The organism is Limnobacter litoralis (genome assembly GCF_030160455.1).
GTDB classification, from domain to species: domain Bacteria; phylum Pseudomonadota; class Gammaproteobacteria; order Burkholderiales; family Burkholderiaceae_B; genus Limnobacter; species Limnobacter litoralis.
Map to the genome: position 1 here is coordinate 172,193 of NZ_BSOJ01000009.1, position 56,773 is coordinate 228,965.

The 56,773-nt window shown below is 52.8% G+C and carries 58 protein-coding genes (2 of these 58 cut by a window edge); 42 read left to right on the forward strand and 16 right to left on the reverse strand.

Annotated features, from left to right (window positions below):
• The 8 genes from QQJ87_RS04960 to QQJ87_RS04995 form a co-directional block, all read left to right on the forward strand.
• Window positions 1-25, forward strand: partial view of a TorD/DmsD family molecular chaperone gene (locus tag QQJ87_RS04960; RefSeq protein WP_284280322.1) — the 3' end only. 599 nt of this gene lie to the left of the window's left edge; only the last 25 of its 624 coding nucleotides appear in the window; its start codon lies beyond the left edge, outside the window; its stop codon occupies window positions 23-25.
• Window positions 26-38: 13 nt separating this feature from the next.
• Complete coding sequence (locus QQJ87_RS04965) at window positions 39-266, forward strand: twin-arginine translocation signal domain-containing protein (RefSeq protein ID WP_284280323.1); 228 nt, start codon at window positions 39-41, stop codon at window positions 264-266.
• 69 nt (window positions 267-335) lie between these two features.
• Window positions 336-3,215 carry a formate dehydrogenase subunit alpha gene (locus tag QQJ87_RS04970; RefSeq protein WP_284280395.1) on the forward strand — a complete coding sequence of 960 codons (2,880 nt, stop codon included), beginning with the start codon at window positions 336-338 and terminating at the stop codon, window positions 3,213-3,215.
• 26 nt (window positions 3,216-3,241) lie between these two features.
• Window positions 3,242-3,853: a formate dehydrogenase FDH3 subunit beta gene (gene fdh3B / locus QQJ87_RS04975; RefSeq protein WP_284280324.1), complete on the forward strand. Its 612-nt coding sequence runs from the start codon at window positions 3,242-3,244 to the stop codon at window positions 3,851-3,853.
• A complete protein-coding gene (locus QQJ87_RS04980) occupies window positions 3,850-4,122 on the forward strand; it encodes a hypothetical protein (protein WP_284280325.1) in 273 nt (90 codons plus the stop codon). The genes fdh3B and QQJ87_RS04980 overlap by 4 nt, the downstream gene beginning before the upstream one ends.
• A gap of 9 nt (window positions 4,123-4,131) precedes the next feature.
• Window positions 4,132-5,205: a formate dehydrogenase subunit gamma gene (locus QQJ87_RS04985; RefSeq protein ID WP_284280326.1), complete on the forward strand. Its 1,074-nt coding sequence runs from the start codon at window positions 4,132-4,134 to the stop codon at window positions 5,203-5,205.
• Between the two features lie 96 nt (window positions 5,206-5,301).
• Window positions 5,302-5,742: a MarR family winged helix-turn-helix transcriptional regulator gene (locus QQJ87_RS04990; RefSeq protein WP_284280327.1), complete on the forward strand. Its 441-nt coding sequence runs from the start codon at window positions 5,302-5,304 to the stop codon at window positions 5,740-5,742.
• 11 nt (window positions 5,743-5,753) lie between these two features.
• The gene (locus tag QQJ87_RS04995; protein WP_284280328.1) at window positions 5,754-7,295 is read left to right on the forward strand and encodes an MDR family MFS transporter; all 1,542 of its coding nucleotides are present in this window, start codon (window positions 5,754-5,756) and stop codon (window positions 7,293-7,295) included.
• Window positions 7,296-7,360: 65 nt separating this feature from the next.
• Here QQJ87_RS04995 and QQJ87_RS05000 read toward each other — a convergent pair whose 3' ends face one another.
• Entirely contained in the window at window positions 7,361-10,201 is a 2,841-nt protein-coding gene (locus QQJ87_RS05000) for a ribonuclease E/G (RefSeq protein ID WP_284280329.1), read from the reverse strand.
• A gap of 421 nt (window positions 10,202-10,622) precedes the next feature.
• Between QQJ87_RS05000 and QQJ87_RS05005 the strand changes: the two genes are divergently transcribed.
• The 4 genes from QQJ87_RS05005 to QQJ87_RS05020 are packed head-to-tail and all read left to right on the forward strand — an operon-like array spanning window position 10,623 to window position 13,670.
• The gene (locus QQJ87_RS05005) at window positions 10,623-11,630 is read left to right on the forward strand and encodes an RluA family pseudouridine synthase (protein ID WP_284280330.1); all 1,008 of its coding nucleotides are present in this window, start codon (window positions 10,623-10,625) and stop codon (window positions 11,628-11,630) included.
• Window positions 11,627-12,292 (forward strand): HAD-IA family hydrolase, encoded by a 666-nt coding sequence (locus QQJ87_RS05010; protein ID WP_284280331.1) that lies wholly within the window; start codon window positions 11,627-11,629, stop codon window positions 12,290-12,292. Before QQJ87_RS05005 ends, QQJ87_RS05010 begins: the two co-directional genes overlap by 4 nt.
• Before the next feature lie 5 nt (window positions 12,293-12,297).
• Window positions 12,298-12,675, forward strand: coding sequence for a Rieske (2Fe-2S) protein (locus tag QQJ87_RS05015; protein ID WP_284280332.1), 378 nt, complete (start codon window positions 12,298-12,300; stop codon window positions 12,673-12,675).
• Between the two features lie 23 nt (window positions 12,676-12,698).
• On the forward strand, window positions 12,699-13,670 hold the full coding sequence (locus QQJ87_RS05020; RefSeq protein WP_284280333.1) for a S49 family peptidase: 972 nt from the start codon (window positions 12,699-12,701) through the stop codon (window positions 13,668-13,670).
• Here QQJ87_RS05020 and QQJ87_RS05025 read toward each other — a convergent pair.
• Window positions 13,667-14,380 carry an SAM-dependent methyltransferase gene (locus QQJ87_RS05025; protein WP_284280334.1) on the reverse strand — a complete coding sequence of 238 codons (714 nt, stop codon included), beginning with the start codon at window positions 14,378-14,380 and terminating at the stop codon, window positions 13,667-13,669. The genes QQJ87_RS05020 and QQJ87_RS05025 overlap by 4 nt on opposite strands.
• Before the next feature lie 25 nt (window positions 14,381-14,405).
• Window positions 14,406-14,987 carry a Maf family nucleotide pyrophosphatase gene (locus QQJ87_RS05030; RefSeq protein ID WP_284280335.1) on the reverse strand — a complete coding sequence of 194 codons (582 nt, stop codon included), beginning with the start codon at window positions 14,985-14,987 and terminating at the stop codon, window positions 14,406-14,408.
• A 60-nt stretch (window positions 14,988-15,047) separates the two neighbouring features.
• Here QQJ87_RS05030 and QQJ87_RS05035 point away from each other — a divergent pair, with 60 nt between their 5' ends.
• From QQJ87_RS05035 to nagZ, 20 genes are all read left to right on the forward strand, one after another.
• Entirely contained in the window at window positions 15,048-15,626 is a 579-nt protein-coding gene (locus QQJ87_RS05035; RefSeq protein WP_284280336.1) for a YceD family protein, read from the forward strand.
• A gap of 21 nt (window positions 15,627-15,647) precedes the next feature.
• Window positions 15,648-15,830, forward strand: coding sequence for a 50S ribosomal protein L32 (gene rpmF / locus QQJ87_RS05040; protein ID WP_284280337.1), 183 nt, complete (start codon window positions 15,648-15,650; stop codon window positions 15,828-15,830).
• A gap of 57 nt (window positions 15,831-15,887) precedes the next feature.
• Window positions 15,888-16,961, forward strand: a complete 1,074-nt coding sequence (gene plsX / locus QQJ87_RS05045) for a phosphate acyltransferase PlsX (RefSeq protein ID WP_284280396.1) — start codon at window positions 15,888-15,890, stop codon at window positions 16,959-16,961.
• An 8-nt stretch (window positions 16,962-16,969) separates the two neighbouring features.
• Window positions 16,970-17,947, forward strand: coding sequence for a beta-ketoacyl-ACP synthase III (locus tag QQJ87_RS05050; RefSeq protein WP_284280338.1), 978 nt, complete (start codon window positions 16,970-16,972; stop codon window positions 17,945-17,947).
• Window positions 17,948-17,988: 41 nt separating this feature from the next.
• Entirely contained in the window at window positions 17,989-18,939 is a 951-nt protein-coding gene (gene fabD, locus QQJ87_RS05055; RefSeq protein ID WP_284280339.1) for an ACP S-malonyltransferase, read from the forward strand.
• Between the two features lie 29 nt (window positions 18,940-18,968).
• Window positions 18,969-19,715 carry a 3-oxoacyl-ACP reductase FabG gene (fabG, locus tag QQJ87_RS05060; RefSeq protein ID WP_284280397.1) on the forward strand — a complete coding sequence of 249 codons (747 nt, stop codon included), beginning with the start codon at window positions 18,969-18,971 and terminating at the stop codon, window positions 19,713-19,715.
• Window positions 19,716-19,800: 85 nt separating this feature from the next.
• Window positions 19,801-20,040 (forward strand): acyl carrier protein, encoded by a 240-nt coding sequence (gene acpP, locus QQJ87_RS05065; protein ID WP_284280340.1) that lies wholly within the window; start codon window positions 19,801-19,803, stop codon window positions 20,038-20,040.
• A gap of 78 nt (window positions 20,041-20,118) precedes the next feature.
• Window positions 20,119-21,357, forward strand: coding sequence for a beta-ketoacyl-ACP synthase II (gene fabF, locus QQJ87_RS05070; protein WP_284280341.1), 1,239 nt, complete (start codon window positions 20,119-20,121; stop codon window positions 21,355-21,357).
• A 358-nt stretch (window positions 21,358-21,715) separates the two neighbouring features.
• Window positions 21,716-22,318 carry an RNA polymerase sigma factor RpoE gene (gene rpoE, locus QQJ87_RS05075; protein ID WP_284280342.1) on the forward strand — a complete coding sequence of 201 codons (603 nt, stop codon included), beginning with the start codon at window positions 21,716-21,718 and terminating at the stop codon, window positions 22,316-22,318.
• Window positions 22,319-22,329: 11 nt separating this feature from the next.
• Window positions 22,330-22,986, forward strand: a complete 657-nt coding sequence (locus QQJ87_RS05080; RefSeq protein ID WP_284280343.1) for a sigma-E factor negative regulatory protein — start codon at window positions 22,330-22,332, stop codon at window positions 22,984-22,986.
• A 9-nt stretch (window positions 22,987-22,995) separates the two neighbouring features.
• A complete protein-coding gene (locus QQJ87_RS05085) occupies window positions 22,996-23,979 on the forward strand; it encodes a MucB/RseB C-terminal domain-containing protein (RefSeq protein ID WP_284280344.1) in 984 nt (327 codons plus the stop codon).
• 14 nt (window positions 23,980-23,993) lie between these two features.
• Window positions 23,994-25,451, forward strand: a complete 1,458-nt coding sequence (locus tag QQJ87_RS05090; RefSeq protein WP_431310076.1) for a DegQ family serine endoprotease — start codon at window positions 23,994-23,996, stop codon at window positions 25,449-25,451.
• A gap of 133 nt (window positions 25,452-25,584) precedes the next feature.
• A complete protein-coding gene (gene lepA / locus QQJ87_RS05095) occupies window positions 25,585-27,378 on the forward strand; it encodes a translation elongation factor 4 (protein ID WP_284280399.1) in 1,794 nt (597 codons plus the stop codon).
• A gap of 2 nt (window positions 27,379-27,380) precedes the next feature.
• On the forward strand, window positions 27,381-28,250 hold the full coding sequence (lepB, locus tag QQJ87_RS05100; RefSeq protein ID WP_284280345.1) for a signal peptidase I: 870 nt from the start codon (window positions 27,381-27,383) through the stop codon (window positions 28,248-28,250).
• Window positions 28,251-28,265: 15 nt separating this feature from the next.
• Window positions 28,266-28,982: a ribonuclease III gene (gene rnc / locus QQJ87_RS05105; protein WP_284280346.1), complete on the forward strand. Its 717-nt coding sequence runs from the start codon at window positions 28,266-28,268 to the stop codon at window positions 28,980-28,982.
• Window positions 28,983-29,879 carry a GTPase Era gene (gene era / locus QQJ87_RS05110; protein ID WP_284280347.1) on the forward strand — a complete coding sequence of 299 codons (897 nt, stop codon included), beginning with the start codon at window positions 28,983-28,985 and terminating at the stop codon, window positions 29,877-29,879.
• Window positions 29,872-30,579, forward strand: coding sequence for a DNA repair protein RecO (gene recO, locus QQJ87_RS05115; RefSeq protein WP_284280348.1), 708 nt, complete (start codon window positions 29,872-29,874; stop codon window positions 30,577-30,579). The genes era and recO overlap by 8 nt, the downstream gene beginning before the upstream one ends.
• A complete protein-coding gene (locus QQJ87_RS05120; protein ID WP_284280349.1) occupies window positions 30,576-31,316 on the forward strand; it encodes a pyridoxine 5'-phosphate synthase in 741 nt (246 codons plus the stop codon). Before recO ends, QQJ87_RS05120 begins: the two co-directional genes overlap by 4 nt.
• An 11-nt stretch (window positions 31,317-31,327) precedes the next feature.
• Window positions 31,328-31,729: a holo-ACP synthase gene (gene acpS, locus QQJ87_RS05125; protein ID WP_284280350.1), complete on the forward strand. Its 402-nt coding sequence runs from the start codon at window positions 31,328-31,330 to the stop codon at window positions 31,727-31,729.
• 19 nt (window positions 31,730-31,748) lie between these two features.
• Complete coding sequence (gene nagZ, locus QQJ87_RS05130) at window positions 31,749-32,780, forward strand: beta-N-acetylhexosaminidase (RefSeq protein WP_284280351.1); 1,032 nt, start codon at window positions 31,749-31,751, stop codon at window positions 32,778-32,780.
• 54 nt (window positions 32,781-32,834) lie between these two features.
• On the opposite strand, the gene QQJ87_RS05135 is transcribed toward nagZ, so the two are convergent.
• The 4 genes from QQJ87_RS05135 to QQJ87_RS05150 form a co-directional block, all read right to left on the reverse strand.
• Window positions 32,835-33,617, reverse strand: coding sequence for a peptidylprolyl isomerase (locus QQJ87_RS05135; protein WP_284280353.1), 783 nt, complete (start codon window positions 33,615-33,617; stop codon window positions 32,835-32,837).
• A 52-nt stretch (window positions 33,618-33,669) separates the two neighbouring features.
• A complete protein-coding gene (locus QQJ87_RS05140; protein WP_284280354.1) occupies window positions 33,670-33,933 on the reverse strand; it encodes a BolA family protein in 264 nt (87 codons plus the stop codon).
• Complete coding sequence (locus QQJ87_RS05145; protein WP_284280355.1) at window positions 33,930-34,559, reverse strand: septation protein A; 630 nt, start codon at window positions 34,557-34,559, stop codon at window positions 33,930-33,932. Before QQJ87_RS05145 ends, QQJ87_RS05140 begins: the two co-directional genes overlap by 4 nt.
• Before the next feature lie 78 nt (window positions 34,560-34,637).
• A complete protein-coding gene (locus tag QQJ87_RS05150) occupies window positions 34,638-36,131 on the reverse strand; it encodes a protein adenylyltransferase SelO (protein ID WP_284280356.1) in 1,494 nt (497 codons plus the stop codon).
• A gap of 78 nt (window positions 36,132-36,209) precedes the next feature.
• On the opposite strand from QQJ87_RS05150, the gene QQJ87_RS05155 reads away from it, so the two are divergent.
• Together QQJ87_RS05155 and QQJ87_RS05160 are read left to right on the forward strand one after the other, a co-directional pair.
• Entirely contained in the window at window positions 36,210-37,844 is a 1,635-nt protein-coding gene (locus QQJ87_RS05155; RefSeq protein ID WP_284280357.1) for a 3-(methylthio)propionyl-CoA ligase, read from the forward strand.
• Between the two features lie 16 nt (window positions 37,845-37,860).
• Window positions 37,861-38,163 carry a Dabb family protein gene (locus tag QQJ87_RS05160; protein ID WP_284280358.1) on the forward strand — a complete coding sequence of 101 codons (303 nt, stop codon included), beginning with the start codon at window positions 37,861-37,863 and terminating at the stop codon, window positions 38,161-38,163.
• Here QQJ87_RS05160 and QQJ87_RS05165 read toward each other — a convergent pair.
• Genes QQJ87_RS05165 through ygfZ form a run of 3 tightly spaced genes read right to left on the reverse strand, consistent with a single transcriptional unit; the run spans window position 38,129 to window position 40,163 of the window.
• Window positions 38,129-38,926 (reverse strand): NRDE family protein, encoded by a 798-nt coding sequence (locus QQJ87_RS05165; RefSeq protein WP_284280359.1) that lies wholly within the window; start codon window positions 38,924-38,926, stop codon window positions 38,129-38,131. The genes QQJ87_RS05160 and QQJ87_RS05165 overlap by 35 nt on opposite strands.
• Window positions 38,927-38,928: 2 nt before the next feature.
• Window positions 38,929-39,234 carry a DUF4936 family protein gene (locus QQJ87_RS05170; protein ID WP_284280360.1) on the reverse strand — a complete coding sequence of 102 codons (306 nt, stop codon included), beginning with the start codon at window positions 39,232-39,234 and terminating at the stop codon, window positions 38,929-38,931.
• Window positions 39,231-40,163 (reverse strand): CAF17-like 4Fe-4S cluster assembly/insertion protein YgfZ, encoded by a 933-nt coding sequence (ygfZ, locus tag QQJ87_RS05175; RefSeq protein WP_284280361.1) that lies wholly within the window; start codon window positions 40,161-40,163, stop codon window positions 39,231-39,233. Before ygfZ ends, QQJ87_RS05170 begins: the two co-directional genes overlap by 4 nt.
• Before the next feature lie 130 nt (window positions 40,164-40,293).
• Between ygfZ and mltG the strand changes: the two genes are divergently transcribed.
• Genes mltG through QQJ87_RS05205 form a run of 6 tightly spaced genes read left to right on the forward strand, consistent with a single transcriptional unit; the run spans window position 40,294 to window position 44,885 of the window.
• On the forward strand, window positions 40,294-41,334 hold the full coding sequence (mltG, locus tag QQJ87_RS05180) for an endolytic transglycosylase MltG (RefSeq protein WP_284280363.1): 1,041 nt from the start codon (window positions 40,294-40,296) through the stop codon (window positions 41,332-41,334).
• An 8-nt stretch (window positions 41,335-41,342) separates the two neighbouring features.
• The gene (gene tmk / locus QQJ87_RS05185) at window positions 41,343-41,999 is read left to right on the forward strand and encodes a dTMP kinase (RefSeq protein WP_284280364.1); all 657 of its coding nucleotides are present in this window, start codon (window positions 41,343-41,345) and stop codon (window positions 41,997-41,999) included.
• 2 nt (window positions 42,000-42,001) lie between these two features.
• A complete protein-coding gene (locus tag QQJ87_RS05190; protein ID WP_284280365.1) occupies window positions 42,002-43,021 on the forward strand; it encodes a hypothetical protein in 1,020 nt (339 codons plus the stop codon).
• Window positions 43,022-43,032: 11 nt separating this feature from the next.
• Complete coding sequence (locus QQJ87_RS05195; RefSeq protein ID WP_284280366.1) at window positions 43,033-43,407, forward strand: PilZ domain-containing protein; 375 nt, start codon at window positions 43,033-43,035, stop codon at window positions 43,405-43,407.
• Complete coding sequence (locus QQJ87_RS05200; protein ID WP_284280367.1) at window positions 43,407-44,186, forward strand: TatD family hydrolase; 780 nt, start codon at window positions 43,407-43,409, stop codon at window positions 44,184-44,186. The genes QQJ87_RS05195 and QQJ87_RS05200 overlap by 1 nt, the downstream gene beginning before the upstream one ends.
• 9 nt (window positions 44,187-44,195) lie before the next feature.
• Window positions 44,196-44,885 (forward strand): ankyrin repeat domain-containing protein, encoded by a 690-nt coding sequence (locus tag QQJ87_RS05205; protein ID WP_284280368.1) that lies wholly within the window; start codon window positions 44,196-44,198, stop codon window positions 44,883-44,885.
• A 14-nt stretch (window positions 44,886-44,899) separates the two neighbouring features.
• Here the strand turns inward: QQJ87_RS05205 and QQJ87_RS05210 are convergent, their stop codons facing one another.
• Entirely contained in the window at window positions 44,900-46,510 is a 1,611-nt protein-coding gene (locus QQJ87_RS05210; protein ID WP_284280369.1) for a methyl-accepting chemotaxis protein, read from the reverse strand.
• Between the two features lie 98 nt (window positions 46,511-46,608).
• The gene (locus tag QQJ87_RS05215) at window positions 46,609-46,758 is read right to left on the reverse strand and encodes a hypothetical protein (RefSeq protein ID WP_284280371.1); all 150 of its coding nucleotides are present in this window, start codon (window positions 46,756-46,758) and stop codon (window positions 46,609-46,611) included.
• A gap of 220 nt (window positions 46,759-46,978) precedes the next feature.
• On the opposite strand from QQJ87_RS05215, the gene QQJ87_RS05220 reads away from it, so the two are divergent.
• Entirely contained in the window at window positions 46,979-48,856 is a 1,878-nt protein-coding gene (locus QQJ87_RS05220; protein WP_284280372.1) for a potassium transporter Kup, read from the forward strand.
• 183 nt (window positions 48,857-49,039) lie between these two features.
• A complete protein-coding gene (locus tag QQJ87_RS05225; protein ID WP_284280373.1) occupies window positions 49,040-50,521 on the forward strand; it encodes a SulP family inorganic anion transporter in 1,482 nt (493 codons plus the stop codon).
• A 10-nt stretch (window positions 50,522-50,531) separates the two neighbouring features.
• Here the strand turns inward: QQJ87_RS05225 and QQJ87_RS05230 are convergent, their stop codons facing one another.
• The 4 genes in view from QQJ87_RS05230 to QQJ87_RS05245 are tightly spaced (at most 24 nt apart) and all read right to left on the reverse strand, a layout consistent with a single transcriptional unit that may run on beyond the window.
• A complete protein-coding gene (locus QQJ87_RS05230) occupies window positions 50,532-51,191 on the reverse strand; it encodes a DedA family protein (protein WP_284280374.1) in 660 nt (219 codons plus the stop codon).
• Between the two features lie 21 nt (window positions 51,192-51,212).
• Entirely contained in the window at window positions 51,213-54,311 is a 3,099-nt protein-coding gene (locus QQJ87_RS05235; RefSeq protein WP_284280375.1) for an efflux RND transporter permease subunit, read from the reverse strand.
• A gap of 24 nt (window positions 54,312-54,335) precedes the next feature.
• Window positions 54,336-55,406 carry a hypothetical protein gene (locus tag QQJ87_RS05240; protein ID WP_284280376.1) on the reverse strand — a complete coding sequence of 357 codons (1,071 nt, stop codon included), beginning with the start codon at window positions 55,404-55,406 and terminating at the stop codon, window positions 54,336-54,338.
• Window positions 55,403-56,773, reverse strand: the 3' portion of a protein-coding gene (locus QQJ87_RS05245) for a TolC family protein (protein ID WP_284280377.1). It continues 27 nt past the right edge of the window; 1,371 of the gene's 1,398 nt are visible here — the last part of the coding sequence; its start codon lies beyond the right edge, outside the window; the stop codon is at window positions 55,403-55,405. The genes QQJ87_RS05240 and QQJ87_RS05245 overlap by 4 nt, the downstream gene beginning before the upstream one ends.

The window sequence follows — 56,773 nt, forward strand, 5'->3', positions numbered from 1 at the left end:
TTTTGACTTTGAACACGCAGTTTAATCGAGGTGACAATATGACGAACAAATCCAAGATGAATGACAAGTCAGTGGCTTCTCGGCGTCAGTTCCTGCTGGGAGCCGGCGTGGGTGCCGCTGCCGCTGGTGCTGCGCTATTGGCCAGCCAGAAGGCGCAGACAGTCGAAAAGGTGGCGCAAGCCGAACCTTCAGCCACACCGGTTAAAGGGGACGGTTATCAGCTGTCAGACCACGTCAAAACTTACTACCGAACCTTGCTGGTTTAATTGCAGGAGACTGGAATGTTGAAGAAGAAAGAGTCCAACTTGCAAGTTCAGGCAGCACCAACAGCCCGCATGAATTTGTTGCATAAACTGGGCAGCGCCATGGGTACCATGGACCGCCGTGCCTTTTTGAAGAAATCCGGTATCGGCGTTGGCGCTGGTGCAGTCGCCGGCGCGTTGCCCTTCGGCATGGTCAAAAAGGCCAGCGCCGAGGCCAAGGCCACCAACGGTGGAAAGATTGAAGTCAAACGCACCGTGTGTACTCATTGTTCAGTGGGTTGCGCAGTGGATGCGGTCGTCGAAAACGGTGTTTGGGTACGTCAAAACCCCGTGTTCGACAGCCCCATCAACATGGGTTCGCATTGCGCCAAGGGCGCGGCCCTGCGTGAGCACGGTCACGGTGAGCACCGCTTGAAGTACCCCATGAAATTGGTGAATGGCAAGTACACCAAAATCACTTGGGATGAGGCACTGGATGCCATCAGCAAGAAAATGCTGGCTTTGCGCGAAAAGAGCGGACCTGACTCCATCTTCTTCGTAGGCTCATCCAAGCACAACAACGAGCAAAGCTATCTGATGCGCAAGTGGGTTTCCCTGTGGGGCACCAACAACTGCGACCACCAGGCCCGAATTTGCCACTCCACCACAGTGGCGGGTGTGGCCAACACTTGGGGTTATGGCGCCATGACCAACTCCTACAACGACATGCAGAACACCAAGTGCGCGTTGTACATTGGTTCTAACGCTGCCGAGGCGCATCCAGTCTCTATGCTGCACATGCTGCACGCCAAGGAAACTGGCGCAAAAATGATTGTGGTCGACCCTCGATTCACACGCACGGCGGCCCGTGCTGACAAGCACATCCGCATTCGTTCAGGTTCAGACATTCCTTTCCTGTTCGGAGTGCTTTACCACATCTTCAAGAACGGCTGGGAAGACACCAAGTACATCAATGACCGGGTTTATGGCATGGACCAGGTCAAGGCCGATGTACTTGCCAAGTGGACTCCCGACAAAGTGGAAGAGGCTTGCGGCGTATCCGAGGCCGATGTTTATTATGTGGCCGAGACCATGTCCAAAAACCGCCCAAGCACTCTGGTGTGGTGCATGGGCCAAACCCAGCATACCATCGGTAACGCCATGGTTCGTGCTTCTTGTATTCTGCAACTGGCCTTAGGTAACGTAGGTGTATCAGGCGGTGGCACCAATATTTTCCGCGGTCACGACAACGTACAGGGTGCCACCGACGTAGGACCCAACCCAGATTCATTGCCAGGCTATTACGGCATTGCTGAAGGTTCATGGAAGCACTGGTGCAGCGTTTGGGGTCTTGATTATGAATACGTCAAGGGCCGCTACGCCGAAGACATGATGAGCAAGAGCGGGATGACCGTTTCCCGCTGGGTAGATGGTGTATTGGAGAATCCTGAACTGATCGATCAGAAGGCCGGCAATTTGAAGGGCCTGTTCTTCTGGGGCCACGCACCGAACTCTCAGACTCGTGGTCTGGACATGAAGCGTGCCATGGACAAGCTCGATCTGTTGGTCGTGATTGATCCTTATCCCTCTGCAACAGCCGCCATGGCTGCCATGCCTGGCGACCCCGCTGATTTGAATCCGAACCGGGAAGTGTATCTGCTGCCTTCTACCACGCAGTTTGAAACACATGGTTCAGTAACCGCCTCCAACCGATCCATGCAGTGGCGCGAGCAGGTGATCGAGCCTTTGTTCGATAGCCGCACTGACCACATGATTATGTATCAGTTTGCACAGAAGCTAGGTTTCGCAAACGAACTTGTCAAGAACTACAAGATGGTCGATGGCAAAGGCGGAATGAAAGAGCCTGAAATCGAATCTATTCTTCAAGAAATTAACCGTGGCACCTGGACGATCGGTATGAGCGGCCAGAGCCCGGAACGTTTGAAAATGCACATGAAAAATATGCACACCTTCAATGTGCGCAGTCTGCGTGCCGAGGGTGGTCCATGTGATGGCGATTATTTCGGATTGCCTTGGCCTTGCTATGGCACACCCGAGCTGAAGCACCCTGGCTCTCCAGTGCTTTACAACACTTCATTGAATGTCATGGATGGTGGCGGTAATTTCCGCGCCAACTTCGGCGTTGAAAAAGATGGTGTTTCGCTGTTGGCAGCAGATGGCTCTTACTCCAAGGGTGCTGAAATCACAACGGGCTATCCAGAGTTTACGTCTGACATGCTCAAAAAATTGGGCTGGTGGGACGATCTTACAGAGGATGAGAAGAAGCTTGCAGATGGCAAAAACTGGAAAACCGATCTGTCGGGCGGTATTCAGCGTGTGGCGATGAAACATGGCTGTCATCCATTTGGTAACGCGCGCGCACGTGCCGTGGTCTGGAACTTCCCTGATCCGGTTCCACAACACCGTGAGCCGCTGTATTCGACACGTCCTGACCTTGTGGCCAAGTATCCAACGCACGACGACAAGAAGAACTTCTGGCGCCTGCCGACGCTGTACAAATCCATCCAGGAGAAAAATGCGGACATCAACAAGAGTTTCCCGTTGATCATGACTTCTGGTCGCTTGGTGGAATACGAAGGTGGTGGCGAGGAAACTCGCTCCAACCCATGGCTGGCAGAATTGCAACAGGAAATGTTTGTTGAAATTCACCCCAAGGTGGCCAACGACCGTGGCATTGCAAACGGCGACAAAGTGCACGTCAAAACACCGACTGGCGCGAAATTGCTGGTGCAGGCGCACGTCACTCGCAGCGTGGATGAGCACACTGTGTTCTTGCCGTTCCACTTCTCGGGTCACTGGCAAGGCAAAGACATGCTGGCCTACTACCCAGAGGGTGCGCATCCAATCGTGCGTGGTGAGGCGGTCAACACCGCAACCACCTATGGTTACGACGCCGTCACCATGATGCAGGAAACCAAGACGACTGTTTGTCAGATCGAGAAGGCCGTTTAAGGCGCTAAGGTACAAAGGAGAAAAAAATGGCACGAATGAAGTTTCTAAGTGATGCCGAGCGCTGTATCGAGTGCAACGGCTGCGTCACTGCCTGTAAAAACGAGCATGAAATCCCATGGGGCATCAATCGCCGCCGCGTTGTCACGATCAATGACGGTGAGCCAGGCGAGAAGTCAATCTCTGTGGCGTGCATGCACTGTTCAGACGCACCTTGCATGGCAGTGTGCCCGGTTAATTGCTTCTACAAAACCGATGAAGGCGTTGTGCTGCATGACAAAGACCTGTGCATCGGTTGCGGATATTGCTTCTACGCTTGTCCGTTTGGCGCGCCCCAGTTCCCGCAAGAAGGTCAGTTTGGTCAGCGCGGAAAGATGGACAAGTGCACTTTCTGTTCAGGTGGCCCAGAGGAAAACAACTCTGAAGCCGAGTTTGAAAAATATGGCCGCAACCGCCTTGCAGAGGGCAAGCTGCCACTGTGCGCAGAAATGTGTTCGACCAAGGCTTTGTTGGCTGGCGATGCCGATGTCATTTCTGACATTTTCCGCAACCGCGTGCTGATTCGCGGCAAAGGTGCTGAACTGTGGGGCTGGAATTCTGCCTACGGTAAGCCCGAGAAGAAAGAAGGAGCCGCGTCATGAAAGTCACCAACACAATGGTAGTGGCACTTTCTGTCGGCCTTTTGGCTTTGACCGCAGGATGTTCCAAGCTGGAACAAGCCAACGGTGGCAAAGGCTACGCAGGCAAGGCTGATACACCGGCCTACTCAGGCAACGGTGGCAAGTTTTCTGCCAATGACTTTACGCCTGGCGACAAAACCAGCTGGCAGGAAGCCTTGACCAATCGCTCCAAGGGGCAAAATGAGTACAACCGTACACCACCCAGGGATACGGTCAGCAACAACAAATAGGAGGTTTGGATGACTACAGTCTCAATGCCTCTAAAGGCTGCAGCGCCCCTAACCGGGGCGGTGTTCAAGTGGTTGGCCATCGTGATGTTTGCAATGTTAGCAGTGTTGTTTTCAGGCGTTTCGCACGCCGATCAAACAGCGCTGTCCAAAGAGCAGGCCGCACGTCAGGCTGAGCAACCGGGCAACAATGCGCCAGTGTGGCGTGCTGCGTCCTCGGGTGAAAGCTTTGTGACCCAGGCCAAAGGTCGTGAAACCGGTGTGCTCATCAACAAAAGCGGCGAGGTCTGGCGCGAAATTCGCAACGATCGAATCATTCAATACGGTGGTTGGCTGGTTTCCCTCGCCTTCCTGGCCATTATGGCTGTGTACCTGTTGAAAGGTCCGATCAAATTGCCTGAAAAGCGCACTGGCCGTCTGATTGAACGCTTCACTTCAGCCGAGCGACTTGCTCACTGGACCATGGCATTCAGTTTTGTTGCACTGGGCACCACAGGTCTTTTGCTGATGTTTGGCAAGTACGTGGTTGCGCCCGTGTTGGGTCTGACTGCTTTTTCCTGGATCGCCATTCTGTGTAAAAACGTCCACAACTTTGTAGGGCCTTTGTTTTCAGTCAGTATCATCGTCTTCTTTGTGATGTACGTGAAAGACAATCTGCCCGAGAAAAACGACATGCTGTGGCTGAAAAAAGCCGGTGGTCTGTTTGGACATGTGCCAGCTGGCCGCTTCAACATGGGCGAAAAGGTGTGGTTTTGGGGCGGTGTGACCGCACTGGGAATTGCAGTCTCGGTCACAGGCTACATTCTGGACTTTCCCAACTTTGACCAGGTACGGTTAACCATGCAACAGGCCCACGTCGTACACGCCACCGCTGCAATCGTCTTTATCAGCATGGCGCTGGGCCACATCTACATCGGCTCCATTGGCATGGAAGGTGCTTTGGAAGCCATGCGTGATGGTTACGTGGACGAAACCTGGGCGAAAGCACACCACGAAGATTGGTACAACGACATCAAGGCAGGCAAAGTACCGGCGGTCCGTTCCAAGCAAGGTGCTGAGGTCATGGGCTCTCAGGTTCTAAGCTGACCCATAAATTGTAGTGCTCTTGACAAGCCGTTCTTCTTGAACGGCTTTTTTTTCAATGATATAGTTAGATATCTAATCAAATGACGTCTATCTATCATGAACGACACTCAAGACCGGTTTGCACTGGCGCTACACAATTGTGCGCGAAGCTGGCGCAATGCGCTGGATCGTCGCCTGAAGTCCCTTGGTTTGAGCCAGGCTGCCTGGATGACCATCGCCATGGTGGCCAGAAATCGCGAACCCCTGTCTCAAATCGATTTGGCCAATAAATTGGGCGTGGAGGGGGCCACCATGGTTTCCATGCTGGATCGACTGGTCAAAGCTGAGCTTATAGAACGTCAGCCCTGTGAAAGTGATCGACGGGTCAAGCGGATTGCACTGACCGACAAGGGCCATGATATCCACCGTGAATTGCGCAAACGGGCAGACAGCTTTCGAGCCGAAATTTTGGTGGGTCTGGATCAACAGCAATTGCAGGCGATGTCTGCCTTGCTAGAGGGTTTAACCGAACGAATCGACAATTCAAGATCTGAATAGGCGGCACCAGCATGGACAGAAGGGGGCCGTTGAACCGGCAAATGATCAGCATTTCCATCATGCTGGCCACGATCATGCAAACGCTGGACACCACCATTGCCAACGTGGCCTTGCCGCACATGCAAGGCAGTCTGTCGGCTTCTCAGGATCAAATTGCCTGGGTTTTGACGTCCTACATCGTTGCCGCGGCCATTGCCACGCCGCTGACTGGCTGGTTGTGCGCGCGTTTCGGTCAGAAGGAGGTTTTTCTCGTCTCTGTGGCTGGGTTCACTGTGGCCTCGGTTCTCTGCGGCATCTCCGATTCACTGGTCACCATGGTGCTTGCTCGGCTGTTGCAAGGCGTATTTGGCGCCAGTCTGGTTCCGCTTTCCCAGGCCGTGCTTCTTGAGATCAACCCCCGTGAGAAGCAGGGCAGTGCCATGGCCGTGTGGGGCATGGGGGTCATGGTTGGACCCATATTAGGCCCGACATTGGGCGGTTGGCTCACCGACAGTTACAACTGGCGTTGGGTGTTTTTCATCAATGTGCCTGTGGGTTTGATGGCCTTTTATGGCATTTGGCGCTTTATTGACCGATTGCCGGGCAAAAAAGGCAATGGATTTGACTGGTATGGCTTTACCAGCCTGAGCCTGGCGATCGGCGCTTTGCAGATGTTGCTTGATCGTGGTGAGCAAAACGACTGGTTTGGCTCACTTGAAACCTGGATTGAGCTCACCCTGATGATTTTAGGCTTCGGCTGTTTTGTCATACACAGTTGGTACACCGACCCCGACCAGGCCTTTCTTGATCTTCGCCTGTTGAAAAACAGAAACTACATCAGTGGCCTGTTTTTTATTTTTATCGTGGGTCTGGTTCTGTTCGCCGTGCGGGCCATTACCCCGACCCTGCTGCAAAACCTGCTGGGTTACCCTGCGTTGATGGCAGGTTGGGTGACTGCACCCACTGGGCTAGGCACCATGTTTGCGATGTTGGTGGTGGGCAGGCTGGTGGGCCGGGTCGAGTTGCGTCTTCTCTTGTCGATCGGGTTCTCTTTGACTGTGTTTTCGTTGTGGCAAATGAGTGGCTACAACCTGGACATCGAACCCAGCGACATTGTGTGGCCTGGGGTCATTCAAGGCGTTGGCATTGGTTTGGTGTTTGTCCCTTTGAGTGCTGCAACATTTGCAACCCTTGATTCCGGAATGCGTGCACAGGGAACAGCGCTGTACAGTCTGGTCAGAAACATCGGCAGTAGCATCGGCATCTCGATCGTTCAAACCCTGCTGGTTCGAAACACGCAAGTAGCCCATTCGTCCCTGGCAGAACATATTTCAAGCACCAATCCTGCGTTGCAAAGCCCTAGCCTGATTGAGCAGTTGCATCTTCACACCCAAGCAGGCTTTATGCAGCTCAATCAAATCGTGACTCGTCAGGCGGCAATGATTGCGTATGTCGATGATTTCTGGCTCATGATGGTACTCACCCTGATGGCCATGCCCTTGTTGGTCTTGATGAAACAACCGACTCATCCACCCTCCAAAACAGAGAGTGCAGAGGCGATGGTGATGGATTAGTCAAAGCCAATTAAAAAAGGACCCTTGTGGGGTCCTTTTTTTACAGACAGTGCAATGCCTTCGAGTTAGTTGGCAGACTGGCGATATTCAGGTTTGGTTTCAACCAGCACCAGGTTCTCGCTGTCGATCTTGATGGCGGGCTTGCGAAGGCGCGGCGTGCGCTCTTGCTTTGGCTCGGCAGCAAGTCGGCTTTGAACAACAGACCACTTTTCACGATCTGTTTCAACCCAAAGCATGCCCGCTGCACTCACCACATCCAGCAAGTTAACCGCCGGTTCCACTGGCTTTGCCGGAGTCGCTTTCACTTCAGCAGCTTTGGCCTCTATGGCCACTGGTGCTTGGGTAAGCGCGGGTTCCGCGCTCAACTCGGTTGCTGAAGTGTCAATTGTTGCCACTTCGATGGCAGGCTCTGCCGCAGTCTCAACAACTTCAGGTGTGGATTGAACAACCGGGGCCACCTCGACCATTGCAGGCTCGACGGAGGCGATTGCTGGTGTCACCGGTACCTCAGCGGCTTCCTGGACGACTGCCTCATTGGACTCGGACGCGGCCTCGCCCTGAGATTCTGCCTGTTGCTCGGTGCCTTGATCATCCTGACCTGTGCGACCACCGCGACGGCGGCGGCGACGGCGACGTGGCTCGCCAGATTCGCCATCGGCGTTTGCGCGCTCTTCTGGGCCGTAAGAAACGGTTTCAGCAATCTTGTTGGCCAGTTCCTCTTCGGCTGATTCGACGTTGTCGGTTGATCCGGCCGTGTTTTGGTCAACGGCGGCGTTAATTGCACTTTCATCGCCTTGCATGCGACCACTTCCGCGACCGCCGCGCCTGCTTCTTCTGCGGCGGTTCTGCTGGCTGCGTTCTCCGGCTTCACCTTGGTCATCGGCGCCAGCCTGTGGCTGAATGCCCTCGGCCACGTTGATTTCAGTCACTTTTGACTCGGAGGACCGCTGTTGATCGCCTTGACGATTTCTGTCTCCGCGCTGAGGGCGTTGGTTGCGTCCGCCTTCGGACGATCCGCCGTCTGCAGCAGCAGACTGCCCAGTCGGTAAGGCTTCTTCGTCACGGTTGCGCTGGCCACCACGTCTGCGGTTGCGGTTTCTGTTGTTGCGATCAGCGTTGCGTTCACCCTGATTGGCGGAGGGCCTTGGCGAACTGACTACCGGTGCAGGCAGTGCTGCTGCGGCTGGTTTGCTGTCTCGTTTGAACCACGCCATGATTCGTTCGAACAGGGTGGGTTTGGCCTCCAGTGCAGGCGTAACCGGTGTTTCCTTGGGTTTGCGCTCTGTGTGGGCTGGGGCTGGTACAGCAGGGATGATTCCCTTGATCATGGCCTCTTGGCGCTTGCTTCCGGCCTCTTCGACCTTCTTGTCATAGTAAGAAGGCTCTTCTTTGGCGGTGACCAGATCAAAGCTTGAACGGGAATCTTCCAGACGATCGTCGTCGTGGCGAATGCGCGAAACCTCGTAATGCGGCGTTTCCAGGTGCTTGTTGGGCAGCAGCAGAATCGACACTTTCAGGCGCGCCTCCAGTTTGTAAATTTCAGAGCGCTTCTCGTTAAGCAAGAAGGTGGCCACGTCCACAGGCACTTGGGCATGCAGGGCAGCTGTGCCTTCTTTCATGGCTTCTTCTTGGAGAATACGAAGCACATGCAGGGCGGTGCTTTCGGTGTCACGAATGACGCCGGTGCCATTGCAACGTGGACAGGTGGTGTGTGAACCCTCGTTCAGGGCAGGGCGAATGCGCTGACGGCTCAGTTCCATCAAACCAAAACGGCTGATCTTGCCCATTTGCACGCGTGCACGGTCAAAATGCAAGGCGTCTTTAACGCGTTGCTCCACTTCTTTCTGATTGTTGGCCTTCTCCATGTCGATGAAGTCGATCACAATCAGGCCACCCAGGTCGCGCAGGCGTAGCTGACGTGCTACCTCGTCTGCGGCTTCCAGGTTGGTTTTCAGGGCTGTGTCTTCGATGTCTGCGCCTCGGGTGGATCGCGCAGAGTTCACGTCGATGGAGACCAAGGCTTCAGTGTGGTCAATCACGATTGCACCGCCCGAGGGCAGTGGCACCATCCGGCTGTAGGCCGTTTCGATTTGATGTTCGATCTGGAAGCGGGAGAACAGCGGGATGTCATCGCGATAGCGTTTGACCAGATGCATCATGTCGGGCATGACGTGCTGCATGAACTGTTTGGCCTGCTCATAGATATCATCCGTGTCGATCAGTACTTCACCGATGTCGGGGTGAAAGTAATCACGGATGGCGCGGATAACCAGACTGGATTCTTGATAGATCAGGAACGCACCGTTGGCCGACTTTCCGGCGCCGTCAATGGCATTCCACAGTTGGAGCAGGTAATTCAAGTCCCACTGCAACTCTTCGACAGAACGGCCAATACCGGCTGTTCGGGCGATGATGGACATACCCTTGGGGTATTCCAGTTTGTCCAGGGCTTCACGTAGTTCTTGACGCTCTTCGCCTTCGATTCGGCGTGAAACACCGCCGCCGCGAGGATTGTTCGGCATCAGAACCAAATAGCGGCCGGCAAGCGAGATAAACGTGGTCAGGGCTGCGCCCTTGTTGCCACGTTCTTCTTTTTCGACTTGCACCAGCAATTCCTGGCCTTCCGTGATGGCTTCCTGGATTTTTGCCCGACTGACATCGCTGCCGTCTTTGAAATACTGTCGTGAAATTTCCTTGAAAGGCAGAAAACCGTGACGGTCTTCGCCGTAGTTGACGAAACAAGCCTCAAGACTGGGCTCTACACGGGTGATAACCCCTTTGTAGATGTTGCTTTTGCGTTGTTCACGCCCGGCGGTTTCAATGTCGATGTCGATCAGGCGTTGGCCGTCGACGATGGCAACCCGCAGCTCTTCAGCGTGGGTTGCGTTAAATAACATGCGCTTCATGCACACTCCAAAGCACCAGTGGTGCGAAAAGGAGATGCCGGAAAAGTGGAATGCAGCAGAAAGACTGATTGCAGGAGGGCCAAGCGGTCAGGCGACGGTAAGCGCCTGAGAAATCACCAAAACAATTTGTAAAAACAATAACATTGGTTTGACGCACACCGGATGGGGTGTTCGCGTGAATTTGCCTTCTCATAACCCAAAGCGGTGTGTTCTACTCGCTCTGGGGCAATAAATCTTTCAATTGCCAAGGCGGGCGTAAAGCCTCGCGCCTCTTTTCCGAACATCATCATCGCCATCCAGGGTTGGCGATAAACCCGTTTACAATAGGTTGTTGCGCTGAACTGTTTTACTCGTTTTTACAGCGATTGCAATCAACGCACTTGATTATATGCCGAACATCTTCAATTGGTAAAACAAAGAATTGAAAACACAGGAAAAACCCAATCCCGATCACGCAATAGTGCTTGAAATTGATGAAAACTCTCAAGATCAGCGTATCGACAACTTCCTGGTCAAGATTTGCAAAGGTGTGCCAAAGGCGCATTTGTTTAGAATCATCCGGTCCGGAGAGGTGCGGGTCAACAGCAAACGGGTGGAGGCCAAGCACAAACTCGGAGTGGGCGACAAAGTTCGAATTCCACCAATTAAAACATTGGTAGATCAAACACCTGAAGGAAACACTTCGGGTAATGTCCAGAATTTGGACAGATTGGCTCGTTCGGCCGAGTCCATTCCGATCCTGTTTGAGGATGATCATTTGCTGGTGATCAACAAGCCCTCAGGCACAGCCGTTCACGGTGGCTCTGGCGTTTCCCTCGGCATTATTGAGCAAATGCGCGCACTTGCACGATTTAATTCAATCCAGTTAGAGCTGGTTCATCGGATAGACCGAGAAACCTCTGGTGTTTTGATCATTGCAAAAAAACGCAGCGCGCTCAGGGCCTTGCAAGCACAACTTCGAGAAAGATCCTGGAAAAAGTACTACCAGACGCTGGTGCTGGGGCGTTGGCCAAAATCGCTGAATCGCGTTGAGTTGTCTTTGACCAAGGTGCAGGGCGGTGAGAATGAAAAAAAGGTGTTTGTTGATCCCGGTGGAGACAAAGCAATCACTTTATTCAAGCCGATTCAATGCTTTAGCTCTTTTAACTCAGATTTTACCTTGTTGCAGGCACAAATTTTGACTGGCAGAACCCACCAGATTCGTGTGCACACCAGTGCAAGTGGTTTTCCGATTGCGGGTGACGATCGATACGGCGATTTTGCGACGAACAAATATCTTGTCAAATTCGGGTTGAAGCGCATGTTTTTGCACGCCGCGCGGATCCAGCTGGTGCATCCGGCCACGAACGAAACTATAGTGCTGGAGGCTCCGCTTGCGCCGGAGCTCGAAAAATTTATTCAGTCTTTGGACAGGGCAGATTCAAAATGAAGTACAAAATGGTTGTGTTTGACTGGGATGGCACCATTCTGGATTCCACGGGGGCAATCACACGGGCCATACAACGCTCTTGCGTCGATGTGGGGCTACCCGATCCCGGGCCTGAAATTGCGTCCTACGTCATTGGTTTGGGTTTGAGTGATGCCCTCAGGCATGCTGCACCCGGTGCCACCGACGCCCAAATTAAAGGTTTGGTCGAGGGTTATCGTCGCCATTACCTGGCAACCGACCACGAATTGCAGATTTTTGATGGGGTGGTTCCCTTATTACAGGCCTTGAACGAGCGGGGTGTTTTGTGCACGGTCGCCACCGGCAAAAGCAGGCAAGGTCTGAACCGTGCCATGGCGCAATCGGGCACTGGTCGGTATTTTTCAGCGTCCCGTTGCGCCGACGAATGCTTCAGCAAGCCACACCCTCAAATGTTGCATGAACTGATGGCCGAATTCGCCCTTGAACCCGAAGACCTCGTGATGATTGGCGATACAACGCACGATCTTCAGATGGCTCAGTCCGCCGGTGTACACTCGGTCGCGGTTCAGTCTGGCGCCCACACGCCAGCCTTGTTGGCCACCGTGCCGCATTTGATTGCTTTTCCGTCTATTAACGAAGCAGCCCCCTGGTTAATTAACAACGTCAGAAAATTTGAACAGTGACAGAAATGAGTGAAATTAAGGTTTGCAACTCGGAAGATTTGCAGGAAGGCGGAATGGCCTATCGATTCAATGTACTCTACAACGGGGAGTCCACCAGCGCGTTTGTTGTGCGGGTGGACAACGAAGTGCGTAGCTTCTTGAATCGTTGTTCGCATGTGCCAGTCGAGATGGACTGGAATTATGGCGAGTTTCTGGATGACTCGGGTCGAGTCATCGTGTGCGCAACCCACGGTGCGAATTACGACGCCACGGACGGGCAGTGTCTGGGTGGTCCTTGTGCCGGGTCCCCTTTGGTGCGTCTCCATGTTTCGGAGCGAGCCGGCGAAGTATTCTGGAAGCCTGCTGACCTTGTGACAGTGCCGCCAGAAGGCATTGAAGACTAGATTTAACAAAGGATTAGAAGTTCATGGACTCTAAAAAAGACGACAACTGGGAACGCAATCTGATTGAGAAGCTGGCTCAGTCCGCTTTGACCGAGCAGAAGCGCAAGCGACGTTGGGGAATATTCTTTAAATTGCTGGGCTTTGGCTACCTGGGCGTTATTTTGTATTCGTCGCTGATCGGGTTTAAGACAAGCCAGGCCATCGATGTGGGTCCGCATGTTGCCAGGGTCGAATTAACCGGTGAAATCGGTGCAAAAACACAGGCCAATGCTGATCAGATCAATGCCAGCCTTCGGGATGCATTTGAAGATTCAAACGCAGTGGGCGTGATTCTTGAAATCAACAGCCCGGGCGGCAGCCCGGTTCAAGCCGGTCAAATTAACGACGAGATCGGTCGTCTTCGTAAAAAGTATCCCAAGAAACAATTGATCGCTGTGGTGGATGACATTTGTGCGTCAGGCGCCTACTACGTTGCGGCGGCAGCCGACAAGATCTACGTCGATAAGGCAAGTCTGGTCGGTTCCATCGGTGTCATCATGAACGGTTTTGGATTTACCGACGCCATGCAAAAGCTCGGTATTGAGCGCCGAATGATTACTGCCGGCGAGAACAAAGGGTTTCTCGATCCATTCAGCAAGGAAGTGCCTTATCAGATCGAATTTGCCAAACAAATGGTTGCGCAAATTCATCAGCAATTCATTGATGTCGTGAAAAAGGGCAGGGGTGATCGACTCAAGTCTGACCCTGAGCTTTTTTCCGGACTGGTCTGGACGGGTGAAAAGAGCATTGAACTCGGCCTGGCTGACGCCACTGGCTCAGTGGGCAGTGTGGCCCGTGACGTATTTAAAACTGACAAGGTAGTTGATTACACCTATCAGGAATCATTCGCCGAACGGGTTGCCAAAACCGTGGGCGTCGAGTTCGGACGTGCGATTGGCTCCTCTTTCATGGCTGGTCTATTCCAAACCATGAACGACCAAACCGTGGTGCGTTAATTTTTTTGTGGCTTGCCTTGGGCGAGCCACAAAAACACGGTCGGCGTTTTGCCCAACTCAGGCTTGGTTTTTTTCCATTGGCCGACGGCTTTGGTGGTGATGCGCTGGCCTGCACCGGTCAGATCGGTGGCCACACACAAAGACGTGGATGGTTTCAGATTGTCTACAAGTGCGTCGAGAAACTTCTGGTTTCTGAACGGTGTTTCAATGGCGATTTGTGTGATGCCATTTTTCTCTGACAGGAATTCAAGTTGCTGTATTGCCTGTGTTCGAGCCACACCATCGACGGGCAGATATCCATGAAAGTGAAAGTTTTGACCGTTCAGACCGCTTCCCATTAGCCCCAGCAATATCGCGCTTGGTCCAACCAGGGGCATGACCGGGCATTCATGTTGATGGGCAAGTTCGATCAACTCGGCACCTGGGTCAGCAACCCCTGGGCAGCCTGCGTCGCTCATCAGGCCGATGGGTTCACCATTTAATCCTCTTTGAATCAGTTGTTGGCGGGCGGCATGATCAAGCTGTTTGAGTTCGTAAATTTCAAGATCCCGGACTGGAACCGGCATTTTAAAGATTTGCAGGGCCGCACGGGCCGGTTTTGCATTCTCGACAATCCAGATTTTGCACCCTTGAACTCTTGGAAGGTCTTCTGCCAATACTGACAAAGTGGGGGTTTCTTGGCTCAGTGGGCTTGGAATCAGGTAAAGCATGCTACTCCCGAGGGCAGACTGTGGGTTAGGGCAGGGCAATGCCTGATTTTCGCAGGGCGTCTGACAAAGCGATGAGGGGCAAACCGATCAGCGCGGTTGGGTCGTCCGATTGAATGGATTTCAGCAACGCAATTCCCAGGCCTTCACTTTTTGCAGATCCCGCACAGTCGTAGGGTTGTTCAGCGAGCAGATATCGTTCTATTTCCGCCGGATTCAATTCCCGAAATTCAACTGTGGTGGGAATACAAAACTCGATCTGTGTGCCCGTCTCAAGGCAGCTGACACACACGGCCGTGTGAAACACGATCTTCTGGCCGCTCATTTCGTGCAATTGCTGCGTGGCCTTGTCGTGGGTGCCGGGTTTGCTGATGGCCTTTCCGTTGACGTCTGCCACCTGATCTGACCCGATCACGACAGCGGCTGGGTTTTCTCGGGCAATCACGCCAGCCTTTTCACGAGCAAGCCGAATGCAGTTTTGAAGAGGGGTTTCATTGGGAAGTACGGATTCGTCGATTTCCGGAGAAAAACAGTTGAACGGGATCCGCAGCCTTTCCAGTAATTCACGGCGATATTTTGAGCTGGAGGCCAGTATTACTTGTCTGGTCATGTCTTTACAGAAAGTCATTAGGCGCGTATTATCGCGCGTTTCGTGCTTTGATATAAACGCATGTCTCGTAAAGTGTCACAAAAAGAAGTAGTTGAATTTGACGCTTGGGCTTTTTGCCGTGCAGGCGGTACAATATCGGGCTATCATGACGACCTTGATTTTCCTCGCCTGAAAAATGACCCGGAAATTACCGGTTTCAAAGTAATCGAGTGGCAAGTCAAAGGCTATTTAAACCGTCAGGGCGAGAGTGTTATTCACCTTGCTGGCGAGTTTGAAGCCGGTTTTCATTGCGTGGTTTGCGACGAGGTGGTCGTGCAGCGCATTGTGTTTGATCGCAAGTTGATTCTTGCCAAATCTGAGCAGCAAGCGGATGAGAAAGACCAGGAAATCGACGATGAAGACGTCGATTATGTGGCTTGTTCTGGTGTGGTCAATTTGAGAGACTGGCTGGAAGACGAGTTGTTGCTGGTTTGTCCGATGTTTCCCAAACACGACACATGCAGTAGCGAAGAACATGAGCAGTCTGGCTTGAGCGAAGTGAATGTCGAGCCAGGGGTGCAAAATGACGATGAGCCACCCAAGAAGGTTCATCGCCCCTTTGCCGATCTTGGGCAGTTGCTCAAAAAGGGCAAACAGTAATTTTATTTATGGAGCTTTAAAATGGCCGTTCAACAAAACAAAAAGTCACCTTCCAAGCGTGGCATGCACCGTTCACACCAAAATCTGACTGCGCCAACCTTGTCAGCCGATTCCGCCTCAGGTGAACTGCACCTGCGTCACCACATTAGCCCCAACGGCATGTACCGTGGCAAGAAAGTTGTCAAGACCAAATCCGAAGATTGATTGATTTCAAACGTCGGCAACGCAGTCAAGTTGCCTTGAAGACCTAAAGGGCTCGTTCTGATGGTTCGCATTGCGATTGATTGCATGGGAGGCGATCATGGCTTGTCGGTTACAGTTCCGGCATGCCTGCGCTTTCTGAAAGAGTTTGACGACGTACATTTGATTCTTGTGGGGCGCCAGCCCGACATTGAAGCTGCCCTTTTGAAAAAGAAGGCGCTTGAACACCCGCGCCTGACCATTCATCACGCCAGTGAAGTGGTGGAAATGGATGATCCGCCCGCCCAAGCGCTGCGCAACAAGAAAGACTCTTCCATTCGCGTGTGTGCCAACCTGGTCAAAGAGGGCCTTGCGTCTGCTTTTGTCAGCGCAGGCAACACCGGGGCATTAATGGCGATTTCCCGATTCGTGCTGAAAACGATGGACAGCATCGACAGACCGGCGATTGCCTCATCCTTACCCAATCAATTGGGTAAGGGCACTTTGATGCTCGACTTGGGTGCCAATGTGGATTGTGAGCCCGAGCATTTGTTTCAGTTCGGCGTGATGGGTTCTGCACTGGTGAAATGCACCGAAGGCATTGACAAGCCCACCGTTGGTCTGTTGAACATCGGTGAGGAAGTCATCAAGGGCAACGAGGTGGTCAAGAAAGCGGGCGAACTGCTTCGAGACAGTGAACTGAACTTCTATGGTAACGTAGAGGGCAATGACATCTACAAAGGCACCACCGATGTCGTGGTGTGCGATGGGTTTGTGGGCAATGTTGCCCTTAAAACCTCCGAGGGCCTGGCACACATGCTGGGCGACATCATTAAAACAGAATTCAAAAAAGGGATCTGGCCCAAGGTTGCGGCAATGTTTGCCGCGCCGGTACTACTCCGATTCAAAAAGAGAGTGGACCCCAGGCGGTACAACGGTGCTGCCCTGCTGGGCTTGAAAGGGATTGTGATTAAAAGCCATGGCTCTGCGGATGCTTATGGGTTCTTCTTTGCCATCAAACGTGCGCACGACGCTGCCAATTCAAATCTGATTGACAGCATCCGCACAACGATGTCTCACTACGTTCGGCCAAAGGCAGAGGAGCGGCGTGGTGATGAGGTGCCCAATGATTCGCTGGAGACCAAAACCAATTAAAGAGATGCATGTCGCTTTATAGCTCTATTGCCAGCACGGGTTCTTGCCTGCCCGAACGTGTGGTATCCAACGTTCAGCTTACCGAATTCCTGGCCAAGCGCGGTGTAGAAACCAGCGCCGAATGGATTGAAACCCGAACGGGAATTCGTCAGCGGTACATTTGCTCTGAAGAAGAGACCAATGCACATCTGGCCTCAAAGGCTGCTATTCAAGCCCTTGAGCGTGCTCGCCTGTTGCCAGGCGAGGTGGATCTGATCGTTCTCGCCACCTCCACGCCCGATCAGGTGTTTCCCTCCACTGCCTGCCTGGTGCAGGGGGCCATTGGTGCCAAAAAGGCGGTCGCCTTTGACATTCAAGCTGTTTGCAGCGGATTTGTTTATGCGCTGACAATCGCCGATTCCATGCTGAAGTCTGGTCAGTTCAAAAACGCCTTGGTGATAGGATCTGAGGTGTTCAGCCGCCTAATGGATTGGCAAGACCGCACCACCTGTGTGCTTTTCGGCGACGGGGCAGGCGCGGTTGTTTTGAAAGCCGACACACAGCCCGGCATTTTGGGCTGCAAGTTGCACGCCGACGGTTCACTTGAGCACATTCTGAATGCCAAGGGGCGAATCGTAAATGGTCAAATTGTGGGCGACCCATTTCTACGCATGGACGGCCAGGCGGTTTTCCGTCAGGCGGTCTCTGTATTGGGTCAAAGTGCACTTGAATTGATGCACGAGGCGGATTTTGACCCATCCAAACTGGATTTTCTTGTGCCGCATCAGGCCAACGTTCGAATTCTTCAGTCTGTGGCCAAACGCCTCAAATTGCCTGAAGATCGCGTTGTGGTCACGGTTGGTGACCACGGTAACACGTCTGCAGCATCAGTTCCGCTTGCGCTTGATGTCGCTGTTAGCCAAGGTCGCATCAAAAAAGGGCATCACGTGCTTTTGCAGGGTGTGGGTGGTGGGTTTACCTGGGGCAGTGTGCTCGTTCGCATGTAAAATGCTGCGCAAACTACAATTATTCGGGATTCCTCAAAAGCATGACTTCAAAAATCGCATTTCTGTTTCCAGGCCAAGGCTCTCAGTCAGTCGGGATGCTCAATTCGTTCGAATCGGATTCAGCCACAGCGAATCTGTATCAGCATCTGGCCGACGTTGCTTCCAAGGCCTTGGGTGACGACATCGTCGGATTGATCAAGAATGGCCCTGCGGAACAGTTGAACCTGACAACCAACACGCAACCGGCCATGCTGCTGGGCGATGTGCTGGTCTTTGAGGCCTGGAAGCAACTCGGCGGCCATGCGCCCGCCATGGTGGCAGGCCATTCACTGGGTGAATACGCGGCACTGGTTGCTGCGGGTGTGCTTTCCATCGAGCAGGCGCTTCCATTGGTGCGTATTCGCGCCCAAGCCATGCAAGACGCCGTTCCTGTGGGTCAGGGCGGCATGGCGGCTGTGCTCGGTCTATCCGATGAGGCGGTCATTCAAGTGTGCGCAAGCGCATCTGAAGGTGCCAGTGTTGTAGAGGCGGTCAATTTCAATGCACCCTCACAAGTGGTGATTGCCGGTAGTGCATCGGCTGTCAAAAAGGCCTGTGAACTTGCAAAACAGGCGGGGGCCAAGCGCGCGCTTGAGTTGCCAGTGTCGGCTCCGTTTCACTCCTCGCTGATGAAGCCCGCTTCCATTCGCTTGAGTAAGGCGCTTTCAGGTTTGAATCTTGGTGCGCCAAATTGCCCCGTGATTAACAACGTAGACGTCAGTATCGAGACCGATCCACTTCAAATTGTCGATGCCTTGGTTCGCCAAGCCTATCGACCTGTGAGATGGGTTGAGACCATTCAGAAAATGACCGCAGAAGGAGCAACCCTGTTCGTTGAATGTGGGCCGGGCAAGGTACTTTCAGGCTTGGTCAAGCGGATTTCTGATGTGCCGGTGGTCAGCATGAGCGACCCCGATTCCGTGCGGGCGGCGCTTCAAGCCGTCTCCGCCTGATTATTCAACTGGAGACAGACACTGTGTACCTGTTTGATTTGACTGGGAAGGTGGCCCTCGTCACCGGGGCAAGCCGTGGTATCGGTCAGGAAACTTTGTTGACCCTGGGGCGTGCCGGTGCCGCTGTGGTTGGCACCGCGACAACGCAGTCAGGTGCAGATCGTATTACTGCTGCCCTTCGAGAAGCTGGATTAACCGGTGTCGGTATGGTTTTAAATGTCAATGACGCTGGGTCTATCGAACCGTTATTTGCTAAAATCGCCGAAGATTTCGGGTCTGTTGCCGTGTTGGTCAACAACGCGGGCATTACGCGTGACCAACTTGCAATGCGCATGAAAGACGAAGAATGGGACGATGTGATTTCCACCAACTTGTCGGCAGTGTTCAAGATGACCAAAGCAGCAATGCGCCCGATGATGAAAGCACGCCATGGGCGTGTCATCAACATCACCTCCGTGGTCGGAGTAACCGGTAACCCGGGTCAGGCCAACTACGCGGCCGCCAAAGCGGGTGTGGCGGGTATGACAAAAGCGCTCGCCCGTGAGCTTGGAAGCCGCAATATCACGGTAAACTGTGTTGCACCCGGATTTATCAAAACAGACATGACTGACGCATTGAGCGAGGCTCAGATCGATCAGTTGAAACAACAAATCCCGCTGGGGCGTTTGGGACAGGTAGAAGACATTGCTGCGGCGGTGTTGTATCTGGCCAGCGACCACGCGGGGTATGTAACTGGAACCACACTCCATGTAAACGGTGGAATGTGGATTGGTTAACAAGAAAAACATTGTAATTGATGATGTTTCGTCATATTACTTTGTTAGCATTTTCGATTTTATTTGAAACCACGGAGGCTCCGTAATGGAAAACATTGAACAGCGCGTCAAGAAGATTGTTGCTGAACAGCTCGGCGTAAAAGAAGAAGAAATCAAGACCGAATCTTCTTTCGTAGATGATCTCGGCGCTGATTCCCTGGACACAGTTGAATTGGTGATGGCTTTGGAAGAGGAATTTGAGACAGAAATTCCCGATGAAGAAGCCGAGAAGATTACAACAGTTCAACAAGCGATTGATTACGTTAAGACTCACTCAAAGTCTTAATACGGATTTGTGAATTGGATGGAGAGGGGCCCCCTAGGCCTTCTCCATCGGTCATGAATTGAACAAGAGGGAGGGCTCGTGAGCCGAAGACGTGTTGTTGTTACTGGATTGGGCATAGTCAGCCCGATTGGAAACTCTGCAGACGAGGTTTGGTCCAGTCTGACCCAGGGTCGCTCCGGCATTCGCACTATCACACGTTTTGACACTGAGGGACTCAGTGTAAAGATCGCTGGTGAAGTCAAGGATTTCAAAGTCGAAGACTACATTCCCCCCAAAGATGCGGGTCGAATGGACACATTCATACATTATGGATTGTCGGCGGCTATTCAGGCATTCAAAGACTCAGGCATTGAAGTGACTGAGCAAAACGCTGAACGCATTGGCGTCAGCATTGGTTCTGGCATTGGCGGCTTGCCGATGATTGAGGACACCCACACGGAATACGTGAACAAGGGGTATCGAAGAATTTCTCCATTTTTTGTGCCTGGAAGCATCATCAACATGATTTCCGGACACATGTCGATTATGTACGGGCTGAAGGGTCCGAACATTGCCATGGTGACAGCGTGTACAACAGGTACACACAGCATCGGCGAAGCCGGCCGCATGATTGAATACGGTGATGCAGACGTCATGATCGCTGGTGGTGCTGAATCCACCGTTTCTCCCTTGGGAATTGGCGGTTTTGCGGCCATGCGTGCCCTGTCAACCCGCAATGATGACCCTGAAGCAGCCAGCCGTCCCTGGGACAAAGACCGCGATGGGTTTGTATTGGGCGAAGGCGCTGGAGTTCTCGTACTCGAAGAATACGAACACGCCAAGGCGCGTGGCGCAAAAATTTACGGTGAGTTGGTCGGCTACGGCATGAGTGCTGACGCCAGCCACATGACCGCTCCTTGTGCAGACGGCGATGGTGCTGCGCGATCCATGTTGGCTGCGCTGCGCAATGCCGGCATGAACGCAGACCAGGTGTCTTACATCAATGCGCATGGTACTTCTACCCCCCTGGGTGACCTGGCCGAAACCATGGCCGTGAAGCGTGCGCTTGGAGATCATGCCCGCAAAACCGTTGTGAACTCCACTAAAAGCATGACTGGACATTTGCTCGGAGCAGCCGGCGGCATTGAGGCCGTGTTTACTGCCTTGGCTGTTCATCATCAGGTTTCACCACCCACCATCAATCTGCTGGAGGCCGGTGAGGGCTGTGACCTGGATTATTGCGCCAATCAGGCTCGTGAAATGCCCATCAAGCTCGCATTGTCAAACTCATTTGGTTTCGGTGGCACCAACGGTACGCTGGCAATCGCCCGTATTTGAGTGTCCCCAATGAGCCATCACCCTGGTGGAAACTTCGCTTGTTTTGAAGTTTCTGCCAGGGTGTTTTCATTTTATGCACTGTTGTTTGGCGAATCGCGTAAGCCACATTACACCCTGTGCTTTGAATCGCCTGAGCATCAGGTTGTGTCTCAGCCTGGGCTTTTATTGCGGACTTCGTTCGACAAATATCCACGTTATTGCTCGGTTGAACGCGCCTGGCACAACGCGTTGGGTGTGTTCTTTTGGTTGCATGACGTTTCACCCCATCCTTTCTGGGTAAAATCGAGCGATCCAAACATGTCATTCCTATTAAACTGGCTCGATCGAATGCATACCCTGTCCGACAGAGGGAGGAAGTTTGTCCTCCGATAAAGACGAAGATCTGATTATTGTTCGTCGTGTGCAGTCTGGTGATCAGGCTGCCTTCAATCTTCTGGTGTCCAAATATCATCGCCGTGTCGCCCGCTTGCTGACCCGAATGGTCAAAAACCAGGAAGACATTGACGACGTGGTGCAGGAAACATTCATCAAGGCCTATCGCGCCATCGGTAACTTCAGGGGCGAGAGCGCTTTTTACACCTGGATTTACAGGATTGCCATCAACACGGCCAAGAATCTCTTGGTGACTCAAAGTCGAAGGCCCTCTGCATTGCGTGAAATTGCAGATGAGGACAATGAAACTTTTGAAGACAATTCTGCTCTTAGTAACATCGATACGCCTGAATCGCTCTATGAGAGCCGTCAGATCGGCGTCGCCGTCAACGACGCCATGACTGCTTTGCCTGAAGAACTCCGATCTGCGATTGTCATGCGTGAAATTGATGGATTGAGTTACGAAGAAATTGCCGCTGCCATGGATTGTCCAATTGGCACGGTGAGATCTCGAATATTCAGGGCTCGCGAGGCCATAGCAGCAAAGATAAAGCCGCTGTTGGGGCCGCGTGGCGACAAACGTTGGTGATGGATATGAATATGAGCAAGAAACTTGAAAATTTGTCAGCTTTGATGGACAGTGAATTGCCAGATGAGGAGCTTGACGCGTTGTTCAAAGATCTCGATGACGGTCTGCTGTCCGCTTGGCACGAGTCCCAGTTGGCGGGCGATGTGCTTCGTTCCTCCGAGCTTGCTGCGCATCACAATCCTGAGTTTTTGGTGCGATTTGCAGAGGTGCTCAAGCAGGAGCCCGTGGTTGTGGCGCCTCAGCTGGACACTGTCGAACGGCGAAAGAAAGCGGGACGGCTCAGGTCATTGGTTCGCGTGGGCGTTGGTCGAAACATGGCAGTTTCAGCGGCGGCAATTGCCCTGTTTTCGTTTGGCTTGTTCCAGACGGTTCCGCCGCTGGATTCCGAGGTGCAGATTGTGCGCACTGCGGATTTGTCCAATGTCAGTGAAGACGACCTGGCGCTTTTGCGTGATTACCTGATGGCCCATCAGCAGAACAGTGCGCCGGGCGGAATTGCAGGGGTTTCTTCGATCGCTGCGGGCACGCTTGACTCCCCTGAGCTTAGCAGCACCGAAAGGGTGGTGGCGTCGTCTGCCAATGCGGGTGAATGGATGAACGTGTGGCGTCCTTCCAGTGAACTTGAGGGGCAGAATGTTCAATTCACCTACGTTTCAAGCCATCGCTGAAGTGCAACCATGAAGCAGTGGATCAGTCGATTCTGGGTGACTGGGCTTTTGGCAGGTTTTTGTTTGTTCGGCTTTACTGCCACAGCCTTTGGGGGCGATTCAGCCTGGTCAATTATTATGGCCACTCATCAGCAAGCCAAGGTGCTTTCTTATTCCGGCGTCATGATCACGCAGTCTGGTGAATACACTCAATCGAGCAAGTTGCTGCATTTCGCCTCGCCCAATGGAGACGAGGATGAGTTGCTTGAGAAACTGGATGGTCAGCCTTCTCGATGGATTCGTCACAACGACGTCATTCAGTGCATACTGCCTCAGCAAAAGCTGATTTTGTCAGAACGTCGTCAGAATTCCACGGCATTCCCACAGGTTTTCAGTGGTCCGGACGACACATACGCGCCTGAGAAAGTATATGAAATCAAACAGTTGCCAGTCCAGCGTGTTGCTGGACGTTCGGCTTTGGTGTTCAGGCTGATCCCCAAGGACGCCTACCGCCACGAATACCGGTTGTACATCGACAAAGTGACCAATTTGCTTCTTCGTTCGGAACTTTATTCGAGTGATGGGCATCTGTTAGAACAGGTTGGCTTCACTGAAATCAGTTTTGATCCAGATCCTGCCAAAAGGCCGTCTCTGTACAGTGCAAAGCCGGGCTGGAAAATGGCTGACACGCAGGTTAGCACTGCCGATGCGCAGGGTTTGCCGTATTCTTTGCCTGACGACATTCAGGGTTTTAAAAAGACAGGTGTTTTTAGTCGCGTCAGGGGCAAGGGGCAAAGCGTGGATCAGACTGTGTATTCAGATGGCCTGTCCACTTTGTCCGTGTTTGTTCAAAGGGCCAAAGCAGGTCAGTCCATGCCCAACGTGCCCATGGCCCATGGGGCGGTGGTCTCCAGATCGCAAACCGTCGGAAATTATCTCGTGACGGCTTTGGGTGAGGTGCCTTTGGTCACGCTGAATCAGGTTTTGAAGTCGGTTCAATGGAAATCACAATAGAAAAGGAAAGTAGCATGAAGACAATTTCCCATCGAAACTGGGTTTATCGCTATCAGCATTTTTTTGCGCTGATCATTCTGTGTGCAATGTTTGCTTTTGCAAACCAGGCTCGTGCGGCAGCCCGTGATTTGCCTGACTTTTCGGATCTGGTGGAAAAGGTAGGGCCCGCGGTTGTGAACATTCGCACCACGCAAAAGCTGTCGCAGGTTGCTCAGCAACAGCAAATGCCCGAAATTCCCGGTCTGGATCCCAATGATCCTTTTTACGATTTCTTCCGCAGGTTCATGCAGCCGCAGCAACCCCAGCCGCAGCAAATGCCACACGGCAACCCCAATCGTGAGGTGCCACGCGGTGTGGGCTCTGGTTTCATCATCGATCCGAACGGTTATGTGTTGACCAACCACCACGTGATCGAAGGGGCTGACAACATTTATGTCACTTTGACCGACAAGCGGGAGTTCAAGGCCAAAGTGATTGGTTCAGACAAGCGAACAGACGTGGCGCTGTTGAAAATTGACGGCAAAGATTTGCCGACCATTAAAATCGGTGATGACAGCAAAGCAAAAGTAGGGCAGTGGGTTGTGGCCATTGGTTCGCCTTTTGGTCTTGACAACACAGTGACTGCCGGCATCATCAGTGCCAAAGCCCGTGACACAGGCGAGTATTTGCCTTTCATCCAGACCGACGTGGCAGTGAACCCTGGCAACTCTGGTGGCCCATTGTTGAACCTGGATGGTGAGGTGATCGGTATCAACTCACAGATTTACAGCCGCACTGGCGGTTTCATGGGCATTTCATTCGCAATTCCAATTGACGAAGTGATGCGCGTGGCCGACCAGCTGAAGAAAACCGGCAAGGTGACGCGTGGTCGAATTGGCGTTGGCATTGGTGATGTCGATGAGGACGTGGCCAAGGCACTTGGGTTGAATGCCAGCGAAGGTGCTTTGGTGGGCTCTGTCAGCAAAGGTGGGCCAGCCGACAAGGCGGGTTTGAAAGCCGGCGACATTATTTTGAAGTTCAATGGCAAAGACATCAAAAAGGCATCTGATTTGCCACGCATTGTGGGCGACACGCAACCCGGCACAAAAGCCACTATTCTGGTGTGGCGCAAGGGTTCTGAAAAGTCATTCACAGTGACTGTGGGTGAGTTTGAGAACGAGAAAGTTGCATCCAAGAAAGAAGAGAAGCCCAAGGCCACGGTGACTGACAAGCTTGGATTGTCGGTTTCTGATCCCACTGCCGACGAAAAGGCACAACTGGGTCTGGAATCCGGTGTGGTGGTTCGGGCCTCCGATGGCTTGGCTGCCTCCGTCGGGATGGTGCCCGGTGATGTTATTCTGCGCGTAGGCCGCACTGACATTACATCGGCCAAGCAATTCAACGAAATCGTCAACAGCATGAAACCCGGCCAATCCATCGCTTTGCTGGTTCGCCGCGGTGACAACTCGACCTTTGTGGTAATAACGCCGTAATTGACTGAGTACCCTCGAAGAGCCCGTTAAATTTCTTTCTTGATTTTTCTGGTTCTTCGAGCGTGCATTCAGTTAAAATGCTGAGTTATCCATGTTTTATGGGGGCCAACAGCCCCCTTTTTTAATGATGCAGATGCAGCACATTCGCAATTTCTCAATTATTGCCCACATTGACCATGGCAAGTCGACGCTTGCCGACCGGTTGATTCATCGTTGCGGAGGCTTGAGCGACCGCGAGATGGATGCGCAGGTACTTGATTCAATGGACATTGAACGTGAACGCGGCATCACCATCAAAGCGCAGACAGCCGCGCTGACCTACAAAGCCAAAGACGGCAACACTTATTTGCTGAATTTGATCGACACACCTGGGCACGTGGACTTTTCATATGAGGTCAGCCGCTCATTGTCGGCTTGTGAAGGGGCGCTGCTGGTTGTGGATGCCTCCCAAGGCGTTGAGGCCCAAACCGTGGCCAACTGCTACACCGCCATTGACCTGGGTGTGGAAGTGCTGCCCGTGTTGAACAAGATGGATTTGCCACAGGCCGACCCAGACAACGCCCGGGCAGAGATTGAAGACGTCATTGGAATTGACGCCAGCGATGCAATTGCCATTTCTGCCAAGACAGGCATGGGAATTGACGATGTGCTGGAACTGGTGGTCAATCGTGTGCCGCCGGCCCGCGGCACGCGTGATGCACCCTTGCAGGCCCTGATCATCGACAGCTGGTTTGACAACTACGTGGGTGTCGTGATGCTGGTGCGTGTGGTCAACGGCGTGCTGAATCGCAAAGACAAAATCAAGTTGATGGCCACAGGCGACACTTACATTGCGGATGACGTTGGGGTGTTTACGCCCAAATCCATCGCGCGTGAGTCCCTTTCAGCCGGCGAAGTGGGCTACATCAATGCGGGTATCAAATTGCTGGAAAGCGCGAAGGTGGGTGACACCGTGACGCTGGCAGGCAACCCCGCGCCAAAACCGCTGCCTGGTTTCAAAGAGGTGCAGTCCCAGGTGTTTGCGGGTCTGTTTCCAGTGGAGTCCAATCAGTATGAGGCGCTTCGCGAGGCCCTGGACAAACTCAAGTTGAACGACGCCGCATTGAACTACGAACCTGAGGTGTCACAGGCTTTGGGCTTTGGTTTCCGCTGTGGCTTTCTGGGCATGCTGCACATGGACATCGTGCAGGAGCGCCTGGAGCGCGAATTTGACATGGACCTGATTACCACCGCACCCACTGTGGTTTATCGGGTGCTGCAGCGCGACGGTACAGTGTTGATGGTGGACAATCCGTCAAAAATGCCGGATCTGAGCAAGATCGATGAAATTCAGGAACCGATCGTTGCGGTTAATTTGTTGATGCCTCAGGAATATGTGGGTTCAGTAATGACCCTTTGCACCGGAAGGCGCGGCACGCAAACCAACATGGTCTACCACGGCAGGCAGGTTCGCCTGAGTTTTGACATGCCGATGGCTGAAATCGTGCTCGATTTTTTTGACAAGCTCAAATCCACCTCACGTGGCTATGCTTCGATGGATTATGCGTTCAAAGAGTACAGGACAGCGGATGTGGTCAAGGTGGATTTGCTGATCAACGGTGAAAAGGTGGATGCATTGTCAATCATGGTCCACAGGGCCAATTCAGTGTATCGCGGCAGGGCTGTGGCCCAGAAAATGCGGGAAGTGATTTCTCGCCAAATGTTTGACGTGGCCATTCAGGCTGCAATTGGTGCGAACATTATTGCGCGTGAGACTGTCAAAGCCCTGCGCAAGAACGTGTTGGCCAAATGCTATGGTGGTGACATTTCCCGTAAGAAGAAGTTGTTGGAAAAGCAAAAAGCCGGCAAAAAGCGCATGAAGCAGGTCGGGAACGTTGAGATTCCCCAAGAAGCATTTTTGGCCATCCTACAAGTGGAAGATAAATAACAATGGATTTTTCAGTCATTCTGTTTTTGTTGGTGCTGGGTACCGGCTTTTTTTGGGTACTTGATTTACTGGTTTTCAAGCCCAAACGCCGCCTTGAGGCTGCCCAGGTGCTGGCCCAGGCTCGGCATTCTGGTCAAACTCTCAGTCCGGAAATCGAAAAGAAGCTCAAAAGCACGGCCATGCGCCAGCCCATGTGGCTTGAATACTCAGCCAGCTTTTTTCCTGTGATTCTGTTTGTGTTTTTGCTGCGCTCGTTCGTGGTGGAGCCATTCAAGATTCCTTCTGGCTCGATGATTCCCACGCTTTTGGTGGGCGATCTTATTTTAGTGAACAAGTTTGCCTACGGTATCCGTTTGCCGATCCTCGATAAAAAGGTCATCAATGTGTCTGATCCAAAGCCGGGCGATGTCATGGTGTTTCGTTACCCCAACGACCCAAGCCTGGATTACATCAAGCGGGTTATTGGTGTTGGCGGTGATGTGGTGGATTATCACGACAAGCGTTTGACGATCAACGGCAAGCCCCTGCCCACTGTCCCTGTGGAAAAATATTACGATCCGGAACGGTTCAGTTACTCATTGCAGTACAAAGAAACCATCAACGGCAAAACCCACATGATTCTCAATGACGAGGAAGCGCCAGCTTACGTCGTGGGAGCCGAAGATTTCGAGTTTCGGAAGAATTGTGAATACGATGTCAAGGGCTTTCGCTGCGTGGTACCGAAGGGCCATTATTTCATGATGGGTGATAATCGCGACAATTCAAGCGACAGTCGCATTTGGGGCTTTGTCTCTGACAAGGAAATTGTTGGAAAAGCGTTCCTCGTCTGGATGAATTTCAACGATTTGAGCCGCATTGGTTTGACCTATTGACGGGGTTTAACGCTTTTGAATTCGTCATCTTTGCAGGCACTTCAATCCGCTTTGGGGCACATGTTCAGCCAGCCTGATTTGCTGAGCATGGCACTGACTCATCGCAGCTTCAGTGCTGCGCACAATGAACGGTTGGAGTTCTTGGGTGACAGCGTCCTCAATTGCTCCGCATCCATTTTGTTGTATCACGATTTCCCCGACATGGACGAGGGTAAGCTTTCACGCATACGGTCCCACCTGGTCAAGCAGGATTGTCTGGCAAGCATTGGTCGGCGAATCAATCTTGAGTCTGTGCTGATATTGGGCACTGGCGAATTGAAAAGCGCCAGCCGAATCAAGGACAGTATAGTGGCAGATGCTGTGGAGGCGTTAATTGGCGCCGTTCTGCTGGACGCAGGCTTTGAAAAGGCGCGTGATTGTGTATTCAAGTTGCTCAGGCCGGTGTTGGCTGAAACTCCGATTGAAAGTCTTGGCAAAGACCCAAAGACCCGTCTTCAGGAACTTTTGCAGTCCCGCAAGAAGGGGCTACCTGTTTATGCTGTGCTGGTCGAAGGAGGCACTTCTGCCAGCCCTGAGTTCAAGGTAGAGTGCGTCATTTCTGATTTTGACATTCGCAAAAGTGGCGTAGGGCACTCGCGTCGAGTCGCAGAGCAGCAGGCCGCTCAGGCCGTGCTGGAAGTTTTGCTGGATCAGGCCTATGCTGATCCCAACCAGTCAACCAGGAGACTTTGAATGTCGCAGTCCAAGTGCGGAGTGGTGGCAGTAATTGGCCGTCCCAATGTGGGTAAATCCACCCTGATGAATGCGCTTGTGGGCGAACATTTGTCGATTACTTCATCGAAACCCCAAACCACACGTCATCGGGTGCTCGGGGTGATGACGGAAGAAGTGTCTGCTTTGCCCACGCAGTTTATTTTTGTAGACACGCCGGGTTTTCAGACCAAACATTCCAGTGCTTTGAACAAAACCATGAATCGTGCGGTGCTGACGGCGCTGGGTGACGTGAATGTCATTTTGTGGGTGATCGAGCAGGACAAGTTGACCGATGCCGATTTGAAGGTACTGGCCTTGTGTCCCAAGGGTGTTCCAGTGATTGCAGTCATTAACAAACTGGATCAATTGGACAATAAAAATCTGGTTTTGCCATTCATTGAAAAAGTCAGTGGGCAGGCCAATTTTGCGGCAATTGTGCCTGTGAGTGCTCAAAGCAAGAAAAATCTGGATGGCCTGAAGCAGGCTGTGGCTGAGCATCTGCCCGAGCAACCTTTCTTTTATGACGAAGACACACTCACAGATCGCCCTGAAAAGTTTCTGGCTGCCGAGCGAATTCGTGAAAAGCTGTTTCGATTGGTTGGCGATGAGTTGCCCTACACCTGCACGGTGGTGATTGACAAATTCACCATCGAGGACGGACGCCGCGTGATTTACGCGTCGATATTGGTGGACAGGCAATCCCACAAGGCCATGATTATTGGCAAGGGCGGTGAGAAACTGAAGCGAATCGCCTCTGAGGCTCGCCAGGACATGGAGTCTCTGTTTCAGGGGCGCGTGCATCTTGAAACATGGGTGAAAGTGCGCAGTGGTTGGGCGGACAACGCTGGTTTGCTGCAAAGCTTGGGATATGACTAGCAGGGCAAATCAGGATCAGGCTTTTGTGTTGCACAGCTTGCCCTACAAAGAGACAAGCCTTGTGGTTGAGCTGTTTTGTCGTGAAGCTGGGCGATTGCCCGTGATGGCCAAGGGCGCAAAGCGCCCAAACTCGGCCTTGAGGCCCGTTTTGGTGAGCTTTCAGCCTTTGTTGGTGCGGTTTTCCGGCAAATCGGAAGTGAAAACCCTGACTCACGCTGAATGGCTTGGGGGCGCGGTGCCGCCAGAGGGCAAATCGCTGTTCGCAGCGTATTACCTGAATGAATTGTTAATGCGTGGTTTACAGCGAGAGGACCCCCACGCCCCTTTGTTTGACACGTATGCCTCGGCTTTGCGTGCATTGGCACAGGGTGATGACATGAATGTCACCGTGCGTGGTTTTGAGTTGGCCTTGCTGCAGCACTTGGGCTACGGGCTCGACTTTGAGCGTGACTGTACGGGCCAGCTTTTGCGGGCAGAGATGCAGTATGTCTGGATCGATCAAGCAGGTTGGCAGACCCGCACTGAGCGATCAGACTATGGTGTGCCGGGTGAATTGATTCTGGAATTGGGTGCGCAGGGGCAAATGACCCGCTCCATGGCGGCCAGTTTTCGTCCGGTGACTCGTCAGCTTCTGCTGAGTCACGTGGCACCCAATGGATTGTTGTCGAGAGTCTGGATGGAGCAGTTGTTAAAAGCATGATTGAACTCGGTGTAAATATTGATCACATTGCAACCATTCGCCAGGCGCGAAGGGGGCATGAACCCGACCCATTGAAGGCTGCATTGCTGGCTGAAGAGTACGGGGCCGACGCGATTACCCTTCATGTGCGCGAGGACAGGCGTCACATGCAGGACGACGATGTGCGACGTATTCGGCCCGCCATTTCAACCCGCTTGAATTTCGAGTGCGCGGTGGTGGAGGGGATGCTGCGTTTGGTGGAGGAAATCCAGCCTCAAGATGTTTGCTTTGTGCCCGAACGCAGGGAAGAAGTGACCACAGAAGGCGGTCTGGATGTGATTGGCGGTTTTCATCTGATTGCGCCTGCGGTGGCCCGTTTGCAAGACCAGGGCATGCGTGTGTCGTTGTTCATTGACCCAGAACCCGATCAAATTGAGGCAGCCTTGCGTTGTGGAGCCAAGGCGGTTGAACTGCACACCGGTGCCTATGCTCATGCTGTGGGGGCCCGGCTGGACCATGAGTTGGCCAGGGTTAGAAAAGCCGCAGATTTCGGCTTCTCGGAAGGCCTGCGGGTCAATGCGGGTCACGGTTTGAATTATGAGAATGTGTCGGCCATCGCGGCCATTGAATCCATCACTGAATTAAACATTGGCCACAGCATCGTTGCCAATTCCGTGTTTTTGGGGTGGGAAGGCGCCATTCGCACCATGAAAGAAAAAATGGTGACTTCCCGTCTTCAGGCCTTGCGGCCTCGTTAATAGGCCCTCGCATGTTGCGCGGTGTGGGTTGTGATCTGGTGTCGGTTCCTCGAATCGCCAAGGCGCTGGAGCAGGGCGGTGCCCGGTTTCTTGCGCGTATTTTGACCCCACTTGAATGCGCCGAGTACGAACGTCGAAGTGCACAGTCGCAAAAACGCGGCCTGTCTTTTTTGGCCTCACGATTTGCCGTCAAAGAGGCCTTTTCCAAAGCGCTTGGCACTGGTGTTGGTGGCGATTTTTCATTTCAGGACCTCAGCGTCCTCAACGATGAGAAAGGGGCCCCCCGCCTGGTGTATTCTGATCGCTTAAACCAGTGGGTGCAGCAGCATTCAGCAGTGGTGAAGATTTCCTTGTCTGATGAAGAGGACATGGCCATGGGCATGGTGGTGATTGACACTGCCATCAACAACTAATTTCCGATCTAAAAAAACAATGCACAATTTAGGACCCTACATCATCGGTTTGACTGGGCTGACCCTTTCTTCCGATGACATTCGCCGCATTCAAAGCCCAGCCGTGGGTGGCTTGATTCTTTTTTCCCGCAATTTTGAGAGCAAAGACCAGTTGATTGACCTGGTGAAGTCCATTCGAGCCCATGGCGGACAGGGGAAACCGATTTTCGTAGACCATGAAGGTGGCAGGGTACAGCGCTTCAGGAGCGGTTTCACGCACATTCCTGCCATGCGAAAGCTGGGTGAGGTGGCACAGCATGATCTGGACATGGCCTTAAGACTGGCCAGACAGGCCGGATTTGTGTTGGCGGCAGAGCTTCGTGCCTGTGACATTGACATGAGCTTTACACCCGTACTGGATCTGGATTGGGGCAACAGCGAGATTATTGGTGATCGGTCTTTGGGCAAAGACCCCGTGTTGGTGGCGAGATTGTCCGCTGCGCTGATGAATGGACTTTTGTTGGCGGGCATGCAGGGTTGCGGAAAGCACTTTCCAGGACACGGTTGGGTGAGGCTGGACAGCCACCTGGCATTGCCGACTGACACGCGGCCACTGAGCGAGATCATGGCCAGTGACGTGCTGCCTTATGTACAGAATGGCTCGTTGAACATGGCCAGCGTGATGCCTGCCCATGTGGTCTACAGTGAGGTCGATCCAAAACCCGCCTGTTTCTCAACCTTCTGGTTACAGACCGTGTTGCGCGGCCAGTTGGGCTACGACGGCGCAATCATCAGTGACGATCTGGAAATGGCAGGCGCCCACGGTGAGGGTGACATTCGCGAACGTGCTGCAAGCGCCTTGGCGGCCGGTTGTGACGCCGTGTTGTGCTGCAATCGCTTCGATGACATTGAAGCGCTGGTCAGCCAGCCTGTCGAACAGGTCGGTCAGAATGCAGACCAGAGAAGCCGCCGTTTAAAGCGATTGTTGGCCAGTGGACCCACCACAGAATGGGCACAACTGCAGAGCAGCTTGGACTATCTCGACGCAGTGAAAGCGATTACAAGTCTTTGACACAAAAAAGCCGCTTCAGTAAGCGGCTTTTTTATTCTTGGGGTCAAAACAGGTTTACTTGATTTTGGCCTTGGTCAGCAGGTCTTGCTGATACTGGTTCCATTTGTCGTTCAGCATTTTCTGTTCGAGCTGAGGGCGAATGTCAGCCAGCGCAGGTGGGGTGGCTTTGCGAACATCCGTCAGCATGATCACATGGTATCCAAACTGGCTCTTGACGGGCTCTTTGGTGTATTCGCCTTTTTTCAGGGCGACCATGGCTTTTGAAAATTCGGGTACAAAGCTGTTGGCATTGGCCCAATCGAGGTCACCACCATTTTTGGCTGAGCCAGGGTCTTTTGAGTTTTTCTTGGCCAGATCAGCGAAGTTGGCGCCTTTGTCCAACTGGGCGATGATGTCTTTGGCTTCTTTTTCAGACTGAACCAGGATATGGCTTGCGCGGTATTCTTCACCACCCATCATTTTTGCAATTTTGTCGTATGTGCTTTGCACTTCAGCATCTGAAAGCTTTGTGGTTTTCATGAAATTTTCATGCAGTGCATTGGCCAGAATGGCTTGATTCATCATCTGGGTCTGCAGTTTGACGTCTTTGTCATTGGCCAGACCTTTTTTAATGGCTTCTTGCTTGAGCACTTCCTGATTGATCAGTTCTTGGCGAATTTGGGCGCGAACTTCGTCTGAGGGTGCCTGACCGCGTTTGGCCTGCTCTTTCACGATGAAGTCAACGAGGTCGCTTGACAATGGTTGGCCGTTCACGAGGGCTGCGTTTTGGGCAAATGCAGTGGCGGACAGCAAGAGAGCCATCAAGGCTGTAGAAAGCTTTAAAGTGGATTTCAACATTACAAATAACCTTGTATCAATGGAGTGGGTTGTTGGTGGTCTGGATGGGATTTTACTCAGGCTGCACGACGTGAATCGCCAAGGCGTGGATCTCTTGTTTCATCCAATCTGACACAGCATCATACACCAGCCTGTGTCGCGCGACTGTGTTAAGGCCGGCGAATTGTGGGCTGGAAATGTAAATCCTGAAGTGCCTACCGCCAGACTTGGCGCCTTCGTGACCTGCGTGAAGGTGCGATTCATCTTCGACACGCACCTGGGCTTCCAGAGCGTTCTCAAGGCGTTCTTTGAGCTGGTTTGGGGTAATACTGTTCATGAGTGGGATGCTTCGTTTTCGGGTTTCATGTGTTTGGAAATGTAGACGCCCTGGCCAATCACAAAGAGCAAAGTGGCGCCCAACGATCCGAACAATTTAAAGTCGACCCAGACCTCAGTGGAAACCGAATAAGCCACTGCAATGTTGGCCACTGCCATGAGCACAAAAAACAGAATCCAGGCGTAGAGCAGGCGAGTCCAGGCATTTCTGGGCAAATCGACCTGTTCCTTCATCATCAGCTCAATGGGGTTTCGTTTCATGAGGTTGGCCACCAGAAATCCGATGGCCATGGCCAGGTACAACACGGTGGGTTTCCACTTGATGAACATTTCATCGTGCAAAATCAGCGTGGCGCCGCCGAAGACCACGATCAGCACAAGCCCGATCCATTGCATTTTCTCGACTTTTCGTCCGGTGGCCTTTTGCCACACAATCTGCAGGGCGGTCGCCAGTATGGCCACCGAGGTGGCGGCCAGGATGGGCAGCTGCGTACCCTGAATTTCCGCGTTCGTAAGATGCCCCAGCAACGGCGAGAGCAATTGCTCTGTGGCGTGCGGATTTGCACCAGCCCACTTGAAGCTGACGAAAAACAGCACAATCGGTAAAAAATCCAGCAATAGCTTCATGAGGCCTGTTTAAAAAGGAGTTGGGTCATCGTCAAACGCATCATATCAAAGCTGTTACAGGCAAGCACACAGTGGCTGTCAAGAGGAACAACTCAGTACAAGAGACCGAGCCCATTCGGGCGTTTCACCGTAAAAGTCTGCACTGGCCGCTTTGGTATTGAAGGGATCAATCAGGGCTTGGTAAAGGTCTTCAATGCCCGAAAAGTCACCTGTCTTGGATTGTTCAATGCAATTTTGTAGCAAATGATTACGCAGCACAAATGCTGGATTGATGGCGTCCAACCCGTCTGTATTGGGTTGAAGAGCCAACCAGTGCCCAAGCCATTGGCGACCTGCGTCTACCTGCTCGCTTTGCCCAAGCTTGAGTGCGAAGAAAGAGGACTGCTGCCATTGGGCCCAACATTGTTCGAGGCCCAGTTCAGGAGTGATGACAGACAGTGACCGGAAGAACCGTGTGAAATCAATTTGTTGCTCATGCATGAACTTCAGTGTGTCTTCTTCAAATCCGTTGGCCTGCGCCGGGTTCAGACCCAGCTTTGCACAGAACAGGTCTCGATGGGCCTGTTGAAAATGATCCACGTAGCCGTCCAGTAGCGATTGCAGATCTTCTTTGCCATGCGGAAGTAGGGGACTCAATGCCTGAGCCAGTGCGTACAGGTTCCAGTGCCCGATTTGGGGTTGGTTGCGGTAGCTGTAGCGCCCTTGGTGATCGGAATGGTTGCAGATGTGGTCAATGTCAAAGTGGTCTATGAAGCCGTAGGGTCCATAGTCGATGGTCAAACCGAGCAATGACATATTGTCTGTGTTCATCACACCATGGCAAAAACCGACCGATTGCCACTGCGCCATGAGCTTGGCAGTCCGCTGGATGACCCAAGCGAGCCAGTCAAACAGGGTTTTTTCGAAGTGATCTTCTGCATGGGCTGAGGCAAGCTCGGGATGCTGGTTTTGAATGTGCCACAGCAACAGGGTTTTGAGTGCATCCAGCTGGTTGCTGTAGGTGAAGTATTCAATGTGCCCAAAGCGCAAGAAACTGGGGCTGACCCGACACACCACGGCCGCTGTTTCCGTGGTTTCACGGAACACCGGGTCGGCGGTTGCCGTCAGGCTAAGTGCGCGCGTAGTGGGTATGCCAAGGTGGTGCATGGCCTCAGAGGCCAGGTATTCACGGATGGAAGACCGGAGCACTGCTCGGCCATCGCCCTGCCTGGAAAATGGAGTGGGCCCGGCACCTTTTAGCTGTAATTGCTGATAGCCCGATGGTGTGTCCATTTCGGCAATCAACAAGGCGCGCCCGTCACCCAGTTGCGGCACGAAAACGCCAAACTGATGGCCGCAATAAATGCTGGCCACACTGGGGTAACCCGGCCAAGGCTGGTTACCCGTCAGTTGATCGATGGCTGCTTTGCTCCGCAAGCTGTCGGGCTGAAGGCCGAGTGCGTTGCTTAAGGATTCGTTCAGGTGAAGCAAGTGAGGCGTTTCGCGCAGCGGTGTGGCTGGAACGTTGTACACAAAAGGCTTGCCAAGCTTGGCGTAGCGGTGGGTTAAAACGGGGCTTTTTACATCAAACACGTGCGGACCTGAAGTATAGTTTGGATTATTGTTTGCAAAAGCAAACACCTTATTACAACACACAAAGGAGACGAGGCGATGCAAGGTTTGATGATGCACATGCCATTGCTGATTTCATCCATTCTGGATCACGCTGAAAGGCACCACCCGCACGTGGAAGTGGTTTCAAGAAGAACAGAAGGAGACATTCACCGCAGCAACTACGCGACAATCGCAAAGCGTGCGCGCCAGTTGGCCAACAAGCTGACTTCAGAAGGCGTTAAAAAAGGCGAGAACATTGCCACACTCGCCTGGAATGGTTATCGCCACGTTGAGATTTACTATGCGGTGTCGGGCATGGGGGCCGTGGTTCACACGCTGAACCCCCGACTGTTTCCCGAGCAATTGGTCTACATTATCAACCATGCCAAAGACACGACGGTGTTTTTCGACAGCACGTTTGCGCCATTGGTCAAAGCAGTTGCTCCGGCTTGTCCCACGGTCAAGCGATGGGTGCTGATGTGCGATTCTGATCGCATGCCTGCTGATCCGCCTGTGGCAGGTCTGTTGAACTATGAAGATTTTTTGAAGGGACAATCGGACGAGTTCGTCTGGCCGCAACTTGATGAGCAGGATGCCTCCAGCCTTTGCTACACCTCAGGCACCACGGGCAACCCGAAAGGTGCCCTGTATTCCCACCGATCAACGGTGTTGCACGCCATGGGCGCCTGTATGCCAGATGCGCTGGGAATCAGCAGCCGAGACGCTGTGATGCCGGTGGTGCCCATGTTCCACGTCAATGCCTGGGGCTTGCCTTACATCGCGGCCATGGTCGGCGCGAAGATGGTCATGCCAGGCGCAGGAATGGATGGTGAATCCCTGTACCGGCTCATGGAAGACGAGAAGGTCAATTTCTCGGCGGGTGTCCCAACCGTCTGGCTGGGGCTGCTGAATTATGTTCAACAAAACAAGCTGAAGTTCAGCACCTTCCGGCACACCGTGATTGGCGGCTCAGCTTGCCCGCCAGCCATGATCAAGGCGCTGAATGACCTTGACGTTCAGGTGGTTCACGCTTGGGGGATGACCGAACTATCCCCCCTGGGAACGGTGTGCCGACTCAATGCCGATCACCTTGAGTTGCCGCTTGAAAAGCAACGGGAAGTGCTGTTGCGGCAGGGCAAAGTGATCTATGGCGTCGACATGCGGATCGTCAATGACGACGGCGAGGATCTGCCTTGGGACGGCAATGCTTTTGGTGATTTGCTGGTGCGCGGGCATTGGGTGATCAATGCGTATTACGGTGGGGAAGGCGAGAAGGCGTTTTCTACAGACAAAGAGGGTAAGCGCTGGTTTTCAACGGGAGACGTCTCGAAAATTCATCCTGACGGTTACATGCAGATTACCGATCGCAGCAAAGATGTGATCAAGTCTGGCGGTGAATGGATCAGTTCAATCGATCTGGAAAACGTGGCAATGGCTCATCCTGCTGTGCATGAAGCCGCTGTGATTGCCGTGCGCCACCCCAAATGGGATGAGCGTCCCCTGTTGATCGTGGTCAAGAAGCCTGGGGCGGAGCTGACTGCAAAAGAAATGCTTCATTTTTACGAGGGCAAAGTCGCGAAAATGAGTATTCCTGACGCGGTGGAGTTTGTGGATGAAATTCCGCACACCGCCACTGGTAAAATCCAGAAATTGAAGTTGCGTGAGCTCTTCAAGGACTACCAATTGACTTAACAGGAATCAGCAGCAAATGATCAAGCACATCGTATTCTGGCAACTCAAAGACGAGGCCAATGGCAAATCAAAGCAGGAAAACATGCAGTTGGTGAAGGAAAAACTGCTTTCTTGCGCAAACGTGGTGCCGGGCATTGTGGCATTTGAAGTGGGCATGGGCGGCGGCAAACTGCAATGCACATACGATGTGGCTTTGTATTCTGCTTTTGAGAACGAGGCTGCACTGGATGCTTATCAAGTGCACCCTGATCATCAGGCCATCAAGGCTTTTATTGGTTCAGTGGTCAGCGCGCGTCAGTGCATGGACTACGAAGTGTAATGTCGAGTTGAACCGCAGGGCCCAATGCCTCGCCATTGGGTCCGAAACTGACCTCTGTCAGTTTGCAAACACCCTCTGATGTCACAACAAGCACCGTGCTGCAACGTGTGCCATACACCGGCGACACAATTTTTGTAGCCGACAGCATTTTTTCCCACGCATAAGGCACCCCTGTAGACGGCAAGACGGCGTCCTCAGCGGTCGCTTCATCGGCGAGCAGATCAAGACCAGACCTCGTGATTTCGTCCACCGACAGTTGAGAACTGCGCATCAAGTCTTTCAGACCCTTGGCCAACTTCTCTGATTTGGGCCACATGTCGTTCAGCGCGCCATTGGACAGCACGTGGATGCCCGGTGTCAGTGTTTGCGGACCTTGACCAGCTTGGTTGCTGAGGTAAGTCATCGCCACCATGTCTGATTTCAGTTCCCCAGCGATGAGATTGAAGCCTGCGTATTGCTGCGACTGCAATTCATCGGGCAATGCACCGCCCGTGAGATATTGGGTAATCAGATGGCCGCGGCTGGGGGCATCGGTGCCTTTGTTCAGGGCTGCATTTCTGACGTTGGTCAGTAGGCCAAACTGACCTCTAGGGTTGATGCCCAGCCAAGTGCCGCCAGATTGAAGGTCTTTGCCTGCAACAATGTCATGGTCGGACCAGCGATGCAAAGGGGCTGCCGCACGTTGGTGGAATTCATCCCGATTGGCAAGGCACACAAACGGGAAGCTTCCCTCGGGGTTGATGTGAAAGGCTGCAAGGCACATGATCAGGCGTCTGCTTGAAGGACGAAGAGTTCGGTGTGGCGGTCGCACTCAGGCTTTTCTCCCAGTTCGACTTGCACGATCTGGTCGAGACGGGCCTGCGCCTCGAAGGGGTTTCCTTCAGCAAATTCGTAAATTTCCATCAGGGTGATGACGGGCTTTCCATCTTCATCTGCCCGCCGCATCAGCCGGGTGGCTGCACCACTCTGATTCGCCATTTGCTGCATGATTTTCTTGCTTTGCAAACAGGCGCTGGCCAGCGCTGCCGGGTCAACCTTGTAGTAAACGTACAGTGCGTAGGAAACCTTCATGCGTACTGGTTGCCCTTGGCTTGAATGTCATAAGGTGGCAATTGAATGCGCTGAAGGGGTATTTTTTGACCGTTTGAGTCCACGCTGAGTTTTGATTCGCTTTGCAAGGCGATGTCAACCGGACATTCAAACAGGACCAGACATTGACCACCATCCATTGCGGCATTTACTACCTGGCCAACGGGTTCGTTGTCTTTGCCTTCAAGCCAAATGTCGGATTTTTCAGCCACAGGTGCATCCACCTCAATAAGCCCTATTACGCTGCGTTTTTTACTTTTCCCCAAATAATGGCTTCGGGCAACCACTTCCTGGCCCGGGTAGCAGCCTTTGTCGAATGACACGCCACCGATCAGGTCGAAGTTGATCTGCTGGGGGACAAACTCCTCCCAGGTTGAGGGTGTGACCATGGGTATGCCCAGCTTGATGAGTGCGACTGAAAAAGCGTTGTCTGCCAGTGTGCCATGGCCGTCTGCTGAATGTGCATCGGGTGACTCTGCTTGAGGGTTCAATTGCAGCGCGCAGGGGTCCGATTGCCCAGGCAATGCACGCAGCGAGATGTGAAGCGAACCATCGTCAAGGACAGATTTTGTCATCGCATCGCCCGGACGCGCTTGAAGGAAATTGATCTGATATTGATTGGAGACATTTTCAAGAACAACTTTGCTTCTTAAGACAAACATCCGAAGGCGTTTAATGAGTGGCTCAATGAGCCCTCGATGAGTCAACATCAAATAAGCGTCTTCATGTCGAATGACAATAAAGCTGGCCAATTGCCGACCCTTGGCCGTGCAGTAGCCGGCCAAAGTGACCTTGTTTGGGCTGAGTGATGCAATGGCCTGCGTCATTTGGGCCTGCAAAAACGCAGTGCTGTCTGCACCTGTTACTCGCACCAAACCCATGTGGGTTAAATTAACAGTTGCAATATTCAATTTGAATCCTAAAATGAACGATCACAGTCAAATAGAGTGACAATTTTCGCGGGTTGTTCAGATCATCATGTTCCATTCTAAACCGATCTGTTACCTTTAGCGGCTGTTGAATTTTGCAGAGAGTCAACGAGTGGTCCACCCCAAAAAGAAGAAGCAAAAAACTGGCACTCAAGCAAAGCCGAGGCCCTTGCTGATTCTTTCCATACTTGCTTTCATCGTACTGGCGTTTGCCGGCCTGGTGTACGGCTTGTTGAGCCTCGACATTCCACGCGAAAAAGCAGAAGTTTACGTCCGAATTGAGCAAGGTTTTTCAGCCAGACAGGTTGGAAAGGCCTTGCGGTCCAGCGGGCTGGAAATCGAGCCCAGTGTCTTTGTGCTGGCGGCCAACCTGCTGCATGCCGGTAACAAATTGAAGGCGGGCTACTACAGCATTCCCCCCGGATTGAACACGCTTCAGCTGATCGATTACCTGAAAAGTGGCAAAGGAATGGTCTTCGACTCGATCACGTTTGTTGAGGGAAGTACCGCGCTCGAAATTTTGACCAATTTGAAAAACACGGCAGACTTGCGCGACGACCTAGGGAATGCAAGCGAACCTGACTTAGCTCGAAGATTCAATCTTGAAAGCGGCAACCTGGAAGGCTGGATTTCGCCAGACACTTTCAAATATTCGCCTGGAACCAAACTGTCTGAAGTGCTGATCAACGCGATTGAACTTCAAAAGTCGATATTGGACAAGGCTTGGGCATCAAGAGACTTGAATGTGCCGTTGAACAACCCGTATGAGGCGCTTATTCTGGCCTCCATCGTCGAGAAAGAGACCGGGCGTGCGTCGGATCGGGCTGCGATTGCGAGCGTCTTCGAAAATCGCTTAAAAGCGGGCATGCCACTTCAAACCGACCCCACGGTCATTTACGGGCTGGGAAAAGCATTCAATGGCAACCTGACCCGCAAACATCTGGAAACAGACGGCATTTACAACACTTACCTGCGAACCGGCTTGCCACCCACACCGATATGCAGCCCGGGCAAAGCAGCGCTGGAAGCCGTACTTCACCCAGCCAAGACGAATTATTATTATTTTGTGGCGCGGGGCGATGGCACAACACACTTTAGCGAAAACCTCAGCGAACACAATGTCGCTGTAAGAAAATATCAGTTGGGTAAATAACACTGACCATGACGATACGCAGGGGACGATTCATCAGTTTTGAGGGAGTTGACGGTGCAGGCAAGTCCACGCACATTCAACGCGTCAAAGAAGCGATTGAAAGTCGCGGACATCGGTGTGAAGTCACCCGAGAACCCGGCGGAACCGCGTTAAGCGAAAAAATTCGGGAACTGGTGCTGCATGACGACATGCAAACGAGAACAGAGTTGTTGTTAATGTATGCAGCGCGTGTCGAGCATGTTGAAACACGAATCAAACCCGCGTTAAACGCCGGAATCTGGATTCTGACAGACCGATTTGAAGACTCCAGCTTTGCGTATCAAGGGCAGGGCAATAACCCGGGCTGGCCGGAATGTGAGGCCTTGAGCCAGTGGGCCTTGAACGGCTTTTGTCCTGACCTCACCTTTCTGTTCGATCTGCCTGTGTCTGTTTCAATGCAGCGCGTGACTGCGCGTCAGGGGCAGACCGATCGGTTCGAGGTTAGACCGCAAGCCTACATTGAATTGGTTCGGCAGGGGTTTTTGCGCAGAGCCGATGAGCACCCGGGTCGCGTCAAAGTGCTGGATGCACAGCAGGCTGAGGATGCGGTGGGCAAGCAGGTGCTTGAAATCTTTCTGGAATTCATGAAATTCAACGATGGCCTTGATGCCATTGGTGAGGGGTAGGTGTGACCGAAGCTGTCTTTTCTGCCCCATGGCTGAAGGCCTTATATCGTGAATTAAATCAATTCGCGGCTCACACGCAGTCTCCGGTTCTCGTGCATGGCCAGCAGCGTCGTGGGCTTTTGTCGGTTGCCAATCAATGGGCTGCCTTTCGACTGTGTGAGCAGCCTGTGGGCGATCAGGCTTGCGAGCACTGCGCCGCCTGTCACATGCGCCAGGGTGGAAATCATCCCGACTTGCAAGTGCTCTGCCCTCAAAGTGTTTCCCTGGAAATGGGATTCCCCTTGGAGCTGAAAACGGGGACCAAGCCCAGTCAAGAGATTCGCGTCGATGATGTGCGCCAGTTGCAGTCTTTTTTGCACACCGCATCCAGTCGTGGGCATGAGCGAATCGTGTTGGTTTACCCCTTCGATGCGCTCAATCTGAATGCAGCCAATGCGCTGCTTAAAATTCTTGAAGAGCCCGGAGAGGGATTGAGATTTGTGCTGATCGGGCACAAGCCTGAACATCTATTGCCCACGATACGCTCACGTTGTCAGTCATTGGCTGCCACCGAGCCAGATTACAAAGAGGCCGTGACCTGGTTGAAGGGGCTCAGCGTTGCCGAGCCTGAAGTTGCTTTTAGCCTGGCGATGAATGATCCGTTTGATGCGCTTGATCTGTCAAACAACCAAATTGATCAACTGGGTTTGCGCAAAAAGTGGGTGGATTGGCTGGTGTCGCCCGAACAACAGAATCAGCTGCCTGCAGGCCTTGAAAAAATGGGGTTTCCGGTTGCAGTGGAGTTGGCCCAGCGGGTGTGTGCAGATTTGTCTGCGGTGTGTCAGGGCGGGACTGTTGAGGTGTTTCCCTGGTTGGCTCCCCGTGTGTTGTGGGCCAAGCGCATCAGCTTGCAATCGTTGTCTCGGGTGTTTGCGCTGCTGACTCGGCAAAGTGCGATTGCAGAGCATCCGCTTAACCCCCGTTTGGCGCTAGAGTTTGTGGCACAAGAATGGCACAATCAACTCGTTAAAACGCAATCTTGACGACAGGCTGAATGAACCAGATGCTGAACAATGGCAATACGCAGGGGGCCCGCCCCTGGATGCACACCCTTAACCTGCTTGACAAGGCGACGGTTTCGAAGCACTACATGCCATTTATCAAGGGCGGTGGCGTGTTTCTTGAAACCGAAAAGGAATACCAGCTGAAAGACCCGGTGTTTGTGTTGCTGACAGTGGGTGAAGAGGGTAAGAAATTTCCCGTCAATGGCCGGGTGGTCTGGGTGTGTGGCAGCAATGCGCGTGGCGACAGGCCACGTGGCATCGGCGTTCAGTTTCCGAAAGATGAGACAGGTGAAAGTGCACGGAGCACAATCGAGGAGATGACGGGTAAAATGTTTTGGTCTTTACCAAAATCAGCAACCTTGTAGTGTTTACAGATTCCCATTGCCATCTAGATTTTGAGGGTTTGGTTGAAAACCTGCCCGACATCCTTGTCCGAATGCAGCAGGCCAATGTCAGCCGGGCACTCTGCATCTCCGTCCAGCTTGAGGACTTTCCCAATGTTTTGAAACTTGCGGAAGACCACGATCACCTGTGGGCAACCGTGGGCGTACACCCGGACTATGAAGACATCACTGAGCCCACGGTGGAACGCTTGGTCGAACTGGCCGCTCATCCAAAAGTGATCGGCATCGGCGAGACGGGGCTTGATTACTTTCGCCTGAAAGGCGATTTGACCTGGCAGAGAAACCGCTTTCGAACGCATTTAAGGGCAGCCAACCAGCTTGGAATGCCTGTGATTGTTCATACGAGAAATGCAGGCGAAGACACGCTAGCCATTTTAAGGGAAGAAAATGTCATGGCCTGTGGTGGCGTGATTCACTGCTTCACCGAGTCCATTGATTTTGCCCGGCAGGCGCTGGACATGGGCATGTACATTTCCTTTTCTGGCATCGTCAGTTTCAAGAATGCGGCCGATCTTCGGGAAGTGGCGCGTTTTGTGCCGATGGACCGAATTCTCATAGAGACAGATTCTCCATACCTTGCCCCCGTTCCACACCGCGGCAAAACCAATGAGCCCAGCTTTGTGCCGCATGTGGCTCAAGTCATCGCGGATGAACGTCAAATGCCTCTGGAAGAAGTGGGTATGTGCACCAGTCAGAATTTTGAACGTTTGTTCAAGCTGGCAGAACTGAAAGTAGGCTGAGGTACTCAGATGACTCGCTTTAAGGTGGCATTCGCCGGAATTCTTTGTTTTCTAGCCTTGCATGGCGTTGCCTTTGCAGGCAGCTACACGGATTTCTTTCGTGCAATTTCAAATGACGACGACGGCACAGTGCGCAGTTTGATGCTGCGTGGCTTTGACCCCAATACACTCACTGAAGAGGGTCAACCGGCCATCAGCTTTGCGATGTACAAGGGCGCTGCCAAGTGCGTTCGGGTTTTGTTGTTGTCGAAGCACCTCAATGTGAATCAGGCTGACATGCATGGTGATACGCCCATTATGGTGGCCAGCGCGCTGGATAACTCGGGGTGGGTGGCCGCTTTGATCAGTGAGGGCGCTTCTGTGAACCGGCCTGGCCAGTGGGCACCGCTACATTACGCGGCCGCTTCCGGCAGTTTGAAGGCAGTCCAGATGTTGCTGGATGCGGGCGCTGACATCAACGCCAAATCGGCCAATGGCACCACCCCTTTGATGATGGCCGCTCGGGAAAACAAGGCGGAGGTTGCGCGTTATCTGTTGCAGAAAGGGGCAGACCCTTCTGTGGTGAATCAGTCTGAATACAACGCAGCTGGCTATGCCATGCGGGCGAAAAACAAAGACCTGGCCATGGACATCATGAAAAAGGAAAAGGCATTGCGAGATTCAAGATCTCAGGCCAATGCCAGTACAAAATCCTCTTAATGCCCGGTTTTCACTTACAGACTGGCCTCGAAGTGTTTAACCAGCGTACGCAGCTCGGAAGAGGTGGAGGCAAGCTGTTGAGCCGATCCCTCAAGTTGCTTGATGCCGGCGACGTTGCTTTCGGTCAGTGCGCTCATGCGCTCCATGCTGTTGGCCACCTCAAGCGATGCAGCAGACTGCTGTTCCAGCATGGCTGAAATATCGCGTGCTGAGTCGGCCACGCCCTTACTGGCTGATTTGATGTCTTCCAGGCTCTGATTGGCCTCCAGAATCAATGCCGTGCCATTGTTGACCTCTTTGACTGCCACTTCCATGGTTTGAAGCGCTTGTTGGGTGCCATTTTGAACGTCCTCGACCGTACAGGCGATTTCCGAGGTGGAGGCTCTTGTCATTTCTGCCAGTTTTCGAACTTCATCTGCAACAACCGCGAAACCACGTCCTGTTTCGCCGGCGCGGGCCGCTTCGATGGCTGCGTTCAGGGCCAACAGGTTGGTCTTTTCCGCAATTTCCTTGATCGTTTTGGTGACATTGCTGATTTTTGACACGGCGTGGTTCAATTCTTCAATATTTGAGCGCGCCTGCTGAACCACCTCTGACACTTGTTGTGTCGCTTGGGTGGAGCGTTGCATGCTTGTGCTACCCATATCCACCACAGACATGGCGCTGTTGGCGTAATCTGAACTCTTGTTGGTTGCTTCAGAAATTTCTGAAACAGAGACGGACAACTCTTCAAGCGCTGCGGCCACCCCGTTGATGCCGTCGGATTGTTGGCGAGACCGGTCCATCAAATTGTTGGCCAGTTGGTTCAATTGATTGGCGTCGTCACGGACTTTCGAAGAACTGGAAACCACGTCAGCAATGATGGCTCGCATATTGACCTGCATACTTCTGAAGCCTGCGAAAATGCTGTTGAATTCGCGGACTGGTGAGGCGGGTGTTTCAAACTTGAAGTTGCCTTCGGCGAGCGCTTGCAGCGTATTTTGTGTATTGTTGACCAAGTTGTTGCATTGCCCTTTGATCCAGAACATGCCCCAAAAAGCCAACACCAACCCAGCAATTGAAAAGGCTGTGTTTGCCCAGCCAAATGGAAGCAGGGTGCCCAAACTGACCAGGCTAGGCACCACACAGGCAACAATCAAATCGACCATGAAAGGGCGGCCTGCCTTGATGGGCGTGCGTGGCATCTTTTTTTCACCACGGTTGATTGCGTCGTAGAGCGCCTGTGCGTCGTTCTTTTGTTTTTCTGTGGGGCATGAGCGTACGGACATGTAACCGATTTTTTTGCCGTTTTCAGTCAGTGGGGTGACGTAAGCGTCAACCCAGTAGTAGCCGCCGTCTTTACAGCGGTTTTTGACCAAACCGCGCCATGGTTGATCTTGACGAATGGTGTTCCAGAGGTCTTCAAACGCTTCTCTTGGCATGTCGGGATGGCGCACCACATTGTGCGGCTGACCCAGCAATTCCTCTTTGGTAAAGCCTGAAATGTCAACGAATGCGGGATTGGCAAAGGTAATTTTGCCCTTGGCGTCGGTTTTTGTAACAATCGGATTCTTGGGGTCAAGAAGACGTTCCTGGGAGGTCACGGCTACTGACATTCTTGCTACACGGCCTTTTTGAGCTGACATGGTCTTTTCCGGTGAAGTCGACTGATGATGGTTATCATAGTGGTTGACTCACCCAATTAACCCTGCCAGTAAAAGGGTATTTCACCCTCTGTTTGAAATCAGCTGACTTCTCTCACCGTCGGAAGTTGAACCACATTGATGACATGCGTGACGTTTCGAAGAAGGTCTTCGCTTTGCTGCAGGGCAGCACGTGGCCAATCTGGGAAGATTGCGCAACTGATCAAGGTCAGAAACAAAATCTTGTGCATGTTAAAGCTCTCCTGAATACAACTTAAGGGTTTACACATAGATCATTACGTACCCAATTGAACTGATCGAGATCGCAAGATTGGGTGGGGCTAGCCCTGGGTTGCCCCAAATGGGTAAATGTGCTGTAGGCAGTCTGAATCATCAAATTTGAACTGGGTTGGAGTTTTGATCCGAATTTTGGATCAAAATGTGCGGGTACAACAAAAGCAAGGAAGAACTTTGACTGACAAGGCCCAATCAAGCAGCGTGGCAGCCCTCACGCTGGGTGCAATCGGCGTAGTTTATGGGGACATCGGTACCAGCCCCTTGTACACCATGAAAGAGGTATTCTCACCCGAGTACGGCGTGGCGCTTGTTCAGGCCAATGTGCTGGGTGTTGTGTCCATGATCGTCTGGGGGCTGACGTTCTTCGTCTCCCTGAAATATGTCACTCTGATTTTGCGAGCAGACAACCGCGGCGAGGGCGGCATCATGGCTTTGGTGGCCTTGACGCTTTCTGCGGTTGGAAGAAATTCACGGTTTTACAGCATGCTTTGTCTGATTGGCCTGATCGGTGCAGCCCTGTTTTTTGGGGACGGTGTAATCACTCCCGCCATCTCGGTTTTATCCGCGGTTGAAGGCTTGCAAGTGGCAGCACCTCATTTCAAGCCTTTCATCATTCCGACTACGGTCATGATTTTGACATGTCTGTATTGGATACAGCATCGAGGTACTGGGGGTATCAGTCGGTTGGTGGGTCCAATCATGCTGGTTTGGTTTGTGTTGCTTGCGGGCCTTGGCATTGTGAACATCATTCAGAACCCGGTGGTTCTGAAAGCCCTGAACCCTTATTACGCATTTCTGTTTGTGATTGAAAACCGGGGAATCGCGTTTGTTGCGTTGGGGGCGATTGTGTTGGCCTTTACAGGTGCTGAGGCACTGTATGCCGACATGGGTCACTTTGGAAAATCGCCCATTCGACGCGCCTGGTTCTGTGTCGTTTTTCCGAGCCTTTCCCTCAATTACCTCGGGCAGGGCGGCTTGTTGCTGGCCCACCCAGAGTTTGTGACCAACCCGTTTTACCAGCAGTTGGGGCCCTGGAGCGTGTTTCCGCTGCTGGTCATGGCTACGATTGCAACCATCATTGCGTCGCAGGCAACCATTTCAGGCACCTACTCGATTGTGCAGCAAGCCATTTCCCTGGGTTTCTTGCCACGCATGAAAATTGTCTACACGTCTGCGGTTGAAAAAGGACAGATTTTCATTCCCCTGATCAACTGGTTGCAGTATGCGGCTGTTGTTGGGGCTGTTGTTCTGTTTGGTGAATCCTCCAATCTGGCAACGGCTTATGGCATCGCGGTCACTCTGACCATGTTGATGACCACAATCCTGACTTTCTTTGTGATCCGCTACAAGTGGAAGATGAATCTTGCTTTGTGCTTGGCTGTGACAGGCCTGTTCACAGTGTTCGACTCGGTCCTGTTCGCTGCCAATACCCTCAAGCTGGAGGAGGGCGGCTGGTTCCCTGTGCTGTTGGGCGTCATCATGTTTGTCATCATGCTGACCTGGCGTGATGGTCGAGAACTGGTCAAAGAGAGACTCAATCGGGATTTCATGCCTCTGAAAGATTTTCTGGGTTCCCTGTTTATTCAACCACCAACACGAGTGCCTGGCACGGCGGTGTTTTTCAGGCCCATCGGTGAGGGCGTTCCACACGCCATGCTGCAAAACATGATTCACAACAAAGTGATTCATGAGCGAATCATCTTTTTGACTTTGTACATTTTGGACGAGCCCGCCGTGGACGATGCGGACCGTATCCGCATTGAGTCGCTCGGTGAAAACTGCTTTATCCTGAATGTGTATTACGGCTTCAAGGAAAATGCGGACATTCCAGCTGCGCTAGACGAGTGCGAGCGTTTTGGCATGGAAATTTCACCCATGGAAACCTCGTATTTCATTTCACGCCAGAACATCATTCCCAAGTTTGACAGCGAGATGGCGCCATGGCGTGAGGTGTTGTATTCGGTGATGGCCCGAAACGCTCGAGACGCTGCCGATTATTACCAAGTGCCCTCCAACCGGGTGATTGAGTTGGGCAGTCAAGTCGAAATTTAGGTTCGTATTGCTTGACGCAAGTGGCTTGCATTGCTATGGTTCGGCCTTCCCGTTCGATCGCAATGCTTGTTACCTGTGTAGATTTACTTTTCAAAACAGCACCTTTGTTTGCTGCCAATTTCTCCTGTTCTGTTACCCGGGTTCTCGCTGAATAATGCGTTAACCCCCATTTCTTTGTAAAAAATGATGAAAGACTTGAAGTCGGACTGGTTTTCCAATGTCCGCAACGATGTGTTGTCTGGTTTAGTGGTTGCTTTGGCGCTGATTCCTGAAGCCATTGCCTTTTCGATTATTGCTGGGGTCGACCCTCAGGTCGGGCTGTACGCCGCGTTTTCTGTGGCCACCGTGAGTGCGTTTGCCGGTGGGCGCCCCGGCATGATTTCTGCAGCCACGGGGGCAATGGCGCTGGTGATGGTGACGTTGGTCAAACAGCATGGACTTGAATACCTGTTCGCTGCAACGGTACTTACAGGTGTATTGCAAGTGCTGGCTGGTTATTTGAAGCTAGGGCGGATGATGCGATTCGTGTCTCGCTCAGTCATCACCGGTTTTGTGAACGCCCTCGCCATTTTGATTTTCATGGCCCAATTGCCTGAGCTTATCCACGTGTCTTGGTTGGTGTACCCAATGGTTGCTGGTGGCTTGGCCATCATCTATTTGTTGCCCTTGGTGACCAAGGCTGTGCCATCGCCCCTGGTTGCAATCGTGGTGTTGACGGCTGTCAGCGTGGGCTTTGGTTTTGACATACACACAGTGGGTGACATGGGCCGCTTGCCCAGCGCGTTGCCAGCATTCGCGTTACCCAACGTTCCGTTTAATCTCCAAACCCTGCTGATCATTTTTCCCTATTCATTAACGCTGATGGTTGTGGGCCTTCTTGAGTCCCTGATGACCGCGCAAATTGTGGATGATTTCACAGATACACCCAGCAATAAAAATCGAGAATGTGTAGGGCAGGGCTTGTCCAATGTGGTCACCGGTTTGATCGGTGGCATGGCAGGTTGCGCCATGATTGGTCAGTCCATGGTCAACATGAAGTCTGGCGGAAGAGGGCGTTTGTCTACGCTGGTGGCAGGGGTGATGTTGCTGGTACTCGTGGTTTTTCTCGGCAAGTATGTTGCGATGATCCCGATGGCGGCCTTGGTGGCTGTGATGATCATGGTGTCGATTGGCACTTTCAACTGGAGTTCAATGCGTGGCTTACAAGCGCATCCAAAAAGCTCAAGCGCAGTCATGCTGGCCACAGTCGCGATGACTGTGGGTACCCACAACCTGGCTTTGGGCGTTTTGACGGGTGTTTTATTGTCGGGTTTCTTCTTTGCCAACAAGGTGGGTCGCATTTTAAAGGTGACTTCAGCGTTTAACACTGACACGGGGTGCCGCAGTTATTCGGTCAATGGGCAGGTTTTTTTCGCGTCAGCCGAACAATTCGTGCAGTCGTTTAACACACGCGAGTCGCTTCATTCGGTGCGCATTAATCTTCATCAGGCCCATTTCTGGGACATTACCGCCGTGAGTGCGCTGGATCAGGTTGTACTGAAGTTTCGACGGGAAGGCGTCGAGGTGCTTGTGGATGGCCTGAATGAAGCAAGTCGAACCCTGATGGACAGGTTTGCCTTGCACGACAAAGGGAGCACCCCTGCATCTGCAGTGAGTGCCCATTGAATTTTGCCGACTATTGACTACTTCTTGTTTTGCGTGCCTGCCTTTGCTTCCAGATTCCGACAAAGGTGGGCACGAGACTAATGGCAACAATGACCATGACCATGGCAGACAGGTTCTGCTTGATGAATGGAATGTTGCCAAACGCGTGACCAAGATAAACCAGGCTGCCCACCCAGGTGAACGCGCCGATCACGCTGAAGGTTAAGAACCTGGGGTAGTGCATGCGCCCAAGCCCCGCCACGAAGGGTGCGAAGGTGCGAATAATGGGCACGAAACGCGCAAGAACAACCGTTTTGCCGCCATGACGAGCATAGAACTCTTCAGTGGCTGTCAGGTGATCTCGCCGGAATATTTTGGAGTCTGGATTGGCAAACAGCTTCAGGCCGAAAACCCGCGCGGTCAGGTAGTTGATGTTGTCTCCAAACACTGCTGCAAACGCCAGCAGCAACACCAGTGTGTGGGTGTTCAGTTCGGGTGATGTGGCCGCAAGCGCACCTGCCACGAACAGCAAAGAATCGCCGGGCAAAAAGGGTAAAACGATGAACCCTGTTTCACCGAAAATGATCAAAAACAGGATGAGATAGACCCACTGCCCATAACTTTGAATAAGCGCGCTGAGATGAACGTCCAGATGAAGGACGAAGTCGATGAAGAAATGAATGAGTTCCATATTTTTTTAAAGTAAAGGTGTTTAAACCGGTTCATCGAAATTAGATTTAAATTGCCCATAACGCAGAGCAATGGCTGGTAGCACGAGCAGGTTCAAAAGTGTCGATGTGATCAGCCCACCCAAAATCACTATAGCCATCGGGCCTTCTATTTCGTTGCCCGCTGCATCACTGGCCAAAGCCAGGGGCAGAAGTCCCAAACCTGTGACTGCCGCAGTCATGAGTATGGGTATCAGTCTTTCCGTGGCTCCATGCCAGACGGTTTTGGCATTCCAGTGCATGCCATCCACCCTGATTAAATGATCGAAATGGGTGATCAGCATAATGGAATTGCGAAGCGTGATACCAAACAGTGTGACAAAACCCACCAAGGAGCCAAGTGAAAGATTGCCCCCTGTGGCTAGTAGGGCGAGCACACCACCAACCAGTGCAAACGGCAGGTTAGCCATCACAAGTAAAACGTGCCTTATTCGCCTTAAGGCCAGATACAGCAAGAGCACCACTCCAATGAGTGCAACACCCGAGCCCATCAGTAGATTTTGCTGGGATTGACGGCGGGCCTGTTCTTCACCGGAGAACAGTATGTAAGTGCCTGGGGGCATGTTGATCTGGCGTGCAATTTCAGCCTGTGCCTGTGAGACAAAACTGCTGATTGAGCGCCCGCGTACGCCGCATGACACGGTTTGAACCCGTTGGCCATTGAGATGTTGAATTTGGCTGCGGCCGTTGTCCAGACTGATGTCTGCTAGAGATTTCAATTCGACCAAGGCTCCTGTCGGGGTGCGCAGCGTCAACTTCCCGACCCGTTCAACACTGTTGCGCTCACCCGGTGCCAGCGAGACAGTGACATCGCGAGGCTGGTTGCCCAGATACACCTGGGCAGCACGCGTGCCTTCGTAGGCGGTGTGAAGGGTCTCAAGGACGTCGGTTGTTGAGAGCCCCCACCTCGATAGGGCCTGGTGCTTCAGGCGAACATTGAGCTCCGGCTGGTATTGAATTGCACCAAGGCGTAGACCGACGATGCCGGGAATGTTTTGCAGCACCTGGGCTACTTCGGAGGCTTTGTGGTCGATGACATCGAGATCGGGTCCGTAGATGTTGATTGCCACGGGTGCAGTCACACCGGAGATACTTTCATCGATGCGCTCGGTCAGAAACGTGTTTGCAGAGGCGATGATACCGGGGAACTTTGCAAGTGTCTGTTCAATGCCAACAAGCGCGCGCCGGTGCTCCGCCGGGGATAACGGATTCAGATCGACCTCGATTTCACTGACGTTTACGCCAGTTGGGTCAACGACCTGATCGGCACGTCCTGCACGTTGGGCAACCAGCCTGACACCGGGTATTTTCAACAATTCACGGGTAAGATTTGTGCCGACTCGCATGGACTCTGCCAGCGATGAACCAGGGGCAAGCGCCATGTGCACCACATAATGTCCTTCCTTCAGTTCTGGTATCAGGCTCGCCTTCATGAGTGGAAGCGCAAGTAACGCCGCAGAACAGACAAGGATCACCGTCAGGAATACTGCCTTGTTGTGGTTTTCAACGTGGGCCAATAGTTTGCCGTATCGGTTTTTAAGCCATGTGACGAAGCGCGTTTCATGGCTTGAATCCCGATCGTTTGTGAGCAACAGGCAACACAGGGCCGGTGTAAGCGTGAGAGCAACAAACAGGGATGCAAAAATGGCCAGAACATAGGACAGTGCCAATGGCGCAAACAGCTTACCCGCAACGCCTGTCAGTGTGAGTACTGGCAAGAAAACGAGCGCAACAATCAGTGTTGCATAGACGACAGCACTGCGTACTTCTACAGAGGCATTCAGAACCACCCTGCTGACTGGCAGAGGTTCGGACAGAAGGCGATTTTGCCGAAGCCGACGGAATATGTTTTCAACGTCAACGACTGCATCATCAACCACTTCGCCCAACGCGATCGCCAATCCACCTAAAGTCATGGTGTTCAGGCTGATGCCGAGTTTGTCCAGAACGATGATGGCTGTCAACAGGGAAAGTGGAATGGCGAGCGTGGAGATCAGGGCTGTTCGTGCATTGTACAAAAACAGGAAGAGCACAGTGATGACCAGTATGCCCCCCAGAACCAGGGCTGTTCGAAGGTGTCCAATTGCGGTGTCGATGAACGCTGCCGGTCTGAATATATCGGGATGCAGGGTGACCTTTTCTTCACGTAGTACAGGCGCCAGTGCATTGAGCGTCTGCATCACTTTGTCTGACGTGGATTTCAGGTCGGCACCGTATTGGCTTTCAATCACCAGTGTGACCGCAGGTTTGCCATTGATGGCCGTTGCACCCACGGCGGGTGCCGGTGCTTCGGTGACTTTGGCAACATCGCCAATGCGAAGCACCTTGCCGTTCGTGACGCGAACTGGGGCGCTGGCAAGTTCATGGGCACTCAGTGTCTGACCACGGGTGTTGATGGTGATTCGCTGGTTGGCAGTCTCCACGTATCCGGTCCCGAGCACTCCTGTTGCACGCTTTGCCGCAACGACCAGGTCATGAAGTGTGAGCCCGAGGGTGTCCAGTTTTGTGGGTTCAGCCTGAATCTGGAATTGCGGAACGGCCCCGCCAAAAACGATGGCATCCGCAACGCCTGGAATGCGCATGAGTTGTGGTTTGACCGTCCACTGTGCCAGAGTGGTGAGTTCTGTCAATGAACGCGATGAGGATGTCAGCCCGGCAATCAAGGTGACATTGGTTGATGACGTGGGGGGAAGCAGCGTCGGATTTTTTACGGCTTCAGGCAGAGTTCCTTTCAGGGTATTCAGGCGTTCTGCAGTCAGTTGCCTGAGTTTGAAAAGGTCGGCGTGATCTTTGAATGTCAGTGTGACTACCGAAAGGCCCTGCATGGATTTGGAGCGCATGGCCTGTAGTCCGAGCGTGCCTGCAAGGGCGTCTTCAATGGGTTGCGTGACAAGGGTCTCAACCTGTCCTGAGGTCATTCCCGGTGCCTCTGTGTGAATTACAGCCATGGGTGGTGCAAATTCCGGGAAAACATCCTGGGGAGCGTGTAATAGAGTCTGGATGCCATATACAGACAACACGCATGCCAGGGCAATTACAACACCTCTAAACCGGATCGAAATGCGAATCAGGGCATTCAACATGTGGTGTAACCTGTCAGTGTGGGGTCAGTCATCGCATTCCGGGTCTTTGCACACCGCCACAGAGTTGGGAGGGGGGCGCAGTTCGTCCGAAAGCAGCAGCTGTGATCCGCGCATTACCACAATTTCGCCGGCTTTGAATGATTGGTTGGCAAAATAGCCGTCTTTGAGGCTTTTGTCGGACGCAAGGGGGCGCCTTTCAAAATGGGTGTTGTCAAGCTTGATATAGACCCAGGGTTGGCCGCCAAACCACACCAGCGCCTGTGACGGAATGCGTACACCCTTCAGATTGTGAGCCTCTGTCTTGACGAGTCTGGCAGGCATTCGGGTGCCAGCGGGCAGGGTGGCATTCACAAGATAAAGAAATGCCGGGCCTTCCATGAAAGGGTCGATCACTGGTGCTGCGGACAGGTAGGCGGCGTTGATGTCTGGCATCGACGGCAATTCAAGATGGTCTTTGTGGGTGGGTGTGAATGTACTGTCCGGTGGCAGGGCAATCCTGACAATACAGCTTTGCCCGATCTGCAGGCGTTTGAATTCCCCGGATGCGGTTTCAGCGAAATGCTTCAGGCTTGGGCCGAATTGCTGCTGTATTTGTGAAAGCAGTGCGTCGCTGCTGGCCTGTGCAGAAATGAGTTTTGCACGGAGATTTGCCACGTTTGCCTGCGTGTCCTGCAGGGTTTGGGCCGATATGTTTTGTCCATCCGAATACAGCGTCTGGTTCCGTTTCAGGGTTTTCTCGGCAAGACGGACTTCAAGCTGGGCGGCCCTGGTCTCGGCGAGGGCACCTTGAAGACGGGCCGCCAGCGAGAAGTAGCCGTCCAGGTTCAGTATATTTGCCTGGGCGTTTGCCGCCTCTGCCCAAGAGGCCTCAGTGAGCGCTTGAGTGGTGATTCCTCCAAGCGTCTGACCATTCGGGCTAACGTAAACAACTGCAAAGCCGTTGGACGTGCTTACGTCACCATGAGGGGTTGTATTGTGTCGGGAAACATTCTCGCTCCTCTTTTCGCCGTGCAGGGTTTCATACACCGTGGTTGAAATTGGTATTGCCGCGAGTAAAACCACCAGAGCTGACAGTTTGGCTTTTTTGAGTTTCATGGTTGGCGTGGCGAATGAGGTTCGGGTTGTTGGCCTTCTTGGTCGTACAGTGGTCTTTGAAGGGTGTTTTCAAGCTGGCCGATTGCAGCTTGAAAGGTGTACCAGTTAGAGAGTTGTTGAATCTCCGCCCGATTGGCGCTGCGCTTGGCCAGCACAACTTCAAGCCTGCTTTGGGAACCGACCTGGAATGCACGGTTTGCAGCTGCAGCCTGACGTTGCTGCAGGCTTAGTATCTGCTCGGATTTGTCAAGGTTTTCCCGAGCCAAGTGGACAGACTGTATCGCGTGTGAACAGGCGTTCAGTGCGTGTTGCTGAACAATTTCGGCTGAGGCTAACGCTTCTGCCAGACCTGCGCGGGCTTGGTCAATTTCGCCCGAGTTGCCATGAAACACAGGCAAATTGCTGAAAGAGGGGGTAAAGCTGTATTTGTTTTCTCCCTGGTCAAACAAATAACCCACGCCCAGTGACAGATCGGGGTATTGTCGTGCCACAGCCAATTGCAGGGTGGCTTGTTGAACCCTGTATCTGGCCAGTGCAATTTGCATGTCCGCCCTGTTTTCAAGCGCAAGGTGTTGCATGATGCGTGAGGGCAAAGCGGGAATTTGGCCCTCGAAGAGGCCAAAATCGAATTGTTGGTTTTGTAGCGCCCCCAGTGGTAGTCCCAGCGCATCGGCCAGTGCTGTCAGTGCATTCAAGTGCTTTTCTGAAAGTTGTGAACGCAGCAGTTGAGCCTTGATCAGGCTGCCTTGTTCAATCGCAAGTTCGTTGGCAGAGACTGCACCGACAGTCAGGCGTTTCTGCATCATGGCAACAAGGTCTGATTCAAGGCTGATTTGTCGGTCGAGCAGGGTGCTTTGCCGTACAGTTCGGGCCAGATCAAGCAAATTTTTCCGCAGGGTACTGCGCAGTTGCCAGGCTTGTTGCCCAAGTTCCAGCCGGGCAACATCACCCAAGGCGCGAGCGCGATTCGCAATTGCAACGCGTTTGCCACCCAAATCAATCGGTATGTCGAATGTCAGCCCGTATGTCCACGGTTTCATGGCCGCAGAGGCGTATTGCAGCGGCACGGAAAGTGCAGGGTTTGGCTGCAATTCAGCGGAGCGGGTTTCTGATTCCGCCTTTTTTAAACGTGCCCTCGCTGCATCCAGGCTTGGGCTGAAATAAAAACCCACTCTGGTCAACTGATCAAGAGTCCAGCCACCTTGTGGAACCCCGGCGGTGTAGCGCAGGTAGTCGAGCAGACCGGGATCGTTCAGGCTTCGTTGTTCGAAGGACTCTGCCATGGTCTGTGGCTGCAATGGCACGGTTTTTTCGCTGGCGCAACCCGTGGCCAGTGCGATCGCCAGGCTGCCCATGATTTGTATTGA

What these genes read in the sequence shown, in the direction of transcription:
- fdh3B (WP_284280324.1), top strand. Translation starts at nt 3,242, where the DNA reads ATGGCACGAATGAAGTTTCTAAGTGATGCCGAGCGCTGTATCGAGTGC.
- QQJ87_RS05140 (WP_284280354.1), bottom strand. Translation starts at nt 33,933, where the DNA reads ATGAACAGTATTACCCCAAACCAGCTCAAAGAACGCCTTGAGAACGCT.
- QQJ87_RS04985 (WP_284280326.1), top strand. Translation starts at nt 4,132, where the DNA reads ATGACTACAGTCTCAATGCCTCTAAAGGCTGCAGCGCCCCTAACCGGG.
- rpmF (WP_284280337.1), top strand. Translation starts at nt 15,648, where the DNA reads ATGGCCGTTCAACAAAACAAAAAGTCACCTTCCAAGCGTGGCATGCAC.
- QQJ87_RS05230 (WP_284280374.1), bottom strand. Translation starts at nt 51,191, where the DNA reads ATGGAACTCATTCATTTCTTCATCGACTTCGTCCTTCATCTGGACGTT.
- acpP (WP_284280340.1), top strand. Translation starts at nt 19,801, where the DNA reads ATGGAAAACATTGAACAGCGCGTCAAGAAGATTGTTGCTGAACAGCTC.
- era (WP_284280347.1), top strand. Translation starts at nt 28,983, where the DNA reads ATGTCGCAGTCCAAGTGCGGAGTGGTGGCAGTAATTGGCCGTCCCAAT.
- nagZ (WP_284280351.1), top strand. Translation starts at nt 31,749, where the DNA reads ATGCACAATTTAGGACCCTACATCATCGGTTTGACTGGGCTGACCCTT.
- QQJ87_RS04965 (WP_284280323.1), top strand. Translation starts at nt 39, where the DNA reads ATGACGAACAAATCCAAGATGAATGACAAGTCAGTGGCTTCTCGGCGT.
- QQJ87_RS05030 (WP_284280335.1), bottom strand. Translation starts at nt 14,987, where the DNA reads ATGACCAGACAAGTAATACTGGCCTCCAGCTCAAAATATCGCCGTGAA.
- QQJ87_RS05080 (WP_284280343.1), top strand. Translation starts at nt 22,330, where the DNA reads ATGAGCAAGAAACTTGAAAATTTGTCAGCTTTGATGGACAGTGAATTG.
- QQJ87_RS05035 (WP_284280336.1), top strand. Translation starts at nt 15,048, where the DNA reads ATGTCTCGTAAAGTGTCACAAAAAGAAGTAGTTGAATTTGACGCTTGG.
- lepB (WP_284280345.1), top strand. Translation starts at nt 27,381, where the DNA reads ATGGATTTTTCAGTCATTCTGTTTTTGTTGGTGCTGGGTACCGGCTTT.
- QQJ87_RS05010 (WP_284280331.1), top strand. Translation starts at nt 11,627, where the DNA reads ATGAAGTACAAAATGGTTGTGTTTGACTGGGATGGCACCATTCTGGAT.
- QQJ87_RS05195 (WP_284280366.1), top strand. Translation starts at nt 43,033, where the DNA reads ATGAACCAGATGCTGAACAATGGCAATACGCAGGGGGCCCGCCCCTGG.
- QQJ87_RS05085 (WP_284280344.1), top strand. Translation starts at nt 22,996, where the DNA reads ATGAAGCAGTGGATCAGTCGATTCTGGGTGACTGGGCTTTTGGCAGGT.
- acpS (WP_284280350.1), top strand. Translation starts at nt 31,328, where the DNA reads ATGTTGCGCGGTGTGGGTTGTGATCTGGTGTCGGTTCCTCGAATCGCC.
- tmk (WP_284280364.1), top strand. Translation starts at nt 41,343, where the DNA reads ATGACGATACGCAGGGGACGATTCATCAGTTTTGAGGGAGTTGACGGT.
- QQJ87_RS05120 (WP_284280349.1), top strand. Translation starts at nt 30,576, where the DNA reads ATGATTGAACTCGGTGTAAATATTGATCACATTGCAACCATTCGCCAG.
- QQJ87_RS05225 (WP_284280373.1), top strand. Translation starts at nt 49,040, where the DNA reads ATGATGAAAGACTTGAAGTCGGACTGGTTTTCCAATGTCCGCAACGAT.
- QQJ87_RS05145 (WP_284280355.1), bottom strand. Translation starts at nt 34,559, where the DNA reads ATGAAGCTATTGCTGGATTTTTTACCGATTGTGCTGTTTTTCGTCAGC.
- QQJ87_RS05165 (WP_284280359.1), bottom strand. Translation starts at nt 38,926, where the DNA reads ATGTGCCTTGCAGCCTTTCACATCAACCCCGAGGGAAGCTTCCCGTTT.
- QQJ87_RS05020 (WP_284280333.1), top strand. Translation starts at nt 12,699, where the DNA reads ATGGACTCTAAAAAAGACGACAACTGGGAACGCAATCTGATTGAGAAG.
- QQJ87_RS05160 (WP_284280358.1), top strand. Translation starts at nt 37,861, where the DNA reads ATGATCAAGCACATCGTATTCTGGCAACTCAAAGACGAGGCCAATGGC.
- QQJ87_RS04970 (WP_284280395.1), top strand. Translation starts at nt 336, where the DNA reads ATGAATTTGTTGCATAAACTGGGCAGCGCCATGGGTACCATGGACCGC.
- QQJ87_RS05135 (WP_284280353.1), bottom strand. Translation starts at nt 33,617, where the DNA reads ATGTTGAAATCCACTTTAAAGCTTTCTACAGCCTTGATGGCTCTCTTG.
- QQJ87_RS04980 (WP_284280325.1), top strand. Translation starts at nt 3,850, where the DNA reads ATGAAAGTCACCAACACAATGGTAGTGGCACTTTCTGTCGGCCTTTTG.
- QQJ87_RS05170 (WP_284280360.1), bottom strand. Translation starts at nt 39,234, where the DNA reads ATGAAGGTTTCCTACGCACTGTACGTTTACTACAAGGTTGACCCGGCA.
- lepA (WP_284280399.1), top strand. Translation starts at nt 25,585, where the DNA reads ATGCAGCACATTCGCAATTTCTCAATTATTGCCCACATTGACCATGGC.
- QQJ87_RS05050 (WP_284280338.1), top strand. Translation starts at nt 16,970, where the DNA reads ATGTCGCTTTATAGCTCTATTGCCAGCACGGGTTCTTGCCTGCCCGAA.
- QQJ87_RS04995 (WP_284280328.1), top strand. Translation starts at nt 5,754, where the DNA reads ATGGACAGAAGGGGGCCGTTGAACCGGCAAATGATCAGCATTTCCATC.
- QQJ87_RS05155 (WP_284280357.1), top strand. Translation starts at nt 36,210, where the DNA reads ATGCAAGGTTTGATGATGCACATGCCATTGCTGATTTCATCCATTCTG.
- QQJ87_RS05015 (WP_284280332.1), top strand. Translation starts at nt 12,298, where the DNA reads ATGAGTGAAATTAAGGTTTGCAACTCGGAAGATTTGCAGGAAGGCGGA.
- QQJ87_RS05090 (WP_431310076.1), top strand. Translation starts at nt 23,994, where the DNA reads ATGAAGACAATTTCCCATCGAAACTGGGTTTATCGCTATCAGCATTTT.
- QQJ87_RS05210 (WP_284280369.1), bottom strand. Translation starts at nt 46,510, where the DNA reads ATGTCAGCTCAAAAAGGCCGTGTAGCAAGAATGTCAGTAGCCGTGACC.
- QQJ87_RS05215 (WP_284280371.1), bottom strand. Translation starts at nt 46,758, where the DNA reads ATGCACAAGATTTTGTTTCTGACCTTGATCAGTTGCGCAATCTTCCCA.
- QQJ87_RS05025 (WP_284280334.1), bottom strand. Translation starts at nt 14,380, where the DNA reads ATGCTTTACCTGATTCCAAGCCCACTGAGCCAAGAAACCCCCACTTTG.
- fabD (WP_284280339.1), top strand. Translation starts at nt 17,989, where the DNA reads ATGACTTCAAAAATCGCATTTCTGTTTCCAGGCCAAGGCTCTCAGTCA.
- QQJ87_RS05235 (WP_284280375.1), bottom strand. Translation starts at nt 54,311, where the DNA reads ATGTTGAATGCCCTGATTCGCATTTCGATCCGGTTTAGAGGTGTTGTA.
- QQJ87_RS04990 (WP_284280327.1), top strand. Translation starts at nt 5,302, where the DNA reads ATGAACGACACTCAAGACCGGTTTGCACTGGCGCTACACAATTGTGCG.
- recO (WP_284280348.1), top strand. Translation starts at nt 29,872, where the DNA reads ATGACTAGCAGGGCAAATCAGGATCAGGCTTTTGTGTTGCACAGCTTG.
- QQJ87_RS05240 (WP_284280376.1), bottom strand. Translation starts at nt 55,406, where the DNA reads ATGAAACTCAAAAAAGCCAAACTGTCAGCTCTGGTGGTTTTACTCGCG.
- QQJ87_RS05205 (WP_284280368.1), top strand. Translation starts at nt 44,196, where the DNA reads ATGACTCGCTTTAAGGTGGCATTCGCCGGAATTCTTTGTTTTCTAGCC.
- QQJ87_RS05000 (WP_284280329.1), bottom strand. Translation starts at nt 10,201, where the DNA reads ATGAAGCGCATGTTATTTAACGCAACCCACGCTGAAGAGCTGCGGGTT.